50 protein-coding genes and 1 tRNA gene (2 of these 51 cut by a window edge) are annotated in these 57,671 nt (G+C 41.7%); 14 read left to right on the forward strand and 37 right to left on the reverse strand.

Features of this window, described 5'->3' with window-relative positions; all coding sequences use genetic code 11:
- The 9 genes from AAEY94_RS01235 to AAEY94_RS01275 all read right to left on the reverse strand — a co-directional run.
- Window positions 1-892, reverse strand: the 5' portion of a protein-coding gene (locus tag AAEY94_RS01235) for a class I SAM-dependent methyltransferase (protein ID WP_350976662.1). Its footprint begins 305 nt before the window's first position; only the first 892 of its 1,197 coding nucleotides appear in the window; it begins with the start codon at window positions 890-892; the stop codon falls past the left edge of the window.
- Window positions 885-1,637 (reverse strand): SDR family NAD(P)-dependent oxidoreductase, encoded by a 753-nt coding sequence (locus tag AAEY94_RS01240; RefSeq protein ID WP_350976664.1) that lies wholly within the window; start codon window positions 1,635-1,637, stop codon window positions 885-887. The genes AAEY94_RS01235 and AAEY94_RS01240 overlap by 8 nt, the downstream gene beginning before the upstream one ends.
- Complete coding sequence (locus AAEY94_RS01245; protein WP_350976667.1) at window positions 1,616-2,602, reverse strand: transketolase family protein; 987 nt, start codon at window positions 2,600-2,602, stop codon at window positions 1,616-1,618. The genes AAEY94_RS01240 and AAEY94_RS01245 overlap by 22 nt, the downstream gene beginning before the upstream one ends.
- Window positions 2,595-3,437, reverse strand: a complete 843-nt coding sequence (locus AAEY94_RS01250) for a transketolase (protein WP_350976670.1) — start codon at window positions 3,435-3,437, stop codon at window positions 2,595-2,597. The genes AAEY94_RS01245 and AAEY94_RS01250 overlap by 8 nt, the downstream gene beginning before the upstream one ends.
- A 62-nt stretch (window positions 3,438-3,499) precedes the next feature.
- On the reverse strand, window positions 3,500-4,369 hold the full coding sequence (locus AAEY94_RS01255; protein WP_350976672.1) for an N-acetylneuraminate synthase family protein: 870 nt from the start codon (window positions 4,367-4,369) through the stop codon (window positions 3,500-3,502).
- A 75-nt stretch (window positions 4,370-4,444) separates the two neighbouring features.
- The gene (locus AAEY94_RS01260) at window positions 4,445-4,687 is read right to left on the reverse strand and encodes a hypothetical protein (RefSeq protein WP_350976674.1); all 243 of its coding nucleotides are present in this window, start codon (window positions 4,685-4,687) and stop codon (window positions 4,445-4,447) included.
- Complete coding sequence (locus AAEY94_RS01265) at window positions 4,687-6,021, reverse strand: motility associated factor glycosyltransferase family protein (protein WP_350976676.1); 1,335 nt, start codon at window positions 6,019-6,021, stop codon at window positions 4,687-4,689. Before AAEY94_RS01265 ends, AAEY94_RS01260 begins: the two co-directional genes overlap by 1 nt.
- A gap of 50 nt (window positions 6,022-6,071) precedes the next feature.
- Window positions 6,072-6,147: transfer RNA gene (locus tag AAEY94_RS01270), tRNA-Arg, on the reverse strand.
- Window positions 6,148-6,301: 154 nt separating this feature from the next.
- The gene (locus tag AAEY94_RS01275; protein WP_350976679.1) at window positions 6,302-7,510 is read right to left on the reverse strand and encodes a flagellar assembly protein FlgT; all 1,209 of its coding nucleotides are present in this window, start codon (window positions 7,508-7,510) and stop codon (window positions 6,302-6,304) included.
- Window positions 7,511-7,779: 269 nt separating this feature from the next.
- Here AAEY94_RS01275 and AAEY94_RS01280 point away from each other — a divergent pair, with 269 nt between their 5' ends.
- Both AAEY94_RS01280 and AAEY94_RS01285 read left to right on the forward strand, forming a co-directional pair.
- Window positions 7,780-8,490: a FlgO family outer membrane protein gene (locus AAEY94_RS01280; RefSeq protein ID WP_101085450.1), complete on the forward strand. Its 711-nt coding sequence runs from the start codon at window positions 7,780-7,782 to the stop codon at window positions 8,488-8,490.
- Complete coding sequence (locus tag AAEY94_RS01285) at window positions 8,487-8,933, forward strand: LPP20 family lipoprotein (protein ID WP_011636625.1); 447 nt, start codon at window positions 8,487-8,489, stop codon at window positions 8,931-8,933. Before AAEY94_RS01280 ends, AAEY94_RS01285 begins: the two co-directional genes overlap by 4 nt.
- Window positions 8,934-9,015: 82 nt before the next feature.
- Here AAEY94_RS01285 and AAEY94_RS01290 read toward each other — a convergent pair whose 3' ends face one another.
- Window positions 9,016-9,948, reverse strand: a complete 933-nt coding sequence (locus AAEY94_RS01290; RefSeq protein ID WP_101085452.1) for a DUF6268 family outer membrane beta-barrel protein — start codon at window positions 9,946-9,948, stop codon at window positions 9,016-9,018.
- A 149-nt stretch (window positions 9,949-10,097) separates the two neighbouring features.
- Complete coding sequence (locus AAEY94_RS01295) at window positions 10,098-10,748, reverse strand: TetR/AcrR family transcriptional regulator (RefSeq protein WP_182743935.1); 651 nt, start codon at window positions 10,746-10,748, stop codon at window positions 10,098-10,100.
- A gap of 244 nt (window positions 10,749-10,992) precedes the next feature.
- Here AAEY94_RS01295 and AAEY94_RS01300 point away from each other — a divergent pair, with 244 nt between their 5' ends.
- The 3 genes from AAEY94_RS01300 to AAEY94_RS01310 all read left to right on the forward strand — a co-directional run bounded on the left by AAEY94_RS01300 (window position 10,993) and on the right by AAEY94_RS01310 (window position 17,327).
- Complete coding sequence (locus tag AAEY94_RS01300; RefSeq protein ID WP_350976684.1) at window positions 10,993-12,114, forward strand: efflux RND transporter periplasmic adaptor subunit; 1,122 nt, start codon at window positions 10,993-10,995, stop codon at window positions 12,112-12,114.
- Window positions 12,111-15,176: an efflux RND transporter permease subunit gene (locus tag AAEY94_RS01305; RefSeq protein WP_350976687.1), complete on the forward strand. Its 3,066-nt coding sequence runs from the start codon at window positions 12,111-12,113 to the stop codon at window positions 15,174-15,176. The genes AAEY94_RS01300 and AAEY94_RS01305 overlap by 4 nt, the downstream gene beginning before the upstream one ends.
- 144 nt (window positions 15,177-15,320) lie before the next feature.
- Window positions 15,321-17,327 carry a methyl-accepting chemotaxis protein gene (locus AAEY94_RS01310; protein ID WP_162022623.1) on the forward strand — a complete coding sequence of 669 codons (2,007 nt, stop codon included), beginning with the start codon at window positions 15,321-15,323 and terminating at the stop codon, window positions 17,325-17,327.
- Between the two features lie 244 nt (window positions 17,328-17,571).
- Here AAEY94_RS01310 and AAEY94_RS01315 read toward each other — a convergent pair whose 3' ends face one another.
- From AAEY94_RS01315 to purL, 5 genes are all read right to left on the reverse strand, one after another.
- Window positions 17,572-18,021, reverse strand: coding sequence for a host attachment protein (locus tag AAEY94_RS01315; protein WP_101085462.1), 450 nt, complete (start codon window positions 18,019-18,021; stop codon window positions 17,572-17,574).
- Window positions 18,022-18,384: 363 nt separating this feature from the next.
- The gene (gene cydX / locus AAEY94_RS01320) at window positions 18,385-18,495 is read right to left on the reverse strand and encodes a cytochrome bd-I oxidase subunit CydX (protein WP_011636618.1); all 111 of its coding nucleotides are present in this window, start codon (window positions 18,493-18,495) and stop codon (window positions 18,385-18,387) included.
- Window positions 18,496-18,512: 17 nt separating this feature from the next.
- A complete protein-coding gene (cydB, locus tag AAEY94_RS01325) occupies window positions 18,513-19,652 on the reverse strand; it encodes a cytochrome d ubiquinol oxidase subunit II (protein ID WP_335690171.1) in 1,140 nt (379 codons plus the stop codon).
- 15 nt (window positions 19,653-19,667) lie between these two features.
- Window positions 19,668-21,224, reverse strand: coding sequence for a cytochrome ubiquinol oxidase subunit I (locus tag AAEY94_RS01330; protein ID WP_162022620.1), 1,557 nt, complete (start codon window positions 21,222-21,224; stop codon window positions 19,668-19,670).
- A gap of 1,139 nt (window positions 21,225-22,363) precedes the next feature.
- Window positions 22,364-26,245: a phosphoribosylformylglycinamidine synthase gene (gene purL / locus AAEY94_RS01335; protein WP_350976694.1), complete on the reverse strand. Its 3,882-nt coding sequence runs from the start codon at window positions 26,243-26,245 to the stop codon at window positions 22,364-22,366.
- 355 nt (window positions 26,246-26,600) lie between these two features.
- On the opposite strand from purL, the gene mltF reads away from it, so the two are divergent.
- Window positions 26,601-28,031, forward strand: coding sequence for a membrane-bound lytic murein transglycosylase MltF (mltF, locus tag AAEY94_RS01340; protein WP_101085475.1), 1,431 nt, complete (start codon window positions 26,601-26,603; stop codon window positions 28,029-28,031).
- A gap of 315 nt (window positions 28,032-28,346) precedes the next feature.
- Here mltF and tadA read toward each other — a convergent pair whose 3' ends face one another.
- The 3 genes from tadA to guaB form a co-directional block, all read right to left on the reverse strand.
- Complete coding sequence (tadA, locus tag AAEY94_RS01345; RefSeq protein WP_206780909.1) at window positions 28,347-28,826, reverse strand: tRNA adenosine(34) deaminase TadA; 480 nt, start codon at window positions 28,824-28,826, stop codon at window positions 28,347-28,349.
- Between the two features lie 188 nt (window positions 28,827-29,014).
- Window positions 29,015-30,592 carry a glutamine-hydrolyzing GMP synthase gene (gene guaA, locus AAEY94_RS01350; RefSeq protein WP_162022616.1) on the reverse strand — a complete coding sequence of 526 codons (1,578 nt, stop codon included), beginning with the start codon at window positions 30,590-30,592 and terminating at the stop codon, window positions 29,015-29,017.
- Window positions 30,593-30,696: 104 nt separating this feature from the next.
- On the reverse strand, window positions 30,697-32,163 hold the full coding sequence (guaB, locus tag AAEY94_RS01355) for an IMP dehydrogenase (RefSeq protein ID WP_101085482.1): 1,467 nt from the start codon (window positions 32,161-32,163) through the stop codon (window positions 30,697-30,699).
- A 118-nt stretch (window positions 32,164-32,281) separates the two neighbouring features.
- On the opposite strand from guaB, the gene xseA reads away from it, so the two are divergent.
- Window positions 32,282-33,622: an exodeoxyribonuclease VII large subunit gene (xseA, locus tag AAEY94_RS01360; protein ID WP_350976700.1), complete on the forward strand. Its 1,341-nt coding sequence runs from the start codon at window positions 32,282-32,284 to the stop codon at window positions 33,620-33,622.
- A gap of 247 nt (window positions 33,623-33,869) precedes the next feature.
- On the opposite strand, the gene AAEY94_RS01365 is transcribed toward xseA, so the two are convergent.
- Entirely contained in the window at window positions 33,870-34,547 is a 678-nt protein-coding gene (locus AAEY94_RS01365; protein ID WP_162022615.1) for a YiaD family glycine zipper/OmpA-like lipoprotein, read from the reverse strand.
- 102 nt (window positions 34,548-34,649) lie between these two features.
- On the reverse strand, window positions 34,650-35,531 hold the full coding sequence (locus tag AAEY94_RS01370; RefSeq protein ID WP_350976704.1) for a choice-of-anchor H family protein: 882 nt from the start codon (window positions 35,529-35,531) through the stop codon (window positions 34,650-34,652).
- 341 nt (window positions 35,532-35,872) lie between these two features.
- On the opposite strand from AAEY94_RS01370, the gene AAEY94_RS01375 reads away from it, so the two are divergent.
- The 4 genes from AAEY94_RS01375 to AAEY94_RS01390 all read left to right on the forward strand — a co-directional run bounded on the left by AAEY94_RS01375 (window position 35,873) and on the right by AAEY94_RS01390 (window position 39,952).
- The gene (locus tag AAEY94_RS01375) at window positions 35,873-36,229 is read left to right on the forward strand and encodes a PepSY domain-containing protein (protein WP_242445092.1); all 357 of its coding nucleotides are present in this window, start codon (window positions 35,873-35,875) and stop codon (window positions 36,227-36,229) included.
- Between the two features lie 3 nt (window positions 36,230-36,232).
- The gene (locus tag AAEY94_RS01380; protein ID WP_059747866.1) at window positions 36,233-36,916 is read left to right on the forward strand and encodes a response regulator transcription factor; all 684 of its coding nucleotides are present in this window, start codon (window positions 36,233-36,235) and stop codon (window positions 36,914-36,916) included.
- Window positions 36,909-38,237: an ATP-binding protein gene (locus AAEY94_RS01385; RefSeq protein WP_350976709.1), complete on the forward strand. Its 1,329-nt coding sequence runs from the start codon at window positions 36,909-36,911 to the stop codon at window positions 38,235-38,237. Before AAEY94_RS01380 ends, AAEY94_RS01385 begins: the two co-directional genes overlap by 8 nt.
- A 179-nt stretch (window positions 38,238-38,416) precedes the next feature.
- Window positions 38,417-39,952 carry a DUF3300 domain-containing protein gene (locus AAEY94_RS01390; protein WP_350976712.1) on the forward strand — a complete coding sequence of 512 codons (1,536 nt, stop codon included), beginning with the start codon at window positions 38,417-38,419 and terminating at the stop codon, window positions 39,950-39,952.
- A 106-nt stretch (window positions 39,953-40,058) separates the two neighbouring features.
- Here the strand turns inward: AAEY94_RS01390 and AAEY94_RS01395 are convergent, their stop codons facing one another.
- From AAEY94_RS01395 to AAEY94_RS01425, 7 genes are all read right to left on the reverse strand, one after another.
- Window positions 40,059-41,462 (reverse strand): ATP-binding protein, encoded by a 1,404-nt coding sequence (locus tag AAEY94_RS01395; RefSeq protein WP_350976714.1) that lies wholly within the window; start codon window positions 41,460-41,462, stop codon window positions 40,059-40,061.
- Window positions 41,463-41,548: 86 nt separating this feature from the next.
- Window positions 41,549-42,208 (reverse strand): response regulator, encoded by a 660-nt coding sequence (locus AAEY94_RS01400; protein ID WP_162022611.1) that lies wholly within the window; start codon window positions 42,206-42,208, stop codon window positions 41,549-41,551.
- 16 nt (window positions 42,209-42,224) lie between these two features.
- Window positions 42,225-43,103: an FAD:protein FMN transferase gene (locus tag AAEY94_RS01405; RefSeq protein ID WP_350976717.1), complete on the reverse strand. Its 879-nt coding sequence runs from the start codon at window positions 43,101-43,103 to the stop codon at window positions 42,225-42,227.
- Between the two features lie 74 nt (window positions 43,104-43,177).
- Complete coding sequence (locus AAEY94_RS01410; RefSeq protein WP_350976719.1) at window positions 43,178-44,476, reverse strand: DUF3570 domain-containing protein; 1,299 nt, start codon at window positions 44,474-44,476, stop codon at window positions 43,178-43,180.
- Complete coding sequence (locus AAEY94_RS01415; protein WP_162022608.1) at window positions 44,467-44,706, reverse strand: DUF4266 domain-containing protein; 240 nt, start codon at window positions 44,704-44,706, stop codon at window positions 44,467-44,469. The genes AAEY94_RS01410 and AAEY94_RS01415 overlap by 10 nt, the downstream gene beginning before the upstream one ends.
- 4 nt (window positions 44,707-44,710) lie before the next feature.
- On the reverse strand, window positions 44,711-45,223 hold the full coding sequence (locus AAEY94_RS01420; RefSeq protein ID WP_350976723.1) for a TlpA family protein disulfide reductase: 513 nt from the start codon (window positions 45,221-45,223) through the stop codon (window positions 44,711-44,713).
- A 114-nt stretch (window positions 45,224-45,337) separates the two neighbouring features.
- Window positions 45,338-45,904 carry a cytochrome b/b6 domain-containing protein gene (locus AAEY94_RS01425; RefSeq protein WP_101085505.1) on the reverse strand — a complete coding sequence of 189 codons (567 nt, stop codon included), beginning with the start codon at window positions 45,902-45,904 and terminating at the stop codon, window positions 45,338-45,340.
- 136 nt (window positions 45,905-46,040) lie between these two features.
- On the opposite strand from AAEY94_RS01425, the gene AAEY94_RS01430 reads away from it, so the two are divergent.
- Entirely contained in the window at window positions 46,041-46,442 is a 402-nt protein-coding gene (locus AAEY94_RS01430) for a hypothetical protein (protein WP_350976725.1), read from the forward strand.
- 16 nt (window positions 46,443-46,458) lie between these two features.
- On the opposite strand, the gene AAEY94_RS01435 is transcribed toward AAEY94_RS01430, so the two are convergent.
- From AAEY94_RS01435 to rlmN, 9 genes are all read right to left on the reverse strand, one after another.
- Window positions 46,459-46,668: a DUF3565 domain-containing protein gene (locus AAEY94_RS01435; protein WP_101085508.1), complete on the reverse strand. Its 210-nt coding sequence runs from the start codon at window positions 46,666-46,668 to the stop codon at window positions 46,459-46,461.
- A 109-nt stretch (window positions 46,669-46,777) separates the two neighbouring features.
- A complete protein-coding gene (der, locus tag AAEY94_RS01440; RefSeq protein WP_101085510.1) occupies window positions 46,778-48,244 on the reverse strand; it encodes a ribosome biogenesis GTPase Der in 1,467 nt (488 codons plus the stop codon).
- 103 nt (window positions 48,245-48,347) lie between these two features.
- Window positions 48,348-49,583: an outer membrane protein assembly factor BamB gene (gene bamB / locus AAEY94_RS01445; protein WP_101085512.1), complete on the reverse strand. Its 1,236-nt coding sequence runs from the start codon at window positions 49,581-49,583 to the stop codon at window positions 48,348-48,350.
- A gap of 12 nt (window positions 49,584-49,595) precedes the next feature.
- Window positions 49,596-50,216: a tetratricopeptide repeat protein gene (locus AAEY94_RS01450; protein WP_101085514.1), complete on the reverse strand. Its 621-nt coding sequence runs from the start codon at window positions 50,214-50,216 to the stop codon at window positions 49,596-49,598.
- 26 nt (window positions 50,217-50,242) lie between these two features.
- Window positions 50,243-51,517, reverse strand: coding sequence for a histidine--tRNA ligase (gene hisS / locus AAEY94_RS01455; protein WP_350976730.1), 1,275 nt, complete (start codon window positions 51,515-51,517; stop codon window positions 50,243-50,245).
- Between the two features lie 95 nt (window positions 51,518-51,612).
- Window positions 51,613-52,728, reverse strand: coding sequence for a flavodoxin-dependent (E)-4-hydroxy-3-methylbut-2-enyl-diphosphate synthase (ispG, locus tag AAEY94_RS01460; protein ID WP_350976733.1), 1,116 nt, complete (start codon window positions 52,726-52,728; stop codon window positions 51,613-51,615).
- A gap of 31 nt (window positions 52,729-52,759) precedes the next feature.
- On the reverse strand, window positions 52,760-53,737 hold the full coding sequence (locus AAEY94_RS01465; RefSeq protein ID WP_101085520.1) for a RodZ domain-containing protein: 978 nt from the start codon (window positions 53,735-53,737) through the stop codon (window positions 52,760-52,762).
- Window positions 53,737-54,522 (reverse strand): type IV pilus biogenesis/stability protein PilW, encoded by a 786-nt coding sequence (gene pilW, locus AAEY94_RS01470; RefSeq protein WP_101085522.1) that lies wholly within the window; start codon window positions 54,520-54,522, stop codon window positions 53,737-53,739. Before pilW ends, AAEY94_RS01465 begins: the two co-directional genes overlap by 1 nt.
- Window positions 54,523-54,553: 31 nt before the next feature.
- Window positions 54,554-55,675, reverse strand: coding sequence for a dual-specificity RNA methyltransferase RlmN (gene rlmN / locus AAEY94_RS01475; RefSeq protein WP_011636587.1), 1,122 nt, complete (start codon window positions 55,673-55,675; stop codon window positions 54,554-54,556).
- Window positions 55,676-55,822: 147 nt separating this feature from the next.
- Between rlmN and AAEY94_RS01480 the strand changes: the two genes are divergently transcribed.
- The gene (locus AAEY94_RS01480) at window positions 55,823-56,872 is read left to right on the forward strand and encodes a CNNM domain-containing protein (RefSeq protein WP_162024297.1); all 1,050 of its coding nucleotides are present in this window, start codon (window positions 55,823-55,825) and stop codon (window positions 56,870-56,872) included.
- 221 nt (window positions 56,873-57,093) lie between these two features.
- Window positions 57,094-57,671, forward strand: partial view of a bifunctional metallophosphatase/5'-nucleotidase gene (locus tag AAEY94_RS01485; RefSeq protein ID WP_101085525.1) — the beginning only. It continues 1,159 nt past the right edge of the window; 578 of the gene's 1,737 nt are visible here — the first part of the coding sequence; the start codon lies at window positions 57,094-57,096; its stop codon lies off the right edge, out of view.

Below are 57,671 nucleotides of genomic sequence, written 5' to 3' on the forward strand. Positions count from 1 at the left end.
GATTATAAATACTTTGTTCTTTATTTCTCCAAAATTCACTTTCTCTTTTTATATATGACAACAACATGATTTTATTTTTTTCGTAATTGCCTGAAACAAAGCTTACATAATTAAGATCATCATTACTTTTTACCTTAGCTAATATTGTTATAACAGGGTAATGATTTATATTATAATTCTTCGATATATGAACTATATCATAGCCTGAATTAAAGATAACTCTTGTTAGTGTTTCTTCACAAAAATAGTTAAGATGTTCAAAAGTTAACACCCCTATTGGCTGCATACTTTCTTTTTCCCATAAAGGGACTTCGATAAGGAGCCACCCATCTTGAGTAAGGTTTTTCCTTATGTGATTTAATACCTTATAAGGGTCATACAGATGCTCTAGAATATGCGTAGCAATAATTAGGTTAAACTTCTCAATGGAATCATATTCTTCGATAGTACCTTCAAGCGTTGTTATACCATATCTGCTTCTTGCAAAGTTTCGACTTAATTCACTAGGTTCAATACCCAGTAACTTTGTAGAACCACTAGCCTGGAACCTTGAAAGAGTGTAACCGTCAGAACTCCCGAATTGTAACACTTTACTTGGAAAGCTATCGCATGACAGTTTTACGAGCGAGATTAATCTATTTAAATCTTCAACTTTGGCTTGTGTAGGGTTTCCATTTCTACTGGATGACACATATGTGGCAACATCCTCATAGTAGCTCGTCATTTCTTCAGGTGTTACAGTTCTTGTTTGCATTACAAGGCCTGATTCTCGACATAACCCAAAAGAAACATCCAACTCTCCAACACCTGATATATACCAATTATACTCGATTATGTCTTCTAGCGTGCCTCCGAATAAACTTTTCCTATTGGCGGTTTTTACTTTAACCAAAATACATTCCTCCATTCATATTTAAAGTCTGTCCAGATAGATAAGACGACTCTTCATCACATAATCGAGCTGCTAACTTTGCAATTTCACCTGCGGTGGCAAGACGCTGGGCGGGGATGTTTCTGATTTTTTCCTTACCTGCATCTGTTGTTAATTCAGCAGCCGACATGTCGGTTGCTACAAGCCCTATTGCAATAGCCATTGAAACAATGCCATCTTTTGAGTGAATTTTAGCGATTGATTGAGTAAAATTGATTAAGGCAGCCTTTGATGCTGCATAATGGACTTGATTTAAACCGCCCCATTGACCGCCAATACTGCTTATATTGATTATTTTCCCCCAGTTTTGAGACAGCATTTGAGGTAACACTTCTTGGGTGGCCATAAAAGGTCCCTGAAGATTGACGAGTAGCATACGCTGCCAATCTTCATCAGTTATTGTAGCAAAAGGTTTTTCTTGGGCGATTGCGCCATTGTTGATAAGTATAGATATGGGTTTATTAAAATACTCAGTTAAAGCCAGTATGGCCTGCTGAATACTATCCCGACTAGCATAATCGAGCTTTATAGCTAATGCGTATTGATTATTTATTTCTATTTGTTTAGCTAATTCTTCTGCTTTTTCTCTATTACTGCTGTAGCCTATTCCAACACTGTATCCAATGTTCGCAAAGTGCTTGGCCATGGAGGCTCCAACACCACCACTTGCTCCAGTTATGAGTACTAATCTATTTTCGGCAGGCATATGTAATTCCCCTCACCTATAACTTGTTTTACTTTACTGATAATACTATTTACGTCTAGACCATAAAATGCGGCTAATTCGTCAGGTTCTCCCGAACGACCTATCTGGTCATTTATCCCCATTCGATGCAGAGGACATAAAGGTTTTTCGGCCAATACTTCGGCAATAGCACTTCCTAAACCGCCAATAGTATTATGATCTTCATAACTTATTATTGCTTTGGTTTCTTGTGCTGCACTTATTATTATATCTTTATCTATAGGTTTTATCGAAGGCATATGGATTACACGTATCGAAAAACCTTCAGTTTCAAGATACTTTGCCGCGGTAAGTATTCGGTGAGTCATTACCCCACAACCAATTAATGTTATTTGATGACCTTGTTGTAATTGTTTGCCTTTTCCAATGATAAACTCAGGTTCTTCAGTAAACACATTTGGACATGGACTTCGGCCGGTGCGCATGTATGCGGGCCCTTGATAATTGACTAAGGCGCGAGTGGCAGCATGGATTTCATAAGAATCACAGGGAGACAAGACTACCATCCCAGGCATTGCACGCATACAAGCGAGATCTTCGAAACATTGCGCAGAAGCACCATCAGGGCCGACATCTAATCCAGGGTGGCTCGCAATGAGTTTGACATTAATATTTGAATAGGCAATAGATAATCTAATTTGCTCGACAGCTCGTAACATAAACACGGCAAAGGTTGTGACAAAAGGCTTTAAGCCGGTAATAGCGAGCCCAGCTGAAACACCGACCATATTTTGTTCTGCTATCCCACACTGGATAAATCTATCTTGATGATGCGTTCTGAAGTGATGTGCACCGGTGCCACCTGCTACATCTGCATCTAACACGTAAATGGATTTATCTTCAGTTGCTAATTGGGTTATCGCTTTACCAAAAGCTTCTCTTAAGGAATCTGATTGTTGTCCAACTAGAGCAGGTGTACTAGACATTTGTGTATTCCTTAATATCTTTATCATTACATCCAAGGGCTTTCATAGCCGAAAAAAACTGTTCTTCAGACAGAGTGACACTACCATGCCAAAGTGGACTGTTTTCCATAAAATCTACGCCTTTCCCTTTTGTTGTGTGAGCGATGATGATTGTAGGCGTTGTAATATTCGTTTTTGGAGTGAGAGCATGAAAAATTTCGTCATGGTTGTGGCCATCGATTTCAATCACTTGCCAACCAAAGGCTCGCCACTTCTCACTCAAAGGTTCGAGCGCACAAATTTCGGCGTTAGTAGCATCGCTTTGTAACTTATTATAATCTGCAATTACAGTGAGATTATTTAATTTATGGTGTGACGCAAACATAGCGGCTTCCCAAACTTGTCCTTCCTGCATTTCACCATCGCCTACAATGGAATAGACACGTTGGTTTGTATTTTGTAACTTTAGTGCTTTGGCTATTCCCGTTGCAACAGATAATCCTTGACCAAGTGAGCCTGTACTTACTTCAACCCAAGGTAAATGGATAACGTCTGGATGCCCCTGAAGTTTTGAGTTAAGTTTACGCAGCGTTTTCAATTCGGATCTTTCTAGTAGGCCTATGCTAGCAGCTACTGCGTAGAGCGCAGGGACAGCATGGCCTTTGGATAGAATGAAATAATCATCACTATAACTTTTATTTCTTAGGTTTGCTGGAGACATAATCTTGTGAAACAGAGTCGTGAGAATATCAATACATGACAGGACGCCTCCAGGGTGTCCTGAGCGTGCATGATATATCGATGAAATTGCATCTTTACGTATTTGCAATGAGAGTTGATTAATATTTTTAGTCATTATAGGTCACTTAATATTTATTTTTGGGGTTGCTATTTAGACAGTTTCCTAGAGCGATTCTATTATTTTCCGTCAAAGTTATTACGAACAAATTTCATTGGACGTAATCCATCAAGGGAATCTGCTCGCCATTCTCTATCCGAGGCTTCACTTGCAACAAATTTTTTTTCTGGGTTGCCATCAATTACATTGGCTAATTTTATACCTTGTATTACGGGTGCTATTTGTTGTGGCAGCCAGCAATGTCCAGAAGCATATTCATCACCCTTTTCATCTAAATCTAAATGAAACTCTATGACATCTGCTTGCCATTTGTGTGCCGCTCGGTTGAGTACAGCAGCAGAAACAGTATGATCAGACCAACCAACCTTAACTTGATAGCGATTTCTAAAGCTTTCTAATACAGCAAGATTACATTCATTCTCAGGGGTTGGGTATGCAGATACACAATGAAGTAAGGTTATGTCTTTTGCGCCATTTTCTTTTAGTGTGAGTACTGCTTTATCTATTTCTTCTAAAGTGGCCATGCCAGTTGAAAGTACAACTGGTAATCCCGTTTTTGCGCAGGCTACTAGGAGACCAGTCCATAACAATTCGTAGGAGGCTATCTTATAAAAATCAACATATGGAGCAAGTTCTTCGACAGCATCTAAGTAGAAGGGGGTGCAAGAAAACTGAATGCCATATTCATCACAGCTTTGTTTTAATTCAGGCAAAAAACTGACTGGGAGCTCCCAATCTTTGCGCTTTCGATGCGTTTCACTTTTAACCAGAATCTCGGGAGCGAAAAGTTGCTCTATTTGAAAAAGCTGAAACTTTACGGCATCACAACCAATGTCTGCAGCTGTTTTGATAAACTCAATGCAGCGCTGTAAGTCTCTATGATGATTGCTGGAGACTTCAGCGATAAAAATAGGTGAATGTGTAGTCATAGTTACTCGCAAATGGCTTTGTATAATCTATTAACGGCAAATCTCTAGGAATCTTGATGCTCTAGTATTTTTGCTCTATCTGACTAATTCTATTAGTTCATATTCCAAATAATCGGCAAGGCTTAACCAATCGTGTTGCTCTTGAGCCTGCAGCATAGAAGGCAATATTTGCTGAAAAATTGTATTAAGGACAAGTTCTGGGTAGTTTTTATCTATTGCATCAAGACATAGCCGTAGTTCGACTGAGGCCATTGCTTCTTTACCTAATCTAAATAAAGATGCCGTTTTTCGCAGTGAATCTTGTAGATTCATACTCATTATATAAGGTCCTTATACTGAGAACCGCTAATTTTAGCGCCTGATAAACTCGCTTGGTAAAACTTTACTTCTGGATGCTTAGCTATGTAAAGTTCTAAGTGTCTCAGATATGCTCTTAGGTTGAGATCCGTCGCAACCCTCTGACCTTTTCCATTAAGCACCCAGTGTTTAGCTTCCTTCACTTTCTGAATAACAGTCTTAACCCATATTTGTTCCTTTGCCTCATTTTGAGCAAATTTGTGATCATTCCAAAATGCATGACTTTTATTATTGCAATAACAAAAGTCACATCCTAATAGAGTAATTTCTTTTGCTTTTAATTTGACCGCTAAATCAATAGCCGGATGAATAACACTGCCATTAGTGAACAATCTTAACTTAGGATATGAAGAAGCCAGAGTGTCGTATATGTTACTTCCTCCATAGGCAGTATATCTTTGGCCTAACCAAGCATTAAGGACAATGGGGTCAACTCGGGGGAAATAAACAAGATTTATGTCATGGGTCAAGGCTAAAGGTAAATGATATTCACCTATCAATCCATCAATGCAGATCACGAAATCTGGTTTAATACTATTGTGAAGTAAACCACGTAAGGCGGTATCTGCCGCTATAATCAGTGGCCTTTGAGTACTTAAACTCATTTGTTTAAGATAATCATAATGTTCTTCTAGTGAAGGGCCTGAGCCTATTACGATAGCTTTATCGTTACAATGGCTATTTATCAAACTCGCTGCATCTAAATCGTGAGTAATATAACGTTGGTTATCATCGAAGCGTTTTAATACTGCAGGATCGTCAGACTTATGCCGTTGATTAGAGAAATCAAGATTAAGCTCCATCACTAATAAGTCTCTAAGAGCGGCATTATCATCACTGACAAGAGTGAGATCTGGTGTTATTGCAATATTAGGAAAATGAGGGAAATTTAACTTTTCACTTGGAAGAACATTTAAATTGATGTTCGGATGGCTTAACCATTCACTTTGATCTGTGTAGCTGATGAGTAAGGCAAAAATGCTGATATTTAAAATACAAACATCAATTGAAAGATATTGAGGGTTATCGATAAGTAAACTTGGCACATCCCCCATTCCAACACCGTAGACGGTTATGTGACTAGCATCTATTGGTAATGTACTGATAAAAAGTTGGGCTTCGGCAAGGCGATTATGACGGCTGCTAAGTTGAATTCCACTCACGCTAATAGTTTGGTTATAACCTTGAATTAAAAAGGCTTCTATATTTTCAAACGTTGTCGTTTTTAATCTAGATGCAATATCTGGCCATTTTTTAGATATTATCTTGAGATTTGCAATAAAAAGTTCAGTCATTGATATTATTCTCGAAATTATATGTCTATATTCATGAAATATACAAAAACTGGTCTCTCCACAGGGACTCGAACCCCGATCGGCCGCTTAGGAGGCGGCTGCTCTATCCTGTTGAGCTATAGAGAGACCCAGTGATTATACTGAGTTTATAATCGAATTAAACCTTTTATATTTAATTGCTTGATTAATAACCAACAAATTCATAATCGCCTTACTGTTATCGATTAGCACTTAGCACTTAGCACTTAAGTCTGAACAATTAGCTTCTAGTAACCAATCATTAGTTCTTAATCGCAATATCATTTACTTGAATATTATCTGCACTGTCGATGCCGTCGAATATTGCGGTTGAGCTGTCTTCGGTAACTTGTTCGATAACCACATTGGCACGACTTTTAGTGGCGATGGCACGCATGGAATTAAATCTGTCTGGGATATTCTTTTGTAATACGATTTGGAACTTATCACCCATTTTAACGCCATTTTTACGGCCTAAATTGATGATAATACGATCCCCTTGCCTGGCGACAATTTGGCCTAATAATGGACGACAGTTTAACTGCTTATCCAGCGACATCACGCTTTGCTGTAAAATATCGCTGATCGCCTGGCCATAAGATGATCGCCAAAAGCGCTGGTTAGCAGGTGAGACGATTTCTTGTCTTTCAAATTCCCAAGGCGCTGAGGTGGCGAATGATTCTGACCACACCACTTCACCGCTGATCCCGTGGTAAAGGGTTAATTTAAATATAAACTGTCTTAACGGATCATCCTCGACAAAGCCCATATAACTACTTTGAGCAGGTTCGGTCGAAATATCAATGATTTCAGGTTGCAGCAGATATTGGCTGTCGGTGATTTCGCCTAACCAACTGGGAATACGGTATCCTTTAAAGTTGACCAGTTGATTGGTGTTATCAATTTTTTCATCTGCATGTAGTCGTGCAAAACTGTATCGCGACTGTGCATTGATAGCTTTACCTAATTGCTCGGTGATCCGCTCTTCAAAGTGAGCTAATTGACCATAACGCAACTGTTCGCGTTCTTGTAAATAGGCTTGTGGCAACATAATCGCGGCCTTGAGAGACTGGCTTTTACATTGTGCGTTAGGTTCTTGTTCGCTGAGTTCAAGCTGTAACACCACGGTAATGGTGTGTTGGCTGATCATTTCACTCATTAATTCAACGTTATTGGCCGATCCCATCCGCTGAATTTGAAAGGTATCTTGAGTAAGCCGACCTTGGTTGACTTGTTGTTCGCTGGAAAAGTTAACCCCGGCTTTTAAACTGGCGTAATTTAATGCTTGGCTTATGGCGTCTTCACGGGCTTTATCTATATCGCCATTAACGATTTTAGCCTTACCAGTTACTTCAATTTGTTCAGCCAATACCGACGACGTTACACACAATGCACTCACACATAGCATTGCTATTACGGCAAGGTGATTGAAGGTTTTAGTTCGGTTAACAGGGCTGTGTCGGATCAACATACAATGTCCTAATGTCAAAAAATCGTCTATTTTGCACAATTGTGTAAATTCAGCTTACTCTATTTTAATCAAAGCAAAAATTGTGCCGACTCACTATATTAGTGATTATTTTCGATGTTGCACTATTACAGTAAAGCTTTTAACGCATTTGCCGATATAAAGACACCAATAATAAAGAGTACATAATTGGCCTTAACTATCGATGGACAAGGCGATTAAATGACTCATTTATACCAAGACTAGCGGCATTATTTGTTAGAGGAATTATTATGATTAACAGGCTTTTTATCTCCACGGTCATGCTTGCGTCGTTATCGTTAGCGGCATGCACCCAAACGCCTAATGCTGCCAATAACCTTGCCTTTAGTAATAACGGTAAATTTGTCAAAATCGTCGACGAAGATGAGGTTTATCACGATAAGCTGGCTTATGATATTCAGGCTGCGGGAATATCACCCAAAGGCCAAGTGAATGTGTGGGCAGAAAAGTTAGTTAACGAGTTAGTGTTACAAAATGACGCCTTACGCCCAGATCAACCACTGCTGATTTCTACGCCAGTGATGACCAGTAATTTAAATGCAACCAATGAATTAGCATTACAGTTACAACAAGGATTACTCGCGGCGTTCCACGCTCATGAATTTAACTTAGTCGATTTAAATGTGGCGACAAATTTGCGCGCCACAGAACAAGGCGAGTTTATGTTGAGCCGCAACTGGGAACTGTTACGTGCAGATTTACCGGTTTCACACGTATTAGTGTCAACCATGACCCTAACCCCTGAAGGTATTGTGTTTAACGGCCGAGTGGTTAATGTGACCAATAATCGCGTCCTTTCAGCGGTGCAATCATTTGTGGCAGCATCGAGTTTGTCGGGTTATTTACAACCCTCTGAACTCATTGAATCACGCAATGGTTTACTGTATCGCCACGAGAATAAGGGCGACAGTCGTTACACCGTATTAGGAGATAAACTATGAAGTCGTTGATGTTAATTATGCTATTGCTGCTCACAGGCTGTGTGAGCAAAGATAAATATGTTCAGTGGGAAACCGAAGCGCCAGCCTCGTTCCCAACGCTAACGGCAATTGGTTATGCCCCGTTGGCGACTCAGCCCAGTAAAGAGCCATCACATCGTATTTTAATGGCGATGCAAGCTTCAAAAATTGCCGCTTACCGAGAGTTGGCTGAGCAAGTATATGGACAAAAAATTTCGGCTAATAGCGACGTAAGTGAATGGTTACTAACTGACGACAACGTTAAATCTAGCGTGAGTGGTATTATTCGCGGCGCTAAAGTGGTTAAGACCTACCCTTCTGGTGAGTTTTATGTCACGGAGCTAGCTCTGGACTTTAAACAAGTATGGCAGTTGTACGAACAACAAAATCGTCCTAAACGCGTAAAAGAAGTTACTTACTTTTAATTGAACGTTTACGCTAACTTGTTGATATAAAAATGCCGCTGATATCAGCGGCATTTTTATTATATTAGGTTAACACTTATCATTAAAACGTCAGTTTAAACACTAAACCTAATGCTGCTTGGTTTTCCATGTCTTCCGTAACGTCTGGGTAACTTAACTCCATTTCGCCACCAAAATAATAACCTGCGTACGCATTAAGGCTAACATTACTCGTTGCTTGCCAGCCTGCGCGAGCAAAGCCTACCCATTCTTCTACTTCAATGGTTTTGTCATCATCAGCAATTAAAAAACGTTCTGTTCGCATTGAGCTACCCACACCGAAACTCCAGTCACGGTTATACTGATAACTTAACTCTAATCCTGCAGGACCACTAAAACCAGCTTGGAACGGGTTAGCAAGTACCCACTTCTCGTTTATCTGCCAACGCACGGCTAAGTAAGGTACGGTGCGCACTTCTGAAATATCATTTAAGTATGCAACACCAAAGCCGAGCATATTGCCGGAATCAAAGCGGTACATGCCCGAGGCAACGACACCATAACTTTGCGCATTTGAAGATGATGCAGTATCGGCATAGGCGTATTGCAGTTTGGGGGCTATAAGAAACATCCAATGATTATCAAGACGATAAGATAACGATAAACCAGCACTGTATTGATGTATGGTTGACCAAGGTTCAGTACTGCTGCGTAACAGGGTGTTTTGGTTCATATCCCAGTCGTAATCGAGATTATCGTAGCCTAGATTTGCCCCAATTGACCACTGACGATTGAGTGGCATGCTGGCCGAAAAACTGGTCTTCCAAGCATCACGCTGTAACTGATTAGGGTTGTTACTATCAGCCCCAACATTAGCGGTACCCGTTGATGTACGAGCCACAGTGAGCGAAAATGGTGAACGTTCTGGCGCTGCTAAAGCATGCTGACTTAACAACAGTCCCGATGCTAGCAAAATTGACAAAGCTGATGTACTCAATGATTTTGGCTGAATTACGTTAACGTTATAAAGCGTCATATCAATCTGCTTCCCTTCAAATAATGAGATAAGTTAACTATTAACTTGGCTTAACTGCACCTTGGCTTAATAGCACGTTGGGTTAATAGCACCTTAGTTTAACTACAATAATACGGTTATCGCGCCAATTAAGTTCAAGTTTTATTGGTTTATTTTACGTCAACTTGATGAGCTCGCAAAAACATCTCGGCAGTATCTTGCAAGTATTGTTGTCTGGTTGTCAGTAAATCACCTATCTCTAAGCCTAACTCTAGGCGTAATTTTAGTTCGCCAAATAACATTAAACACAATCTAACTGCGCTTTCGTGCGGATTTTCAAAAAAGTATTCGCCATGCTCATTAACCTTTTTTAAGTAATTTCTAATCAGTCCGAGCACATGCTTGGGGCCTGCGTCATAAAACAATCTAGACACTTCTGGGTGAGTGTCGGCTTGAGCTACGCAAGTTTTAAATACTGTCATGGTTTCTTTGCTAACAATCATTTCACCAAATTGCAGAGCAAACTGCAAAATAACCCGTTGTGGATTTGCTGCATCAATTAAAGCTTCGCCAGTGAGTTGATGCACAACACATTTAGACTCAATCGCAGAAACAAACAAATCATCTTTGGAACCAAAGTGAGAGTAAACGGTTTGTTTTGATACACCGGCATGTTTTGCCACTTCGTCCATGCTGGTATTAGGAAAACCCTGATGGCAAAAAAGGTCAATCGCAGACTCAAGTACTTGAGCCCGCTTTTGCTCACTGCGGCTCAAACTAACCTGTTCGATGTTATTAAGCGATGTGTGTTTTTTTGTCATGTTGGTTCCGTAAATTAACCCATTAAGCACAATCGAGTGTCAGCGTTACTACTCATTATTTAGCGTTATAGTAACTAAAAATAGACTGGACAGTCTAGTTTTATAAAACTAGACTACTGAGTCTAGTTAACATTTAAGTTACAAGTCACGATTTGCGGTTAATGAGTTCGCTTATTGTTATTAACACTGGTTTTTAAGATAAATCAACATTGGCACAATATATTGCTTTGCAAGGAATAAACTTATGTACGCGTCAAAGACATTCACCCCAATCATTCGATACTGGGCGCTAGGTTTAAGCTTAATCTCATTAGGCGGTTGTGGCTCTGAGGTAAAAGAGCATTCACAAACAACTGAGTATCAAACGGTATTGTCACAGCCTTTATCATTAAGCGACCGTTATCAACACATGCAAACTTATACGGGTACAATTCGCTCGGCCAATACCACCGGAATTGGCTTTGAGCTTGCGGGTAAACTGAATAATATCCTGGTAGACAGTGGCGATACGGTTAGCAAAGGACAAACATTAGCGCAGCTTGATACTGATTTATTGACCGCAGAAAAACAGCAATTACAAGCCAGTTTATTGCAAACTCAAGCAGATATAGATTTAGCAAAAAGTACCTTAGCCCGTACTCTAAAATTGAAACAACAAAACTATGTGTCTGAGCAGCAACTCGATGAAACCCAGCAACAAGTTATTAGCTTACAAGCTAACCAAAAGCGTATAGAAGCCAGCTTAAGTGCGACCAATTTGAAAATTGAAAAATCAACTTTACTGGCCCCATTCAATGGAAAAATCAGTCAACGTTTTCATAATATCGGCGAAGTGATTGCGCTAGGCAGTCCTGTTTTTACTTTAGTCGGTAACAGTCAGCCTGTGGCTTATATTGGAGTACCCATTGATATCGCTCAACAGTTAACCGCCGAGCAGATGGTTGATGTCCGTGTAGGTAAACAAACCTTTACCGCTAAAATTGCCGGTATTAGTGCCGAGGTCAATACTGTTACTCGCACGGTTCAATTGCGTATTCATTTGCCCGACTCAGCCAGAGTGATCAATGGCGAAATAGCTTATTTGGCGTATCAACAAGACGTGCAAGCACCTGGTTATTGGGTGCCTATGTCGGCATTAACCGATGGCGTGCGCGGATTATGGAACGTGTTTGCCTTAGTTGAGGCTGAGCAAGGTTTTTATACCATTGAGCGCCGCGATGTAGAGATTATCTATACCAATGAACAACAAGCGTATATTCAAGGTGCCATAAAACCAACCGATTTAATTGTATCGCAAGGATTACATAAATTGGTCGTTAACCAGAAAGTCACTCTCGCTCAAGCTGAGAAAACGGGGGCATTATGATTAAAGCATTTTTAGAAAATGGCCGTCTAACCAGTTTATTTATCGCATTATTAATTGTTGCCGGATTAGGGGCGATTTCAAGCCTACCGCGCACCGAAGATCCACATATTACTAACCGATTTTCGTCTGTTATCACTCAATACCCTGGTGCATCTGCAGAGCGGGTTGAAGCACTTGTGACTGAGGTATTAGAGAATCAATTACGCCGTTTAGAAGATTTAAAGCTAGTCCAGTCGACTTCTCGTCCCGGGATTTCGGTTATCCAGCTAGAATTAAAAGACACGGTCACAGAGACGGATCCGGTGTGGTCGCGCGCTCGAGATCTTATCGCCGACAGTAAATCATTGTTGCCAGTAGAAGCACAAAATAGTGTTTTAGATGATCAACTAGGTTATGCCAATACCGCCATTTTAGGACTTGTTTGGGCTGACGATAGCCCTGTAAGAACCGATATTCTTAATCGTTATGCCAAAGAATTACAAAGCCGTCTAAGACTGCTCAATGGTACTGATTTTGTTAAACTTTATGGCGCACCACAAGAAGAGATATTAGTTGAGCTAGATGGCAATAAAATCAGTCAATTGCATTTAACCCCCGCCAGTATTGCCGCTATTTTAAATAATGCCGACAGCAAAATTTCAGCCGGTGAAGTTAATAACAGCCAATTTAGAGCCTTAGTTGAAGTCTCTGGTGAGTTAGATTCGCAGAATCGTATCCGCCAAGTGCCGTTAAAAGTAGACGACTATGGTCAAATTATTCGCTTAGGGGATGTGGCCAATATTAGCCGCCAAGCCAAGACTCCGGCATCGAGTATCGCTTTAATCGACAGTCAGCAAGGCGTTTTGGTGTCTGCACGCATGCTCAACAATAATCGAGTCGATGTGTGGCAACAGCATGTAAGCAGCGCCATAGATGATTTTTCAGCTAATTTACCAGCCAATATTAAGGTGCAATGGTTATTCGACCAACAAAGCTATACCAGTGACCGATTAGGTGACTTGGTGATTAATCTGCTACAAGGATTTGTGATTATTTTAGTGGTTCTGATGCTAACATTAGGACTGCGCAATGCAGTGATTGTGGCGATATCATTACCATTAACCGCATTATTTACCCTCACCTGCATGAAATATACTGGACTACCGATCCACCAAATGTCAGTAACAGGTTTAGTGGTTGCGCTGGGGATTATGGTCGATAACGCGATTGTGATTGTTGATGCCATTGCGCAACGCCGTCAACAAGGTATGAGCAAACTGGAAGCGGTATCAAAAACCTTACACCATTTATGGCTACCACTAGCAGGGTCGACTATTACCACCATGCTAGCCTTTGCACCTATTGTATTAATGCCTGGCGCTGCGGGCGAGTTTGTGGGTGGCATTGCCATTTCGGTCATGTTCGCCTTACTTGGCTCATATATTATTTCTCATACCATTATTGCTGGCCTTGCGGGTCGATTCAGTCGCAGTGAAAAACCAACGGCTTGGTATCAGCAAGGGATGGCATTCCCAAGAATTAGCCAAGCATTTACCGCCAGTTTACAGTTTGCGTTATCTCGGCCAATACTGACCGCCATCGTAATTGGAATATTACCGATAGCTGGCTTTTTTGCCGCGGGCAAAATGACTGAACAATTTTTCCCTCCGTCTGATCGCGACATGTTCCAAATTGAAGTCTACCTGGCACCTCATGTCAGTATTGATAACACTCTCGAGCAGGTCAAACTGATTGATAAAAAGCTGCAACAGATTGACGATATTATCGCAGCCACATGGGTTGTTGGCGGTAATACGCCCTCTTTCTATTACAACTTAACTCAACGGCAACAAGGGGCAACCAATTACGCCCAAGCGATGATTAAAGTGACCGATTATGCCGCCGCCAATCGGTTAATTTTACAATTACAAAAAGAGTTTGATGCCCAATTTCCACAAGCACAGATTTTAGTGCGAAAACTGGAACAGGGGCCTCCCTTTAACGCTCCGGTTGAGCTGCGAATTTATGGCCCTAATCTTGATACTCTGAAAACATTAGGTGAGCAAGTACGTGGAATTTTAGTCGGCACACCAGATGTGATTCATACTCGTGCCACCCTCAGTTCTGGCGCTCCAAAAGTGTGGTTACAAGTGAATGAAGACGCCAGTTTAATGAGCGGCCTAAGTTTGAGCGACATTGCTAATCAAATTCAAATGGCGACTACTGGGATCATTGGTGGCAGTATTTTAGAGCAAACAGAATCACTGCCAATACGGGTTCGCTTAGGCGACAACAGCCGCGAACAAGCCACTCGTTTAGCCGAGATTAATCTGGTGTCACCATCGGGGTCAGGCATTCCACTATCGGCATTATCTTATAACGAAATAAATGTCAGTCGTGGTGCAATACCGCGCAGAAATGGCGAACGCGTTAATACTATCGAAGCTTATATCACCAGTGGAGTATTACCAGCACAAGTGCTCAACGAGGTTAAAGATGCTATTGCTAATTTGTCCATTCCAGCGGGATATCATCTCGAAATAGGTGGTGAAAGCGCAAAGCGTAATGAGGCGGTAGGTAATTTACTGTCTAATATTGTGTTGGTTGTAACCTTACTATTAGCAACGGTAGTGCTGTCTTTCAACTCATTTAGATTAACCGCCATCATTTTACTGAGTGCTTTTCAATCGGCAGGTTTAGGCTTGTTATCCGTATACGTATTTGGCTATCCGTTTGGGTTTACCGTCATTATCGGTTTATTGGGGTTAATGGGTTTAGCCATTAATGCGGCCATTGTTATTTTGGCAGAACTTGAGGATATTCCCGAGGCGCGCGATGGCAATTTAGCACTCATTATTAGCACGGTGAGCAGTTGCGGGCGTCATATTGGCTCAACCACTATCACCACCATAGGTGGCTTTTTACCTCTGATTATCGCCGGTGGTGGCTTTTGGCCACCCTTTGCTATCGCTATCGCTGGCGGTACATTATTAGCCACCATGTTGTCACTGATTTGGGTACCGGTAATGTATACCTTATTGATGAAGCCGAAAGGTATACTTGCTAATCACTCAGTCGCGTAATGATATAAATTTCATCAGAATTTATCATTACTTATCACTTTTTCGTACTAAATAACGGGTAATTAGTAGTCCTTAGATGTACATTTAAACTCGTATACCTACCTATTGAAAATTAATTGTCATAATAATTATGGAATAGTGCATATGAATTATAAAAACTGGCCTATAGCAAAACAAATTGGCTCACTTGCCATATTGTCTTCTATCGTTATCTTTACCGCTATGTCTTGGTTTTCCTATCAATCGGCATCCACTGTATTGCATGACAAAGCAATTCAAGCGATTAAATCACAAATGCACAGTAATACTCATTTAATTGAACTGCAGTTCAACAGTATGCTGGACTTAGCTAAACGAAATGCCGATGTTCTGCGTACCTTATATCCAGGACAATTCTTGATAGAAGATCGCACCGTTGAGGTGTTAGGAATTAAGACCCCTGTACTAGTCCATGATAATGAGCAAATTAACAATTCAAATAATAACGTAGATCACTTTTCGAAGCTTACAGGCGGAGTCGCTACGATATTTGCTCGCGATAATGATGATTTTGTTCGTGTATCAACATCACTTAAAAAAGCAGATGGTAATCGTGCATTAGGGACGTATTTAGGTATTACACATCCCGGTTATCAGCGTTTGGTTAAAGGCGAAGAGTATGAAGGCTACGCCAAGCTTTTTGGTAAAGACTACATGACAATTTATCGCCCAGTAAAAGATCCCAATGGCAAAGTTATCGCTATTCTTTTTATCGGTTTTGATATCACCCGATCTGTTGCACAAATCCAAAACTCACTTAAACAACTGACTCTTGAAGAATCAGGTTCGTATGTCATCATCCGAAACTCTGATCAACAGATTATCTCTCATCGTGAGTTAACATCAGAAGAACCATATAATGAAACATTGCTCGATGGCCTATCGCTTGAACAGGCACTCACAGATAAAGGGAGTTGGGTTTACAGGTCCTTGTCTAATCAAGAAATGTATTCCTATTCCGTATATATTCCCGGTTGGAATTGGACTTTGGTCGGTTTCGTTCCTGAAAAGGAATTGAGTGATGAAAGCTTAGGCATGTTAAAAATTAACGCCATATTGGCATTGCTAGGCGTAGTTATTATTTCCGTTTTACTTTTTAATGTCATTAATCGTGCAATTAAGCCATTAAAGAACCTACAGAGGCAAATAGCTAAATTAGGCCAAGGGGATCTTTCACAAACTTTCGAACAATGCCCTCAAGACAGCCACAATGAAGTTGATCACATCACGATAAGTGTGGCCCAAACGGCTGCAAGTTTAGCAGGATTAATTGAGTCGTTAAAACAGTCTGTCAGCAGCTTAGAAAGCCAAGCAATTCTTAGCCAACAAACATCAAAATTGAATGGTAATGAGGCAAAATCACTGTTAAACCAAACAGAACAGATTGCGACAGCTATCGAAGAAATGTCTTCTTCTATTAAAGATGTAGCGCAGAATTCGAGTCAAGTTGCCCAGCAGGCGCAAGAAATTGATGGCGCATCAAACCAAGGACATACACAGTTAACTCAGGCGGTTACAGAACTACAATCCTTGCGTGAACAACTTATTCAAAGTCAAAAAAATATTGAAAGCGTCAACAATGAAACTCAAGCCATCAGTCAGGTTACTGAAGTCATTAACGGCATTGCAGACCAAACTAATTTACTCGCCTTAAATGCCGCAATTGAAGCAGCCAGAGCGGGTGACCAAGGTCGTGGCTTTGCTGTTGTTGCTGATGAAGTTCGCTCATTAGCACAAAGAACACAACGTTCAATTAGTGAGATAGGTACGACTATTAACAAATTACAACAGCAGGTAGAACACACAGCAACACAAATGATCCAGTGTCAGCAACTGGGTGAGTCCTCAGCGGTACAAGCTGATACAGTTAATAATCAACTCACACTGATTAATCATAATATCGGCGAAATGGCAATATTTTCGTCTAGTATTGCCAGTGCCACCAAACAGCAAAGTACGGTAGCAGATGAAGTGTCACGCAGCTTACATACTATTTCTACACTTGCACAAAATAGTGATGAACGGGCAACAAAAGCGGTAAGTGATTCAGAGCAATTAACCAAACTTGCGCACAGTATCAAACAACAAATAGGTGTATTTAAAGTGGTTTAACTAAGTGGGATTTTAGCAGACCAGTACTCAATCTACTGAGTGCTGGTTAATTATCTTAATCGCTTAGTTGAGCAACGATAATCGTCACAACGAGGATTTGCGACTTAGGTAATACAGGTTCATGCTTAATGTTATTTCACGACAGTAGTTTACGACAAAAAACAAAAATACCCCATTAAGCTGCCGACATACGAGTAATGATGATGACAGCTTAATAAACGAACCTAATTATCTAAATTTCAGCTTATGTGGCTAAGCTAGGTAAGATAATTGGCAGCTGACCTCTAATCGAGTCGATGTCCTGCTTTACAATATCTTTGTCTATTTCTAGCGTAACAACTTTAGTGACGTTAGTGCTCATTTCTTTGCGTAAGTTACCTAGAAAATGAGGTGCGGCAACAACAATCAATTGGCTAAATTTGTGCGCATTATATTCAGCCTCAAGGTATCGACAAATCTCCCTGGCAAATTCGACAGCCTCATTCTTTTTAGGCTCTGTTTTCCCCCCGACAGAATGATGACTATTGGTTGCTCCTCCAGCCTGACGGCCTGGTAGATCTGAGGTTAGTTCCTGTTCATGCTGCTGTGCTTCGGGATGGATCATGCTCTTAATCTCAATTAATGTAGATTTTGCTGTTTCTGCGTTAAATAGACGTGCATGTGCGCTATCCGCGACTAAAATCCAACTGCTCATTATATATCTCCCGTTAAGTGCATTATTAACAAATTGCCATGTTCAAAAAACAAACAATTAGCGTTAATTAATTATAGACAATATTTCTGTTAACACTTGGGAATTGAGCTATATTTCCTGGTACCTTTGAATAAAAATCTTACTTAGCAGTGGCGAGCGTACTACATATTTTTTGGGCTTTTTAAAAGGCGGCGACTGAAGATAAAATTGGCTTTGTTAACAGCCACTAAGTAACAAGCTAATGAGTGCTAGATTGAGTCATAAGTTAAAACCGGTCGATTTTAGTTTTGTAAACAAGGTGAGTAGCCAATAAAAAACCGCTTTATTACTAAAGCGGTTTTTTTATATCAAACGATATAACGTTTATAGTTCGTTGTTACGATCCATATTTTCAGTATTCTCAAGCCATAACGCGTTGATGATACCGAATGAACACGCTAACAATACCCCTAAAATCCACGCAAAATACCACATAGACGTTGCTCCTTAATTTAGTAAAGTGAGCTTTTGTTGTTTTCAACATACTCACGATTTAAGCGGCCGTACATCTTGTAGTAAGTCCAAATGGTGTAACTTAATACTGTAGGTACGAAGATAATAGCGGCAACGGTCATCACTTTTAGTGACATTTGGCTGGCTGTAGCATCCCACATTGTTAAGCTGACATTAGGTTCTAATGATGAAGGCATAACAAATGGGAACATTGCTGCACCACAGGTTAAAATGACACTAGCAACCGCAAGCGAACTGAAAAAGAACGCAAATCCACTACGATTTAAACGACTGGCAAAAATCACCAATATTGGCATTAATAATCCTAACACCGGGAATAACATGGTAAGAGGATATTTATCATAGTTGGTTAACCAAGCACCCGCTTCAACCGCCACTGTCTTAGTAGTTGGATTTGACGGGCCAGCAAGGTCGAGGGCTGAGGTAATAACATAACCATCAATACCGTTTACAAGCCAAACCCCAGCAGCACCAAACAGAACCACTAATAGACCACCACAAATTTGCGATGCTTTAGCGCTTCTAACGCGCAGCTCTCCGTCGGTCTTCATTTGTAACCATGTAGAGCCTTGCATTATCACCATAGTGACACTCACAAGACCGGCTAATAAGCCAAACGGATTCAATAAACCCAACAGACCGCCATGATAAGTGGCGCGTAAATATTCATCAAAGTTAAATGGTACGCCTTGAAGCAAGTTACCAAATGCCACACCAATGATTAACGGTGGTACAAAACTGCCGACAAATAATGCTCTATCCCATGACTTACGCCATCTTGGATCTTCAATTTTAGAGCGATAATCAAAACCGACTGGACGTAAAAACAATGCAAATAGTACTAGCATCATTGCCACATAAAAGCCCGAAAACGATACCGCGTAGACCATAGGCCAAGCAGCAAATAATGCACCACCCGCCGTCACTAGCCATACTTGGTTACCGTCCCAATGTGGTGCGATAGTGTTAATCATAATACGGCGTTCAGTATCATCTTTACCAATAACGGGTAACAATATACCTACGCCCATATCAAAGCCATCTGTCACGGTAAAACCAATAAACAGCACGCCGATTAACGCCCACCAAATAAATCTTAATACTTCATAATCAAACATAATCAGGTCCTCAGATTAAGCATCTTGGGTTTCGAAATGGTAACGGCCGGTCTTTAAGCTGCTTGGACCAAGACGAGCAAACTTATACATCAAGTAAGCCTCTATCACCAACAGGATGGTATAGAACACCGTAATCGAAATAATACTGAACCAAAGATCCGCCGTCGTTAAACTAGACGCCGACATGAATGTTGGCAGCACTTCAGAAATGGTCCAAGGTTGGCGACCAAACTCTGACACAAACCAACCAGCTTCAATGGCTACCCATGGAAGTGGCAAACTGTAAAGAGCAGCACGAAGTACCCACTTTTTCTCGGCGATTTGATGACGAGTGCTTTGCCAGAAGGCCGCAGCAAACACCAATAGCATTATCATCCCAGAGCCAACCATTAAGCGGAAACTCCAGAACATAGGCGCCACGGTAGGAATTGAGTCATAAGACGCTGCAATAATTTGCTCTTCAGTCGCATCCACCACTTTGTCGGTATAACGCTTAAGCAAGAAACCATAACCTAGGTCGATTTTGGTTGCTTCAAATTGCTCTCTAACCTCAACCGATTTATCACCTGCACGTAATTTTTCAAGTAAAGCATACGCAACCATACCGTTACGAATTCGTACTTCGTGATCTTTAATAAGATCCTTAATACCGGTTACTTCTCCATCTAAAGAACGTGTCGCAATGATACCCATCGCATATGGGATCTTAACGGCGTAATCCGTGTGCATAGTTTCTTGGTTAGGGAAACCAAATGCCGTAAAGGCTGCTGGTGCAGGTTCTGTGTGCCATTCAGCTTCAATTGCGGCTAATTTAACACGTTGGACTTCACCGACTTCATAACCTGATTCATCGCCTAACACGATGACTGATAAAATGGATGCCATACCAAAGCTTGCTGCAATAGCGAATGAGCGACGAGCAAAAGGTAAATCTCGGCCTTTCAATATGTAATATGAGCTAATGGCAAGTACAAACATGGCACCGGCAACATAACCGGATGCGACGGTATGAACAAACTTAACTTGCGCGACGGGGTTAAATACCACTTCGGCAAAATTGGTCATTTCCATACGCATAGTTTCGTAGTTAAACACCGAGCCCACTGGATTTTGCATCCAACCATTGGCGATCAAAATCCATAAAGCTGACATATTAGAGCCAAGAGCGACAAGCCAAGTGACGACTAAATGTTGGCGTTTGCTGAAGCGATCCCAACCAAAAAAGAACATCCCGACTAACGTAGACTCAAGGAAGAACGCCATTAAGCCTTCAATCGCCAGAGGCGCGCCAAAAATGTCACCTACGTAATGAGAATAGTAGGACCAGTTAGTACCAAACTGGAACTCCATCGCTAAACCCGTTGTTACGCCTAAGGCAAAGTTAATCCCAAACAACTTACCCCAAAATTTAGTCATGTCTTTATAAACTTGCTTATTGGTCATCACATACAGTGATTCCATAATCGCAAGAATAAAGGCTAAACCTAGGGTGAGTGGAACAAATAAAAAATGATACATGGCTGTCAGCGCAAATTGAAAACGCGATAGCTCAACGACCTCTTCGATAATCATTGGCGACTCCTTACTTCAGTACAACCAAATACGACATAGCAACACTCGGTTACCATAATGATGATGTTATACCTGAAAACGGTAATATTGAAGCAGTGGACAACTCACCAAAGAGTGAAAAATGATAAATTAACCTGTTTGCCTGTGTTTTCAAGCCCAATCCTAAACGCCCTATATCTTACGGCAAATTCACTTTGTAGATCATATTTTTTAGTCAATTATGTGACCAGTATTAGATTTGGTGCATGAAGAATGTTTTATTTCTGTGAATCAGTTCTTTAGCGTAAAAGGTGTCACATATCTCTGTGTATATTTGCCGTCAGGTTGATCACAATCATAAATGAACTTGCGATATTCAGAGAGATAACATTTGAACTCTAATTTGCAACCCTCTTGAGGTATTGACAAAAAATGGATAATTGCTAGGAATAAAGAGCAAGTATGTATTATTTTTGACAAAACACCCTACTCATTCAGATTGTTAATAAAAAGTAGTTAAATACACAAAAAATTAATATTAGATAAATATTTCTATAATTAACAATGTAACACGAAATAGATAAGACACTGTTTATATTTATTATATTTAAATTTATTTAAATAATTAAATTTAAATAATACAATGATTCATTAAATAAACTAATGTCAAACATCATTTTTTCTCGTTTGAGCATACATTAGTTCAATTGTATAATTTGCGCACAATTAAGAAGACGAACACTAAGTAGTGCAATGAGTCGTTGTCTTAATTCCAGTGACCTAACCTAGAGAGAATGTGCTATGACTCAATTATTCGAACATATTGCCAACTTGTACAAACGTGTTTTTACTGAAATGTTTACTGCTAAAGAAGTGAAATAAGCGAGCTCACGTTTTTATCTATACCGTGTTTAGTGAATGTTTTTGTTAGCGCAGAAATAATATTAAGCGGTAATCGTTATGATCCAAGGATAACGAATCAGAAAACCCCATAGAATAAATCTATGGGGTTTTTCTTTATCACGACAACATAAAATCAGCAGCGCTAAACAAATTGAAACCAATAAAAAAGGCGACTCAAAGGAGTCGCCTTTTGCTTTATAAATTAAGTGTTTTAGCTAAATAAAGTGCTTTAGCTAAACTAAAAATTTAATTTGCGATTAGCCGATTTTCACTCGTGCATTACGGAACATGCGCATCCATGGGCTATCTTCACCCCAGTTATCTGGATGCCATGAATTAGCAACAGTTCTAAATACTCGTTCAGGATGCGGCATCATAATGGTTACGCGACCATCAGTGGTACAAATACCCGTTAAGCCATTGGCTGAACCATTTGGATTTTCTGGGTACTGGGTCGCAATTTGACCATGGCCATCAACATAGCGCAGTGCAATAGTGCCCGATGCTTCTGCATTTGCTAACGCTTGAGCATTAGCAAATTCCACTAAGCCTTCACCATGCGATACAGCGATAGGCATACGAGAGCCAACCATACCGTCAAAAAATACCGATGGATTTTGTTGCACTTCAACCAAACTGAATCGAGCTTCAAAACGCTCTGAGCGGTTACGCACAAAACGCGGCCAATGCTCACTTCCTGGAATAATTTCTTTCAGATTAGATAACATCTGACAACCATTACACACGCCAAGGGCGATGCTTGAATCACGTTCGAAGAAACGGCTAAACTCATCGCGAGCACGGTCATTAAACAGAATCGACTTAGCCCAACCTTCACCAGCACCTAACACGTCACCATATGAGAATCCGCCACAAGCCACTAGGCCTTGGAATTCTTCAAGGCTAATACGGCCAGATAAAATGTCCGACATGTGCACGTCGCGGCTTTCAAAACCGGCACGGTCAAAAGCGGCTGCCATTTCAACATGAGAGTTAACGCCCTGCTCACGTAAAATAGCCATTTTAGGGGCAGCGCCTTTAAGAATATAAGGTGCAGCCACATCTTCACTTGGATTAAAGCCCAATTTAACCGTTAAACCTGGCGCATCAGCTTGTTGTTTAAGCTCATACTCTTCACGCGCACATTCTGGGTTGTCACGTAGCGCTTGCATGCGATAGGTTGTTTCTGACCATAAGGTACGCAGTGCAGTACGGCTGTCAGCAAATATCACTCGCTCGCCATCGTTAATGCTAATCTTGTTTGCCGTTTGTAAGCCACCAATGTGATGACACGTTACGCCTTTAGCCTCAAATTGCGCGGAAATGGCTTTGGCATCAACAGCACTGACTTGAATTACAGCACCAATTTCTTCGTTAAATAAACGCTCTAAATCAGTACCATTCAAGCTGGCTAAATCAATCATTAAGCCGGTATTACCTGCAAAGGCCATTTCCACTAAGGTGGTAAATAAACCGCCGTCGCTACGGTCGTGATAAGCCATAACCGCTTGCTCGGCGACTAACTGCTGCATCACTTCAAAAAAGCCCGCTAAGTTAGCGGTTTTATCTAATGTGGGTGCAATATCGCCTAACTCACTATAAACCTGCGCTAAACAAGAACCGCCTAAACGATTTTGGCCATTGCTTAAGTCCAGCATTAATAATGCACTGTCACCTTTATCATCACGAAGTTGTGGGGTTACCGTTTTACGAATATCTTGCACCACACCAAAAGCGGTGATGACTAACGACATAGGCGATGTGACAGTTTTCTGAGTACCATTTTCTTCCCATGCGGTTTTCATCGACATGGAGTCTTTACCGACAGGAATCGTGATACCGAGTTCAGGACAAAGGTCTTCACCAATCGCTTTAACCGCCTGGTATAAACCCGCATCTTCGCCTGGATGACCCGCTGGAGACATCCAGTTAGCAGAAAGTTTAATACGCTTGAACGAGCCAATATCGGTACCGGCAATGTTCATAATCGACTCAGCAACTGCCATACGAGCAGAGGCGTCAAAGTCGAGTAATGCTAACGGAGTACGCTCACCCATCGACATCGCTTCACCGCAGTAACTGTCATAACTTGATGCGGTTACTGCACAGTCGGCAACAGGAACCTGCCATGGACCCACCATTTGGTCGCGATTAACTAAACCAGTGACGGAGCGATCACCTATGGTGATAAGGAAGGTTTTGTCAGCCACGGTTGGCAAGGTTAAAATGCGCTTAACGGCATCGTTTAGCTCAATTTTAGTTTGATCTAACGCTGGCGATACTGCTTTGGCTGTCACCACATCACGGCTCATTTTAGGCGCTTTACCTAATAAAACTTCAAGCGGTAAATCAATCGGCTTGTTATTAAAGTGACTGTCGGCAAGCGTTAAATGCATCTCTGCAGTTGCTTCACCAACCACCGCAAATGGCGCGCGTTCACGGGCGCAAATATCAGCAAATTGTTGTAAGTTCTCTGGTGCAACCGATAACACATAACGCTCTTGAGATTCATTACACCAAATTTCAAGCGGGCTCATGCCTGGCTCGTCAGAAGGAACATTACGTAAATTGAATACCCCACCGCGATCAGCATCATTCACTAACTCAGGGAACGCATTAGATAATCCACCTGCGCCCACATCGTGAATAAATTGAATTGGGTTGGTGTCACCTAACTGCCAGCAGCGGTCGATAACTTCCTGACAACGACGTTCCATTTCTGGGTTTTCACGTTGTACAGAGGCAAAATCTAAATCTTCGCTAGACTGACCAGACGCCATAGAAGATGCGGCGCCGCCACCTAAGCCAATGTTCATTGCCGGTCCACCAAGCACAATAAGCTTAGCGCCAACGGTAATCTCACCTTTTTGAACGTGTTCTTCTCGGATATTGCCTAAGCCACCGGCAATCATAATCGGCTTATGATAACCACGCACTTCAACGCCATTGTGGCTAGAGACTAATTGCTCGTAGGTGCGGAAATAACCGGTAATGGCAGGACGACCAAATTCATTGTTAAATGCTGCGCCGCCAAGAGGGCCTTCGAGCATGATTTCTAACGGAGTGACGATACGATCTGGCTTACCGTAATCCCCTTCCCATGGTTGTACAAAACCAGGAATTTTCAAGTTAGAAACAGTAAAACCAGATAAACCCGCTTTAGGTTTAGAACCTCGGCCAGTAGCACCCTCATCGCGAATTTCACCACCAGAACCAGTAGCAGCACCAGGATATGGGCTAATAGCGGTAGGATGATTGTGAGTTTCTACTTTCATCAATATATGCATTGGTTCGGTGTGATAGTTATAAACACCATCGGGATCAGGGAAAAAACGACCCGCTACCGGACCCGTCATCACTGCGGCATTATCTTTGTAAGCTGATAACACGTAATCGGGCGTGACTTCAAAAGTGTTTTTAATCATTTTGAACAATGATTTTGGCTGTACTTCGCCATCGATTGTCCAATCTGCATTGAAAATTTTGTGGCGACAATGTTCCGAGTTTGCTTGAGCAAACATCATTAGTTCGATGTCGTTAGGGTTACGCTTTAAACGAACAAAATTTTCAATTAAATAGTCAATTTCATCATCGGCAAGGGCCAAGCCTAGCTTAATATTGGCCACTTCTAAGGCGCGGCGGCCTTCAGCAAGAATATTTACACTGCTAAATTTTGCTGGTTCTGTACGAGCAAATAATATTTCAGCAGCTTCAAACGCCGGCAGCATGACTTCGACCATGCGGTCATGTAATAAACCTTGCAGTAGTTTTTGCTGCTCGGCTGTTAATACTGACGCTTCTACATAATAAGCAATACCACGCTCAAGACGGTTAACTTTGCCTAAGCCACAGTTGTGGGCAATATCAGTTGCTTTAGAAGACCAAGGAGAAATAGTGCCAGGACGAGGAGTAACAAACAGTAAAGTGCCTTGTGGGGCATGAGACTCAATAGCTGGGCCATAAGTAAGAATAGTTTCTAACTGTAGACGTTCATTATCATCTAGTGGTTCACTCAAATTGGCTAAATGTACATATTCAGCATAAATTTGCGATACAGGAAGCGCTGCGTTTTCGCAAGCCTCCATGAGTTTTTGAACTCTAAATGCAGATAGTGCTGGGGCTCCGCGAATGATTTCCATCACGTCTATTCACCTTTATAATATAGGAGGATCAGAATTGGCGCTATTATAGGGAATTGCACACTACAAATCACCTTCAAGCGCAGGTGAAAACAGTGTTTCCTGATAGGGAAAATATCCCATTCAAGTAATGCTAAAATGAATAACATAAACACTTTACCTTTTAACAAAAAACAACCACTAAATGCTGCTTATTTACTCAACTATAGGCGTTTAGGAAAACTACTGATAAAGTAAGCAAAAAATAAGCTAACTCCCCTACATATTTAAAGGCTATTCAACCGGTATTTCATTCGTTTTTACACATCATTCTGGTGACATTAACGAAACAACTTAAGATAACCAATTAATAAATATGATCAAAACCTTATTCATAATCTTACTTTGCGGGATATTATCCGCCTGTCAACCTGTTGATATTCAAGATGTTGATATTGCCGCCCCCGCACCTAAGCGTACCGTATTAAAGGTAGGGACATTATATGGCCCGCAGATTTATCTTAATTCAGAACAGGGTGAAAGCGGATTCGACTTCGAAATGGCGCAGCGCTTTGCTGACTATTTAGCCGTTCCTTTAGAAATGATCCCGTACACCAATCGCAAGCTATTATTCGCGGCATTAAAAGAAAACAAGATTGATATTATTGCGGCTGGCATCGCTAAAACCCCTAACCGTAGTCAACAATTTAAGCTCGGACCCACCTTATATAAAGTCAACCAAGTGTTGGTTTATAAGGAAGGCACTCCGGAGCCCAAAGATATTAGTACTCTGTCAGGTGAAATTACTGTCATGGCTAACTCATCTTCAGTCAATACCTTAACCAAATTACAAAAAGACTATCCTGAGTTGATGTGGAATCAAGTCAACGACAAAGACAATGAAGAACTGTTTGCATTAATTGCCAACGGTGAATTGAACTACACCATTTCAGATTCAAATAGTTTATTGATCAATCAGCGTTTTTTACCTGAACTACGCGCGGGGATGATTTTAGAAGAAAAGGTCGAAGTGGTGTGGCTATTACCGCCTAATAACAGCGACCGTTTAATGAGTAAACTATTGGCTTTTTGGCATAAAGAAAGGCGTGCGGGTACGCTGGAGCATTTAAACGAGAAGTATTTTGGCCATGTTAAGCGTTTTGATTACGTTGATACTCGTGCCTTTATCCGCGCAATTGATAATATTCTGCCCGAATATCGTAGTTTTTTCGAGCAGTATTCTGGAGAGTTAGATTGGCGTAAATTAGCGGCCGCAAGTTATCAAGAATCACACTGGAACCCGAGTGCTCGCTCACCTACTGGGGTGAGAGGTATGATGATGCTAACCCAACCTACAGCGGCTTATGTTGGTGTAGATGATCGCTTAGATGCAGAACAAAGCATACGTGGTGGGGCATTTTATTTAAAAGACATGATGGAGAGATTGCCTGACACCATCTCTGAAGCTCAACGGATCTGGTTCGCACTGGCTTCCTATAATATCGGTTTAGGTCATGTTGAAGATGCACGACGATTAACTGAATCAATGGGAATGGATCCTAGCGCATGGCGTGATGTCAAAAAAGTATTACCTTTGCTGCAACAATCTAAATATTATAAACAAACTCGATATGGTTATGCCCGTGGTAGCGAAGCTGTTCATTATGTTGACAGTATTCGTCGTTATTACGACACCTTAGTGTGGATCGATAATCAAACCCAAAAGTTGGAGATTATTGAAGAACCTCAACAAATTGAAATCATTGCTGAAGACGCTTCAAAAAATATCCATGAAGCAGCACACTAATTTTTGTGCTGACACGATTATCGTCATAAACCTGACCGATAATTGTCACGAATATAAGGTACTATGGTGCTGAATTTATCGTAAGAAAGCATTCTGCTAAAGTATGCGGTTTATCAGTAACCTCGATGAGGTTAGCCAATATTAAGGGATCACGGTATGAGAAGAAGAGCTATAAGCAATACCATGTCACGTCGTCGTGTCATGCTTAAAGTACATAAAAGCCGCATTCAAAATCGTCAACGAGCTCATTTTTTATTGGTACAAACTGAAAATTAATCTTCCGTTAACCACATAAAAACCAGTCACTCAATCAGTCTATTTTATAGCTAACTGTTTGAGTGCTTTTTTTTCTGCTCTACGTCGTTGAAAAAATGCACTTAGCTGCGCACCACACTCTGCAGCCAACACACCTGAACTGACTTCAAGCTGATGATTAAAAACTGGATGTTGTAATAAATTAATCACGCTACCTGCCGCGCCAGTTTTTAAATCATCTGCACCATAAACAACCCGCGCAATACGACTGTGCACCATGGCACCTGCGCACATAGTGCAGGGTTCTAACGTGACATATAAAGTCGTGTCGAGCATACGATAATTCTCTAACACCTTGCCGGCTTGACGAATACATTCCATCTCGGCATGAGCGGTTGGATCGTGATTCACAATACTTAAATTACAACCACTGGCAATCAATACATCGTCTTTAACCAATACGGCACCCACTGGCACTTCGCCTTTTAGCTCGGCTTGCTCGGCAAGTTGCATCGCTAAACGCATCCACTTTTCATCAATGGCGCGCTGAAGCTGATTCGATTTCTCATTGTGCGCATTAGAAAGTGGGCAAGTATCGCTGGAAACGTGTTTTTTTGGGGTATCTGTCACGCTATAAAACCTAGGTAATTGTCATACGTGGCTATTCTAGCAAATAAAAAAGACGCCGCGGCGTCTTTTTATTTAAAGTAAGGAGTCACGCTACAGCGTTATTCCCATTCAATTGTTGCAGGTGGCTTACCTGAAATATCATAAACCACACGAGAAATCCCATCAACTTCATTGATAATACGATTCGACACGCGACCCAAGAAATCATACGGTAAATGTGCCCAATGCGCAGTCATAAAGTCGATAGTTTCTACCGCGCGTAACGATACAACCCAATCATACTTACGACCATCACCCATTACACCTACCGAACGAACAGGTAAGAAAACGGTAAAGGCTTGGCTGACTTTATTATACAAATCCGCTTTATGCAGTTCTTCAATAAAGATAGCATCGGCACTGCGCAATAAATCACAATACTCTTTTTTGACTTCGCCAAGTACACGAACACCTAGACCAGGTCCTGGAAACGGATGACGATAAAGCATGTTGTAAGGCAAGCCTAACTCTAAACCGATTTTACGCACTTCATCTTTAAATAATTCACGTAATGGCTCAACTAAACCCATCTTCATATTGGCAGGTAAACCGCCAACATTGTGGTGCGACTTAATTACATGCGCTTTACCCGTTGCACTGCCCGCTGATTCAATAACATCAGGATAGATAGTACCTTGGGCTAGCCATTTGGCATTAGCGCATTTCTTTGATTCTTCGTCGAAAATCTCAACAAACACACGGCCAATGATTTTACGTTTGGCTTCTGGTTCTGCTTCGCCAGCCATCGCATCTAAGAAACGGTTTTCAGCATCGACGTGAACAATTTTGAGTCCAAAATGATCGCCAAACATTTCTAATACTTGATCCGCTTCATTCAAACGCAGCAAACCGTTATCAACAAACACACACGTTAGTTTATCGCCAATCGCACGATGTAATAACATCGCCACAACCGATGAATCTACCCCGCCAGATAAACCCAGAATAACTTCGTCATCACCAATTTGCTTTTTTAAACGCTCAATAGCATCTTCAATAATTGATGATGGCTTCCAATTGGCTTTACAGCCACAAATGTCTAGCGCGAAATGCTCTAGCATACGCTGACCTTGGCGAGTATGCGTCACTTCTGGGTGAAACTGTACGCCGTAAAAACCTTTCTCTTCATTGGCCATAGCGGCAAACGGACAAGTTGCCGTTTTCGCTACGGTCACAAAACCTTCAGGGATAGCAGACACTTTATCGCCGTGGCTCATCCACACATCAAGCAAAGGTTTGCCTTCTTCGCTAACGGCATCTTCAATGCTTTTAAACAAAGCTGATGTGGTTTGCAATTCAATTTGTGCGTAACCAAACTCACCTTCGCCAACGCCTTGAATCACTTTGCCACCCAGCTGCTCTGACATGGTTTGCATGCCGTAACAAATACCCAATACCGGTACACCAGCAGTAAACACATATTCAGGGGCACGCGGTGAATTGTCTGCTGTGACACTTTCAGGGCCACCGGCTAAAATAATACCATTTGGGGCAAACTCACGAATTTGCGCTTCGCTCACATCCCACGCCCATAACTCACAATACACACCAATTTCACGGATACGACGCGCAATAAGTTGAGTGTACTGAGAACCAAAATCGAGGATTAGAATCTTATGATCGTGAATATTACTCATGAATAACCTTTACATATTAATTAAGTGTAATAACTCGCATCCAATTGATGCGGTCAAATTAACGCTAATAAAACGAGGGCGACATAACGTCGCCCTTATCATAATTACGAACGATAGTTTGGTGCTTCTTTGGTAATGGTCACGTCATGAACGTGTGACTCACCCATACCTGCTGAAGTCACTCTTACAAACTGTGCTTTTTCATTTAACTCTTTAATCGTGGCACAACCGGTTAAGCCCATGCATGAACGCAAGCCGCCCATGTGTTGATGAATGATCTCTTTCAACTTACCTTTGTACGGCACGCGACCTTCAACACCTTCAGGTACGAGTTTGTCTGCTGCGTTGTCACTTTGGAAGTAACGGTCAGATGAACCTTGAGTTTGGCCCATAGCGCCCAGAGATCCCATACCACGGTATGACTTATAAGCACGACCTTGGTAAAGTTCAGTTTCACCCGGCGCTTCTTCAGTACCAGCAAACATAGAACCCGCCATGATGCATGATGCACCTGCAGCTAATGCTTTAGCTAAGTCGCCAGAAAAACGAATACCGCCATCAGCAATAACAGGAATGCCTAAGGCGAGTACTGCTTCAGCAGCATCAGATACCGCAGTGATTTGTGGTACACCGACACCCGTTACAATACGAGTGGTACAAATTGAACCAGGGCCAATACCGACTTTAACGGCGTTAACGCCCGCTTCAACTAGCGCAATTGCACCAGATGCGGTGGCAACGTTGCCGCCAACAATTTGTAAATCAGGGTATTTAGCTCTAGTGTCACGAATACGCTGCAATACGCCTTCTGAGTGACCATGTGATGAGTCAATCAATAACACGTCAACACCGGCTTTTACGAGCGCGTCAACACGCTCTTCATTGCCAGGACCCGCGCCAACTGCAGCGCCCACACGTAAACGACCTAATTCGTCTTTACATGCGTTTGGTTTGCGTTCAGCTTTTTCGAAATCTTTAACGGTGACTAAGCCTTTAAGTTTAAAGTTTTTATCAACCACTAAGACTTTCTCAATACGATGAGAATGCATTAGTTTTTGTACTTCATCTAACTTAGTACCTTCAGTTACTGTGACTAGACGATCTTTAGGGGTCATCATGTCGGCAACGGTTTTGCTCCAATCAGTCACAAAACGCACGTCACGACCTGTAATAATGCCCACTAGTTCGTGTGCATCATTGACTACAGGGTAACCAGCAAAACCATTATGTTCAGTTAATAAACGTAAATCAGTTAAGCTTGTGGTAGGTGTAACAGTAACGGGATCTTGAACAATACCGGCTTCATAACTTTTAACTTTACGGACTTCTTCGGCTTGTTGCTCAATACTCATGTTTTTATGAATAAATCCTAAACCACCTTCTTGCGCCATCGCGATCGCAAGACGAGATTCAGTCACAGTGTCCATAGCAGCAGACACAAGTGGAATATTTAATTCGATTTTAGTCGTTAAACGAGTTTTAAGAACAGCGGTATTAGGGAGTACGGTCGAGTGGGCAGGAACCAACAACACATCATCAAAGGTTAGTGCATCTTTCAGTAAACGTAGCATGGCAACATCTCCCTAGTAAGTAGGATTTGAGGTGAAATATTGCGGCGAGATTATACCTTGCATATTGCAGTTGGTAAATGGAAAATGGATTTTTATTAACGTTAGAATGAGAACTCTCATGAGTGCCACAAAAAACAATGTTTATAGTGTTTCGCAATTAAATAGCGAAGTGAGGCATATTCTTGAAGGTCAAATCGGCAAAATTTGGCTAAATGGTGAAATATCAAACTTTTCGGCCCCAAGTTCAGGGCACTGGTATCTCACCTTAAAAGACGCTCATTCACAAGTTCGCTGTGCCATGTTTAAGGGCCGTAATCAATCTGTGCGTTTTAAACCCGTCAATGGTCAACAAGTGTTGATTAAAGGCGCAATCAGTGTTTACGAGCCTCGTGGCGATTATCAGCTGCTACTTGAGTCAATGTTGCCAGCAGGTGATGGACTACTCGCACAAGAATTTGAAGCATTAAAACTAAAATTGGCCGCTGAAGGCCTATTTGCCCTAGAAACCAAACGCCCTATTCCAACTAATATCCAACGAATTGGTGTCATCACATCGGCAACGGGTGCGGCGTTGCGAGACATCTTGCATGTATTAGCACGCCGAGATCCCTCAATCGAAGTGGTTGTGTACCCCACTCAAGTTCAAGGTGCTACAGCCAGTCAATTAATCTGCCAAGCCATTGTTACTGCCAATCAACGCATGGAAGTTGATGTACTGTTGCTTACCCGTGGTGGTGGCTCGTTAGAAGATTTATGGTGCTTCAACAGCGAACATTTAGCCCATGCGATTTACAACAGCGCACTGCCTGTGGTGAGCGCTGTTGGCCATGAAATAGATACCACTATCAGTGATTATGTGGCGGACGTTCGCGCTCCTACGCCGTCAGCCGGTGCTGAATTATTATCGAAAGACAAAGGCAATAAAGCTGAAAAGTTGGCGCTATTGCTATCGCGTTTACAGCAAGGGATGAAACATTACCAATTGCAGCAGTATGGACGATTAACTCAGTTATCTCACCAACTTCAACGCCATGAGCCGCAGCATAAACTGCAGCAATTTGAACAACGATTTGACGAAATGCAAATGCGCTTAGAAAATGCCTTACAACATAAACTCAGTCGCCTAACCTTACGCCACCAGCAATTACATAATCGCTTGCAACAACGTTCGCCAATTAATACCTTAACCATAGAAAAACAGCGGCTTGGGTATTTAATTGAACGCTTTAACGACGCCAGTAAAGATTATTTTAAACAGGCTGAATCACGAGTTTCACAGGCCGCCCATAAACTTGATACCGTCAGCCCGCTGGCAACCTTGAGCCGAGGTTACTCAATCACAAGTACCAATGAGCATGTTATCGAAAATGCCAATCAATTAAGCAATGGTGATGTAATTCATACTCGGTTAAAGCAAGGAAGTGTCACCTCCACCGTGACAGATGTTTCAACTAAATAACAAGCATGATTTCGATGATAGAAATGTGCTGGGAATGTGTGAACCAGAGATATTATCGATTATGTATGCTTGTTTTTTAGATCACTTACCATCCATATATACCAAATTATCTGTGCCAAATACATGTAGTCATCTAGATTATTGTTCACTAACTCCGTTATCGGTTAAGCAAAAAAAGCCATCTTTCGATGGCTTTTTTATTTACAGATCAACAAGCATTGCTTGTTAACCACACTCACGGCTAAAACTATTTACCCATTGGTGTTAATACAATTTCTACACGACGATTTTGCGAACGACCTTGCTCGGTAGAGTTGCTGGCAATTGGGCTTGACTCGCCCATACCAGTTGAAGATACACGTGAACCACTAACCTTCTGGCTCGTCATATATTGCGCAACTTCACTCGCTCGTACTTGTGACAAACGCAGGTTATAAGAATCTGAACCCGAACTGTCGGTATAACCAATCACATTTAAGCGAGTGTCATCATATTCTTTAGCCACTAATACAACACTGTTTAACACTGATTTAGCGCGTGAACTTAAGACAGTTTGATCAACCGCAAAAGTCACTTCATTAGGCATGTTCAGTACAATATTGTCACCGTTGCGCGTCACACTCACGCCAGTTGATTTTAATTGCTTACGCAATTCTGCTTCTTGCACATCCATGTAATAACCAATACCACCACCAAGAGCCGCACCAGATGCTGCACCAATTAATGCACCTTTACCGCGGTCGCTTTTGCTTGATGAAAGTACACCAATGGCTGCGCCTGAAAGACCACCGATAATAGCGCCATTTGTGGCTTTAGCATTTTCTGATTCGCCCGTATAAGGATTAGGTAATTGGCAACCAGACAACAACAGCGCCGAACCGATTAATGAACTGCATAACAATGATGCATTTAACTTTACTGACATACACACTCCTAACTACTTATCCCATATGGATAAGTAAAAACTGACAAAATCAAAAATCGTCATTCTAACGTAGATCTAAGGTACATAAGCATAAATTTTACGTTATATTTTATTAATCAAACGTCGACGAAACCCCATCACTCCGGCGAGTAAGCCAATACTTAACCAAGATAACGCCCCACCTGAATGTTCAGTTTCGATATAAACCTCTTCCACATAAACCGCATCACGGTCGCTACTTTCAAGTGGCAACGCGTATAAGGCATTCGACTCATCACTACTTATTGTCGCAACCGGATCGGCATAACCTAGCTCATATAAATCGATCAACACATCATAGTGATCGGCTTGATAACCACTGGCTAACGTAGTGAGCACTTCGTAATCATCATTACTAGAATCTGCGTGGAGGGTGAATACGTCAGTTGAGTAATAATGGATCCACGGCCCACCATCTTGGCTTAAATATAACTCGGCAAATACATCAGCCTGAATGTCGCCCGCACTGCTGGTTATATCAGCATCAAAGGTCACACTAAAGGTTTGATAAAAACCATCATAATCATAGTCATCAAATAAACTTGAATCTGCACCGTAGAAAGAAAAGTCGTAATAAACAACTTGATTTTGCTGCGCCAACGCTCGTTGTTGCTGGTTGGCCGTTGTCGCGGCAGCTTTTTGATTTTTAGCCATCACTTGTTCACGGGTGACTTTTTTATTCAGGGTTGTAACGGTACCTTGCAACTTAGCTTGCTCATGTAAAGCGCTCACCCTAGCCTGCTTGTCCGCTTCAGTTTCTGGCGTTTGCGGATTAATGACTCTTGCTTGACTGTATGTACCAAAAGCTTGTTCAGAGATCCGTTCGGCGCCTTGTACTGTTGGCGAACTTAACCAGAGTGCACTGGCAATACATAAACTTACGCCCCATTTTAGCTGGGTATTAATTGTCGATAGATTAGCTGTCTTGGCAGTATTATGTTTCATGTTAGTTCCTCACAGTCTTGATATTGAGGCCATTTAACCCTAATCAAAATGAACGTAAGCTGAACATAGCAATAAGGTAGACTTCCGTTATCGCTACCCTTTAGTGCCACTGTTATAAATCAATACCGCGAAAACATCCCATAGAGGTAAACCATTCAGTTAATGTTCATCTGCTCCCCCTTATACTGCCAAGTCAAATCATCGATACATTGGCATTTACTGATATCTTACGGGCGTTTATGTTTCGTTTACGGCTATTTACTCAATAAGATTAAGTAGATGTTTCTATATAGAAAGGGATCTTTTACACTGGCAATAATGAGGTTATTAGGGAACACAATATGCAGCGTATGCTCAACGTAAATGCCACCATGTTAGGCCTGATGTTAGCGGTACTTTCACTAGCGTGCTCAGTGCCGTCCTATGCTGCTGCATTACATTCATCAGCAGGTGCTCAGTTCTCCCCAGGCCCCAATAATAATCGTCAAAACAATAACCAGCAGAACAGTAATCTGGTGGTTAATAGCGCTCAACAAGCTGTGCAAATGGCTCAACGAAGTTATTCAGGTAAAGTATTAAAAGTGCAATCAGCTAACGTCAATGGACATCCTGGTTATCGAATTAAATTACTCACCAATGATGGAGTCATTTTTTATGTGTTAGTCGATGCCACTAATGGCTCGGTTACAAGGAACTAGCTCATGAGATTATTACTGGTCGAAGACGATTTAGCCCTACAAGCAAACATCAAACAGCACCTTATCGACGCGCAATATACTGTTGATGTCGCCAGCGATGGTGAAGAAGGCTTATTTCAGGCTCAAGAATATCAATACGATGTCGCCATTATCGACGTCGGTTTGCCTAAGCTTGATGGCTTGTCATTAATCAGTAAGTTACGTGAGCAAGACATTAGCTACCCGATCATTATTTTAACCGCTCGAGACAGTTGGCAAGATAAAGTGGTCGGTTTAGATGCCGGCGCAGACGATTACTTAAGTAAGCCGTTTCAGCTAGAAGAACTTGTCGCACGAATTAATGCATTAATTCGCCGCTCCGCAGGTAAAGCCAGTCCAGTGATTCAAAATGGTCCCTTTAGCATTAATACCCGCAGTTTAGAAATTAAAAAGAGCCTGCAAATAATTAACCTTAGTGGTTCTGAGTACAAACTATTTGAATACCTGATGCTGCACCCAGGGTCGGTACATTCCAAAAGCAGTTTAATTGAACACATTTATGATCAGGATTTTGATTTAGACTCCAACGTGATTGAAGTGTTTATCCGTCGTTTACGTAAAAAACTCGACCCCGACAATCAATATCAATTAATTGAAACACTGCGTGGTCAGGGCTATCGACTGCGTCAATTAGACCCTGATGCGTAAACTACTCAGCTCGCTTAAAGTCCGCATTGTGATCAGTGCGTTATTACTGATTTTGGTATTATTGCCTATTATCGGCATAACCGTTAATAACGCCTTTGAAACCCAAATTAATGTCGCGGCAAAAAACCAGTTAAAAGCCTATGTTTACTCTGTTTTAGCCATGGCAGAAGTGGAAGATAACCAATTACAAATGCCGTCTCATTTACTTGAAAACCAATTCAATGTGATTGGTTCAGGGCTTTATGCGTTAATCACCACCAAAGATAATCAGCTACTGTGGACCTCAAACTCATTTCTCGGCCTCAACACCCCGATTAACTTACCCAAGCCCGTAACCGGTAGAAGTACCTTCGACTCGATATTGATTAATGATAAACCGCAGTTGATATACAGTTTTAGCGTGAGTTTTGCCACCAGCGAACAGCCTTTTACCATGACGCTGCACATTATAAAAAACCAACAAGAATACCTACAACAAATCCAAAAGTTTTCTAACACCTTATGGACTTGGTTGCTAGTGTTAACCGCCTTATTGGTTATTGTACAGCTCAGCTGGTTGCTATGGACCCTAAAACCTTTAGGCCAATTTAGCCAAGAACTCAGTGCGGTAGAACAAGGCACATCAATGCAACTCAGTACCCGCTACCCTGTGGAATTGCAAAAAGTAGCGCAACAGTTAAACACCTTATTACAAACCGAACAAAATCAACGTAAACGCTACCGTAATGCGTTAGCCGATTTAGCCCACAGTTTAAAAACACCTTTAGCGGTAATCCAAACTCAAGCTGATTTAAGCGACGCCTCGATGGAACAAATTAACCGTATAAACCAAATTATTGCTTACCAACTAAAGCGGGCACAAAGCGCGGCTGGCAGTGCTTGGCACTTAGGGGTTAATGTTGACAGTATTGCCGTTAAATTAGTCAGAACCTTAAGTAAGATATACCAACATCAAAACCTGACCATTGAGTATCACCCCAACGAACAAGCCCGCTTTAAAGGCGATGAAGCAGACTTAACAGAAATACTTGGTAATGTGCTCGACAATGCCTGCAAAGCCGCGAAAACAAAAGTGACATTAACCCTTACACAGCAAGATAGTCAGCTATGCATGACAATTGAAGATGATGGAGAAGGTATTCCGAAAGATAAACAGCAACATATTTTTGAACGGGGGATCCGTGCAGACACTTACACTCAAGGCCACGGGATCGGACTGGCAATCGTTAGAGACCTTGTCGACAGTTATCACGGTAAACTTACTGTTGGCCAATCGGCATCATTGGGTGGCGCTCAATTTGAGTTTACTTTCCAACAATAAACGCCTGCTTTAGATTGCCGTTATATACTATTTGTTTAGTTTATCTATCTAGCTTATTGCTCTTGCTTACTCCTCTCGCATAGTTCTAGCTTATTAACTTCCGTTATAAGCTTTCAGCTTATGTTCATTTTCGGCCCGTTATGATGAACCTAACAGTCATCAATGACGCTGGAGATAACATGAAAAAAGCCATTCACGTACCCGCTCAGGCATTGCTCGCCTTAGCCTTGGTCTGTATGCCATTAACCAATGTGCAAGCGGCGCAACCAACTAATTCATACACTTATACAGCAGAAGATGATGTGGTGAGTGATGCTGAGTTGGCACAAATGCTCGCGCCAATAGCGCTATATCCAGACAGTTTATTAACCCACATATTAATTGCGTCAACGTACCCATTAGAAATTGTCCAAGCCAAACGCTGGTTATCAAACCAAGGTAACCGCGACACCAACCAAATTATGACCGAGGTAGAGTCGCAAGACTGGGACCCAAGTGTCAAAGCCTTGGTAGCATTTCCCAATGTATTGCAGCGTTTAAATGATGATTTAGCGTGGACTCAAAGCGTAGGCGATGCCTTTTTGCAAGATGAAGGCCGCATGCTAGACACCATTCAATCATTAAGACAACAAGCTGATGAAGCCAACAACTTAGCCGACCTTGAGCAAGTAAAAGTGTCGCGGGTTGAGCGCCGGATTATGATTGAATCAGTTCGCCCAGAAATTGTTTACGTGCCTTATTACGACAGCCGTATCGTTTATGGCAACTGGCGCTGGAATCGTTATCCACCGGTTTATTGGAATGCACCTGCTTACGTACATTATCGCCCTAACCACAGTGCTATTTACTGGGATAGCGGAGTACGTATTAGCTTTAACTTCTTTTTTAGTGGTTTTCATTGGCATGATCGCCGTGTAATTGCGGTACCAGTAAGTCAAAACTACCGTTACTACACACCACGAAAAATAAGCTACAGCCAAGGTGCCCAACATTGGCAACATAAACCTAAGCATCGCAAAGGTGTGGCTTACCACAGCCAAGTGATCAGCAAACGTTATAATGGCCATTATGAGAAACGTAACAAGCAGGTAAGTTATTCACGCGAAGCCAAACGCCAGCAAGCCAATGAACCTCGTCATTATTCCACCAAGGTGAATGATCAGCGTAAAGACATAAACCATAGCAGCAAGCAGGATAAGCGTAGTGACAAATCAACGTTAAGAAGTGTAGGCCGCAATGAGCCGATTGAGCACAAAAGTAGCCAGCTAAAACGCGAGTTAAGCCAGCAACGTCAACCAGCAGCACAAGTAAAATCATTTGAGCGCAAAGGTGAGCCGATGAAGTCAAACTACAGTCGCCAACGCGATGTGGCCCAAACTAAGCCTAAGTATGAGACAAAACCAGTGGCGAACATAACAAGCAAGCCGCGCACTCAAGAATTACAACAAGCTCAACGTAACACTCGAGTTGAAACATCGCGCCAGCCGCAAGTTAACGCGATGCGCAATCCACAACAGCAAGTGAAACCAATACGCAGGAGTGAACCACAAAAGCAGCAAGTTCGCGAAACAACTCGATCGACGCCTCAGCAAGCTTCGCGATCAATGAGTCAGCAGCGTGATAATACATCATCACGCCGTGCAAGCCAGTCAAGAGACACCGGACCTTCAAGAGAAAAACCGTCAAGAGAAAAGCCTTCAAGAGAAAGACAGTAAACAGTCAAAAAAAACAGCGATCTAAAGCACTAAACAACACGAGTAGACCTTGCCTCTCGTGTTGTTTTTTTTATATATAAAATCAATAAAGTTATCAGTTCGCACACTAAATCTGAGTATGAGGTAAGACGATACAAACATTTAAGCCATGAGGTTCTACTTTGCTAAAAGTCAATTCACCATGATGTAAACTGATAATATGCTGACAAATTGATAAGCCTAAACCCGCACCATGTGAAGCGTTTTCATCAACACGATAAAAGCGGTTTTTGGCTAAGCTGATTTCCTCATCTGACATGCCCCGGCCTTGATCAAGCACATAAATTTTTGTCTGTTGCTCGTCCTGAGTAACCTTAATGGTTATTAAGGATTCTTTAGGACTGTATTTACAGGCATTTTCGATAATATTTTTCAGTACTAATTCGATGTAAAACGGATCGGCATTAATGGTCATATCTTTAGGAACAACGATATACCACTCGTAATCGGCAATGACGTGTACTAGTTGATTTATCACATTCTCAATAATATCTTGTAGCTTACAATCGGTTTTATTTAACGCCTCTATCGCATCCACTCGTGATAACAACAACAACTGCTCCACTGTATGGCTAATGCGGTTTACACCCTCGCCTATGGCTTCTATATATGGCAACGTTGCCTGCTGAATTTGTGGCATTTGGCTAGACAATACATCGCTTAAGCCATCGCTGTGTAACTTAATAATCGCTAATGGCGTTTTAAGTTCATGGGCGGCATCGGCACTAAAACGACGTTCACGGATCATCGTCTCGCTAATGCGCAGCAAGAAGCCGTTAAGGGCTTTTTGCGTTGATGCTAACTCCTTCGGTAAAGTGAAATTGATAGGGGTTAGGTCTTGGGCTGAGCGGTTATCTAAATGACGTTCTAATAACTTAACCGGTTTAAATAAGTAATAAGTTAACAACAACATGAAAAACATCATAATGGGAGTAATGATTAACGGCGAGCGCCAAGTGTTGCTGATAATTAATGACACGATCTCTCGTCGAACATCATCACGCTGTGCGGTTACAATCCATACCTGATGCGACGATGAGAAAAAGCTGTACACATGCCATAACTCATTATCGATGCCACGAGTGTCATAGCCTTGGATGAAATTGGTTAGCTGTTGCTCGCCAGAACTATCAGAATACGCGAGTAACTGCCCCGAGTTGGACAGTAATTGAAATGATAATTTATGCTCATAAGACAAGGTGACAGGATTAGATTGATCAGCAAAGGTTTCTATTTTTGAATCCGCAACATGGAACAAACTTGGCTGCTGGAGCAATTGTGCCAGTTGAGCTTCTGTTAAATGTTCGACATAAAACTGTTCCAACATTTTGGCGGTTTGCACCATCTGCGCATCAAACAATTCTTCGACTTCATGCATAGCATCACGCGTACTGAGTATGCTCGAAAAGGTTACCGTAAGAACAATCCCCACCAGCATAATCAAACTTAATAATAATCGTAATGAAAACATAATATCCTTATTGTATTAAGTGTAATTAAGTCGCTGTTTGGCTGCCCAGCATTTACTTCATCTACCCTATCTAACTCATAATAAAGCTATACCGTTTCAGTTAAAATATAGCCTATACCGCGCACGGTTTTGATCAGCTCAGTGGCCGTTTTTTTACGTAGATGATGAATATGCACTTCAATCGAGTTGCTGCCCACTTCATCCCAGCCATAAGTTAGCTGTTCAAGTTGATTACGGGTTAACACGCGACCTGCTGATTGAGCAAATTCGAGTAACAATTGATATTCACGGCGTGAAAGCGACACTAACACATCGCGAAAATGCACTTCACAACGGGCAAAGTCGATGTTGAGAGCACCATAGCTAAATTGGTTATTATCTAGGCCATGTTGACGTCGAATAATCGCCTTAAGCCTAGCAATTAATTCCCTCACATCAAAAGGCTTACTTAAATAATCATCAGCACCAATATCTAAACACATTAAGCGGGTGTCAAAATCTGTATTTGCGGTCAACACAATAATAGGTAATGAGATACCATTTTTACGCCACTGTTTTAATAAGTCTGCACCATTGCCGTCGGGTAAACTTAAATCGAGAATAATGGCGCTAAAATCTTCATTTCCTAAGGCGATTTGGGCTTGATTATATGATGCTAAATGATCGACCTGAATACCTGATTTAGCTAAGCTCATTACGATGCCTTGTGCTAACAACTTATTATCTTCTACTAATAACACCCGCATTCAGTACCCTTATTCATTAACGAAACACCTTAAAATCGACACCTTGTTGCTGTAAAAAACCTTCAGCATCCGGTCCTTTTAGCATCGACATTGTGGCCAACATTCCAGCCATAACACAATTGGGCGCCAGCACAGTGACCGATAATGGCGCTTGCTCTACAGGGTAACCCTTTTTAGGATTAATAATATGCCCATAACGTTTACCGTCCACCTCTATATAGCGCCGAGTAGTACCACTAGTGGCTAACGCCCCCTGGCGAATGGTTAACAGTGCCGCAGCGTTATCAAGATTATGAGGGTTTTCAATCCCCACCTGCCAGCCATCGATTTTGGTGATCAGGCAAGCAATATCACCACCAAAGTTGACTAATACCGATTGCTTTGGCCAACGACTCGCTAATATTTGTGCGGTGCGATCCACCGCATATTCCTTACCGATACCGCCAAAGTCGACACTCATGTCTGCAGGCATGCAAACGGTCTTATCCGTCAATGCAATGCGATCAAAACCCACCTTAAGCAAAGCGGCATCAATATCAGTTTGTAACGGCACACGATGGTTACCATCAAAACGCCATAACGCCATTAATGGACAGGCACTGATATCAAATGCTGATTCACTTAATTGAAAACATTGTTGAGCAAATTGCAATAAATGCACTGTCTCGGCATCAATTGGGGTCGTTTCACCTTGGGCATGATTTAACTGCCACACCACGTTAGCTTCAATAAAACGGCTGAATTTATGTTCTATACGCTTTGCTTCGTCATAAGCAATAGTCAGCATTTGCCTCGCAATGTACTCGTCATCAACTGCCATTAATAATTCACATGGGCTAGCCATAGCATTAAATGAACCTAAAAAGCCCCAAGGACGAGGCTGTAAGCTCATCATTTTTGGGGCTTTTGACATTGTTGTTAGTGGTTCAAGCAAGTTAAATTACTCTGTTTATTGATGATACATTCATCTTAAAACGAATAACTCACTTGAGCTACTATCGCTTTCACCGCTGGGAATAAATCGTAGTTTTGTAGCTGACCAGGTATCTCAGTACCATTATTTTCAGGATTTTGCTGATAATACTCAATACGATAACTTAATTCATGGCCACCCGATAAACGCTGACCAAATTTAAGTCCTATGGTGTAAGCCGTCATATCACCAATGCGATAATCGGCGCTGGCATACTCTGGTATTGCATCGCCACTCATCAAGAATGGTTGATAAAACTCAGCTGCTTGCTGCTGGTAATAACGTAAGTGCAATTGTGCGTACATAGTTGGACTAAAATTATATCGGTAATGCGTTTCTAAAGTATGCGATTGAATATCCCAATCATCAGTACTATAGCGATATGAAAAATCGACTACGCCAGAATCCAGTGCACCTTTGGTGAGTAAAAACACACTGTGCTTAAGGCGTGAGTCTGGACGATTTTCATAACGATAAGCTTGTGTTTGACCGTTAACATCGACTTCACTAAGGATCTTATACGGGTCGGTCATGTAGCCTGACACGCTTGATAAACCATAGTTAGCTTGCATCAACCAATTACGATTAATAATCTGAGTCACGCCAAACATGATATCACTGGTTTGTTTAGTATCATCACCCGCTAAACGCGTTTGATCAAAGGCTGCTTGATAATCGGTATCACTGGCATAATCGCCACGAAACACCATTTCTGACATTGCCACAGGACGACCGCCAACAGGGTCAACCACATCATTGGTAAATGCCCCCGATAACGACAACGTAGTGTTATTTTTATTAAAACTACGTTCAAGACCCGCGTTAATGCCCATCGAAAGATAATCAAACTCTTTTGAACCGTACACACCTACGTTACCGGTCCAATCTTGATTAAGCACTTCTTGCCAGTTAGCGCTAAGCTGAACACGAGTATCATGAAAGGTATCATCCAGCGGTGTTTCGCCAGCGCTGACAGTATATTGGCCATCACCTGACGGACGCGTGAAAGTTTGACTGTCACTTTGTGCAACGGCACCAGAAGCTGATGCACCAGTTAAACTGTCGACCACAATTTTAAGGTCCAATAACGAACTGTCACCAAAGGCTTTTTGTACATTACCAATCGCTTCTGCAGCTTGAACACGGTCTTGCTCGCCATAATACATAATGGCAGCATCGACCTTCCAATCATCATTGGCAGGAATCGGTTCTGCAGCACTGGCCTGTTGGTTTAATAAACTACAGCTTGCTAATGCCAACGCACTGGCAATACTTTGCTTAGATGTTAGTTGCATCCACAACCTCCGCCCGCTAATGAGCGACCACCACTAGTACCTTCTTTACTAAAATAAATATGGTCATCTAACGCGAGATCAAGTTTTTCGCTGTTCAACGCCATATCAGCACGGGCTAATTGATCTTTTTCCCAAGGTTGTACACCTAAGTTCGAACAGCCAACCAAACTACTGACAATGGCTAATGCCACCACAGCTTTGGCAAAGGGTTGATAAAATGCTTTTGTCATCAATTTACTCCTGTAACAACATTTGGATTTCTTGTTCATAGGCGGGAATGTTTTCGGTAAAAAACCCCATGTGAGTTTGCACTAATTCACCTTTACGATTGAACAAAAAGCTACTTGGCATACCTTGTAACTCAAAGGCTTGGGCAATATCACCTTCAGGGTCAAAACGAAGATTAAATGTTGCCGGCAGTTTGCTCAAAAACTCATGGGCTAATGCGGTATCAACATCAAGGTTAATTGCGACTACCTCTAAACCTTGTTGTTGATATTTAGCCTGGATGGCATTCATCCACGGAAATGATTTACGGCATGGAGCACACCAAGACGCCCAAAAATCAACATAAACCACTTTGCCAGCAAATTGTTGCAGACTGACACTTGCGCCTTGTTGATCTAACACATCATGTTCTAATGACGGAGCAGCTTGAGCTTGGGCATTAACACCTAACCCTATCGCTAAACTTAACGCTATAAACTTAATGTTACGAAAATGACAAAATAACCCAATTGACATCATATTTTCACCTAATAAACATATTGCAAACAACATAGTCCACCAATCTTAAGATTCACTTAAGCATTGTAAAGATATCGTAAAGACAATTTATGCCATTAAAAAAAGAAAATAACATTAGCCTCCAATCATTTTCGACACGATGCCTTTATCGTTACCAGACTCGGCCACTAAAATCCCTGCTAAATGTAAACTTATAAAAGGGATGAAATACCACAGTGCCAACTTATGAATTGTTTCAGCCTGTTCTTCTATTGCCTCTGGACCAAACTTGAGTAACAAACCTGTTATTACAGAGAACGCTATGCCAGCATAAAATACCCAATACACCCATGCCTGAAACTTTTGCTTTGTCGTAGCTTGGCGCGAAAAAGGCGACGGATAATGCAGACCAAATTTAGCCATATAAACAAACCGAGCAAAAACAAATACGCCCACCGCATAGCCAAAATAAATATGCCACTGGAACATAACGCCACGAATACTTTTAGCAATGCTCACCGCTTGTTTATCGGTAATAATGACATCTAATTTCGCTAAGCCTTGGTGAATTATGGCGGCCATATGGTTTTTTTCCATCCACCCAAGCCTTAGTAATACGGTTAATAACATCACCATCATGGTCAATGCCAACCCCCAATGAATAAGACGATGGAATAATGGATAAGTTGTCTGTGTTTGCATATAAACCTCGGTAGGATTGCGATGATGGGGCCATTATCACGCCGGAATCTTAACAATCACTTATGGATAACAATAATCGAAAAAGAATCTAAAACATGACACTATGGCGATAAAATAACTTTGAACGAACTCACACATGACTCATTTCCTGCACAATACCCGACAAATGGCGTTATTCCTTGCAGGTTTAGGAACTTCATTGGGCGGACTTTATACTTTATTCCCACAGTGGGCTGTCGAAAACCTTAACCAGTTAACCTATCACTCCAGTGACACAATATTTATTCAGCATTGGGGATTTATGGTATTAATGGTTGGATGCAGTTTTTTTATTGCAATGTTCCGTTCAGCTTGGATAAAACCGCTGTTTTGCATTGCGCTCATTGAAAAGCTGTTTTTTGTTAGCTTGGTATTGAGTCATGCCAATCAAGATTTTGTCGATGGTTTTTGGTTATCAATGGTAATGGACAGCATGATATGTACTTACATTGCCGCGTATTTATGGTGGTGTCGAGCCACTGGTGATTTAACGTATTAAGATAGGTAAACTCAATTTAACCGAGACTATCTGGCGGTGCCGCGACATCGCATTTTTTACAAATAAGGATCATTCCTAATTGCTGTTGCCGACCTTCTACTGTCATTACCCAAGGGCGAACAGTCCAAGGTGGATTATGGCGTACATGTTGAAAATGGCCGCAACCTAATTCTGCCACCCAATGATGTTCTTCATCCAAATGATAACCGGTAATTTTTTGCTGCATCCTAGTTCACCCAATCTTTAATACCAATTCTAATAGACGGTAAACACCTACAAAAAAGCCTGAACAAGTCAGGCTTTTTGAGTAATAAGTAACTTAAATAACAACGAGGTTACTTAGTACGATCGCGAATGTGGCTCATTGCACGCTTACGACGACGCTCTTGACCCACGGTCAACTTCTCAGTTCTACCTTCAAACGGGTTAGAACCTTCATGGAAACGTAACTGAATTGGCGTACCGACTACTTTTAATGAACGACGGAAATAGTTCATCATATAGCGCTTATACGAATCAGGTAGTTTCTTAACTTGGTTACCATGAATAACCACGATTGGTGGATTATAACCGCCAGCGTGAGCATATTTAAGCTTCACACGACGACCATTCACCAATGGTGGTTGGTGATCATCTTGCGACATTTGCATAACGCGCGTTAGCATTGATGTACTTACGCGACGTGTCGCACTGTCGTAGGCTTCTTCAATTGACTCATATAAATGACCAACGCCAGTGCCATGTAATGCCGAAATAAAGTGAATACGAGCAAAATCGATAAAGCCTAAACGGCGATCAAGTTCGCTTTTAACACGGTCTTTGACTTTTTGATCAATACCGTCCCACTTGTTTATCGCAATCACCAATGCACGGCCTGCGTTTAAGGTAAAACCTAATAAACCAAGATCTTGCTCTGCAATACCTTCGCGTGCATCGATAACTAATAATACTACGTTAGCATCTTCAACCGCTTTCAAGGTTTTAATTACCGAGAATTTCTCTATAACTTCATTTACTTTACTGCGACGTCGAACACCAGCAGTATCAATTAACACGTACTCTCTACCTTCGCGTGACATTGGAATGTAAATACTGTCACGAGTGGTACCTGGCTCGTCATAAACGACGACACGTTCTTCGCCGAGGATACGGTTAATCAGTGTTGATTTACCCACGTTAGGCTTACCAATAATGGCGAGCTTAATCGGTAAGTTTTGTAGGCGTTCTTGTTCTGCTTCCGCTTCTTCTTCAGTATATTCACGTTCAACTTGCTCGCCTTCTTCGTCGAGTTCGCGAACAATACCCATAGCTTCGGCATAAGGCGTTAGTGCGTAGTCAATCATGTTGGTTACACCACGACCTTGCGCGGCAGCCATTTGATAGACTTCACCTAAACCTAGAGACCAAAATTCACCACAAGCTGAATCGGCATCAATACCATCAACTTTGTTGGCAACCACAAAAGTGACTTTATCACGGCTACGTAAATGCTGAGCAATCGCTAAATCGGCAGCGGTCATACCAGCACGAGCATCGGTCATAAATAATACGACGTCAGCTTCTTCAATCGCGGCCAATGACTGTTCAGCCATTTTGGTTTCGATCCCTTCTTCGCTGCCATCAATACCGCCAGTATCAACAACGATAAACTCGTAGCCAGCTAAAAATGCACGGCCGTACTTACGGTCACGTGTTAAACCTGGGAAATCAGCGACTAACGCATCACGAGTACGAGTAAGACGGTTAAATAATGTCGATTTGCCGACATTCGGTCGCCCTACAAGGGCCACAACAGGGATCATGATTTTGCCTCTAAAAAACTTTTCAATAAAAAGCCCCCGGAACGCTTCCAGGGGCTCTAGTAAGGACATTATACCTTAATTAACGCAAAAATAGTGCTATGACTTATTCCGCATCAGTTTCAGTATCTTCCTCAACATTCATTTGCTCTTCTTTGTTCAACGTAACAATAGCGACTTTGCCGCTACGGCCTTGAACATAGATTTTGTCACCCACCACTAAAGGTTGGGCATATAATCCATCACTATCAACTTGAACTCGGCCAACTATATCGCCGCTGTTACGGTCAATAAAATGCAAGTAACCTTCAAAGTCACCGACAACAATATAATTATCAATTACTGCAGGGGCTGTTAACTCACGGTTTTTAAGGACTGAAGTGCTCCATAACTCTAAACCATTACGGCGATCGACAGAGTAAATACGGCTATGATCATCGACCAAATACAGGCTAATACCTGCAGCGGCTAAATCATTAAAGCTTGAATATTTACGCGACCAAACTACGCGACCGCTACGAAGTTCCATAGAGACTAAGTTACCATTGTAACTAGCAACATACAGATTTTCGCCCAGTATTAATGGCGTCATATCAATATCAGCCATCCGGGTAAACTCATTTGCACCGGTTGGACTAAAAACGGCTTGTTCCCAAGCAGCTTGGCCATTACTTTTAACGACAACTGCGACTTTACCGTCAGCTGTTCCCAAAAAGAAACCGCCCGCTTCATACGCAGCAGAACCTGTACCTCTTAAGGTAAGATTTGGCAGTTGCATTTCATAGGTCCATAACTTTTTACCATTATCGATATCAAATGCTTCAAATGCGCCTTTACTGGTATTTACCGCGACAACATCTTCTGCCACTGTTGGTGCCGATAATAACTCGCCATTTGCTTGCGCAGACCACACAACGTCACCCGTTGCTTCGTCAAGCGCAACCAATAAACCGGTTTCGCCACCAACAAACACTTTATTACGTGCAGCGGTAACACCTGCAGCTAAAAGAATACCCTTGGTTTTGGTTTCAAGCTTATCTTCAAAGACATCATTGAAGTCTTTTTTCCAAAGCTCATCACCGGTTGTTTCATCAAAGGCAACCACAATACCGCTACGATCGGCGACAAACACCTTGCCGTAACGAACGGTAGGACGAAGTTGAGAGTAATAATCCCCTACACCGTCGCCGACACTGGTATCCCAAGTAATCTCAGGAAACACGGTTGCTTGTATATCAACTAATTCACTCACTGGCTCTTCTTCAACATCACTTGAAGAACAAGCAGACATAAGAGCAACACTTAACCCAACGGCAAGTAGATTTTTACACCACGACTTCATCGGCTAAATTCCTTATGCCTTGTTTAGATTGTCTAATTTCATGGTCAGCGCTGGACTGGCTAACGCGCCACCATTATCCACTGCTGCTTGATAAGCTGATTTGGCTTTATCCAAATCACCTTGACGCACTAAAAAGTCGCCTTTCAATTCTTCACGTTGTGAAGCAAATGCTTTATCAGTCACTTGATCTAACGTCGCTAACGCCATGCCTATATTGTTTTGTTCTGCTTGAATACGTGCTAAACGAATCATCGCTACCATACCCAAACCAGAACCTGGTTGGGCAGCAATTATCTTAGTAAATGAGGCTTCAGCTTTAGCTAAATCACCCGCTTCAACCGCTGACTTTGCTACCATCAATTCAAGCAATGCTTGATAACCTTGCTGATCATGTTCTGATGCAAAGCTTTCTGCCTGAACCAATAACGCAGCAGGGTTAGCCGACTGTGTCACGATAGACTGAAACGACTCTGAAGCTTCTTCAGCCGCCGTCACTTTCATGTCTGAATATTCGTTCCAACCATATAGACCGCCAAGGCCTACTACGGCACCCACAATAATTGAGGTACCATAATCTTTCCAGAACTGCTTGATAGCATCTACTTGTTGTTCTTCTGTGCTATAAATTTCCACTTGCACTTCCCCTTTAAAATCTGTTCTTAAATCAGTTCTGCAATTTTAGCTACGAGTTCACTACGCGTAACCAATTGTTGTTCATCGTTTGTTCTTAGCGGTTTAATAGCGACTTGGCTATTAGCCATTTCGTTTTCACCAATAATTAACGCAAACTGAGCACCACTTTTATCGGCACGTTTCATTTGCTTTTTAAAGTTGCCACCACCGCAATGGCTCATGACTTTAAGTGTTGGTAACTGTTGACGCAACTCTTGAGCCACTTTAATGGCTTCAACGACGCAATTTTCACCCATTGCAGTGACATAAACGTCAACTTCTGGGGCAATATCACTGGTTAACTCAAGTGTTTCAAGCAATAGTACAATACGCTCAAGGCCCATTGCAAAACCAACAGCTGGGGTATCTTTACCACCAAGTTGGCCGACTAAGCCGTCGTAGCGCCCACCCGCCAATACTGTACCTTGAGAGCCCAGACTAGTGGTAACCCATTCAAATACAGTGCGGTTATAATAATCTAAACCACGGACTAAACGCGGATTAATGGTGTATTGGATACCAACAGCGTCTAAGAGTTCACATAAAGTTGAAAAATGTGTCTTGGTCTCTTCACCAAGATAGTCCATCAATGCGGGAGCATCAGCTAAAAGGGTCTGCACTTGCTGATCTTTACTGTCTAGCACTCGCAATGGATTGGAATACATGCGACGTTGACTATCTTCATCTAACTTGTCTTTGTGCTGCTCTAAGAATGCAATTAAGGCATCACGGTAAGCTGCACGTTCAGCCGGATCGCCTAAAGTATTAAGCTCAAGTGCCACGTGTTCTTTAATGCCTAACAAGTCCCATAAACGGGCAGATAACATTAATACTTCAGCATCAATATCGGCGCTAGCAATGCCGTAAACTTCAACGCCAAACTGGTGGAATTGACGGTAACGACCTTTTTGCGGGCGCTCATGACGAAACATGGGTCCCATATACCATAAACGTTGTTCTTGATTGTAAAGCAGACCATGTTCGTTACCCGCACGCACTGTTGAGGCTGTGCCTTCAGGGCGTAAGGTTAAGCTGTCACTGTTACGATCTTCAAAGGTGTACATTTCCTTTTCAACAATATCGGTCACTTCACCAATAGAGCGTTTAAAAAGATCGGTACTTTCTACAATAGGTGTACGAATTTCACTGTAACCAAATGCACTAACTGATGAGCGCAATACAGCTTCGACTTTTTGCCATAAAGGACTTTGAGTAGGCAGAATATCATTCATTCCACGAATAGCTTGGATTTGCTTTGCCACTGTTAACGTGTCCACTTCTTGATTAGCTTGCGCTAATAAAATGTAAATATACCCTCAACATCGACAACTCTTGGTTGCCATGCACAGGATTAAGATTATTCAGTTTTATCGATTATCGCGATGCGATTAGCCATCATGCTGGCTTTAGCGCGGATTTTTGCTTCTAAACAATCGACAATATTTTTATTGTCAAAGCGCTCTTTTTGACGCACTCCGTCATCATAATAACCGCTCTTAGCATGGCCGCCAGTTAAGCCGATATCAGCCACTAACGCTTCACCTGGACCGTTGACTACGCAACCAATAATAGACACATCCATTGCAGTGGTAATGTCCTCAAGACGACGTTCGAGTTCATTGACGGTACTAATCACATCAAACTCTTGGCGCGAACAAGAAGGACAAGCAATAAAGTTAATGCCACGGCTACGAATACGTAGCGACTTTAAAATATCAAAACCAACTTTAATTTCTTCAACCGGATCGGCCGCTAACGAAATACGTAAAGTATCACCAATGCCTTCAGCTAATAACATGCCTAAACCGACAGCTGATTTAACTGAACCCGCACGCATCCCACCGGCTTCGGTAATACCTAAATGTAACGGTTGACGAATTTGTTTAGCCAGCAGACGGTATGATGCGACAGCCAGGAATACATCTGACGCTTTAACGCTGACTTTAAATTGATCAAAATTCAAACGGTCCAAAATATCCACATGACGCATCGCTGATTCAAATAATGCTTCAGGCGTTGGTTCACGATATTTGTCCATTAAGTCTTTTTCAAGCGAGCCACCATTCACTCCGATACGGATGGGAATGTTTTTATCGCGGGCGCACTCAACCACACTGCGAATGCGTTCTTCATTACCAATATTACCTGGGTTAATACGCAGGCAATCTGCACCGTATTCGGCCACTTTAAGCGCGATACGATAATCGAAATGAATATCGGCCACTAATGGCACATTGACAGACTGTTTGATAATTTTAAAGGCTTCAGCATCATCCATTGTCGGTACTGAAATACGTACAATATCAGCGCCCACTTTTTCTAATGCTAGAATTTGCGCCACGGTGGCCGCAACATCGGTAGTTTTAGTATTCGTCATCGATTGAACAGCAATCGGTGCACCATCACCAATAGGGACATTGCCCACATAGATACGTGTTGATGGTCTGCGAATAATTGGGGATTCGTTATACATGCAAATATGCTCTACTGCTGTTGCTAAAGCATTATGACGCTTTAGGCAGGGTTAATCTTGCAACTCGACCGTTGGCAAACTCAGCTAAACTGACATTATTGCCATCGAGGCTGATGCTGGCTACTTGAGGAGCACCCAGAATCACTTTAAAAGGTTTTATTCCACGAACTTCAATTCGTTGTGCCGAATTCTTCACGCCATCAACCATCACTTTGCCGTTTGCATCAGTCACGTTAACCCAGCAATCACCGGTAAGCTCAATGGTTAACACACTTTCGCCACTGGCTAAACTGGTGTCGGTTGTTGATGAAGATTCAGTACTAGCAGTTGTAACGCTGCTGCTAGCCGCTAATTGTTGTGCAGTACTGGCTGCATCTTGTGCCGTTTGAATCAGCTTATCTTCGGCTTCTATTGCTGCCTTGTTAGCCGAATCTGTTGCACTATCATTGCCTTCGTTACCTACATCATTAGCAGTAGATTGCACTGAGCCACTTCGAATGATCTGTTGCGGTTCAGGCATGTTGCTTTCAGCAGCAATCTCTTCAACGGTAGGCTGCGATAAATCAACATTGGTTAGTAACGATGATTTCTGTACCCACCACAACACTAACATGGCAATCAATACGGCAACGATAAGATAAGTCACTAAATTAAGACGACTATTACGAGCTTGATGAGTCGTTTTACGTGAAAAACTTTGCATTGCAGGCGCAACAATTTCAGGCAACTGATGGCTTAAGCATTGTTGAATTTGGTTAATGTCAGCACTCACAACACGGGCATAATTTTTAATATAACCTCTAACATATGTGGTGGAGGCAATATTAACAAAAATGTCATTTTCAAGATCATTGATAATCTTGGGACGTAAATGCAATTGGGTTGCTACGGTCTCAATTGAGAGTCCCTTTGCTTCGCGAGCCGCTTTTAAAATGGCGCCAGCAGTAACAACATCCTTTAACAATGACGTTTCTTCTACGTCTTGTTCTACTTCGAATTCTTTAGTCATTAATTCAAGTTAGCTCTATAATTTTTGGCTTGTGGAGATGCAGGAAACTTGGCAATAAGTAAAATGCCAAATCGTTTTACGGCTTCTATATCATTCGCCGCCCGCTCAATCTTAATCCCTAAGGCTAAACTTTCTGCTGATTCGCTAGCAACTCGATGGTATCTTGCGAGTTGTTCGCGCGCATTGCCGTAGTCAGCATCTTCCATGGCTAACTCGGTTAATTCTAATAACGTTACTTTACGTCTTTGATCATACTTTAACGCCATATTAAAATACTGTCGCGCTTTTTCTTTATCACCGGCTTTACGGCTGCATACGCCTAAGTTTTCATAACTCGATGCGGTACGGGTATATTTAGGTGTTTCAATCGCCGCAAGAAACATTTTCTCAGACTCAACAAAATTATTTTGCTGACACAAAAACACCCCAAAGTTATTCCGTGCATCACCAGTAACATCACTCAAGCTAATGGCTTTTTTATATGACTCTTCTGTTCGCTCTATATCACCAACTGTTTGATAATAATAAGCCATTGCCATATGAACTTCACTGATATTCGGTGCATATTCAACAGCTTTATTTAAATTGTACTTGGCTTGTTCACTATTTCCACGATTTAGATAAGTTAACCCAAGTTGCATTCGTTCTCTAGCGGCCCCCTGCTTATCAAACCGACGCTCTGCTACAGGGGTATCAGTACCACTGTAAGTACGCTCAGTAACACAAGCAGTGACGGACAAAGCCACTAAAGTAATCAGAACAACCTTTTGCATTCCGTGCTTCATTTATAAGCCTATTATCTATGCAAACAACGAGTTATTCCATTGTGACTGAAATCTGATTCTGTTGCATTTGTTTTTTTGCTAAACGCTTTGTTCTATCACGAATATCGCCAGCTAGTTGGCCACAAGCAGCATCAATATCATCACCACGAGTTTTACGAACAATCACTGTTAGGCCGTGTTCCATCAACACTTTAGAAAAACGATCTATGCGTGAGTTAGAAGAACGACCGTAAGGAGAACCAGGGTATGGGTTAAACGGAATTAAGTTAATCTTACATGGAGTATCTTTCATTAGAATTGCAAGTTCATGCGCTTGGTCTGTGCTGTCATTAATATGATCAAGCATGACATATTCAACCGTCACGCGGCCGCGATTTGCATTAGACTTTTCTAAATAACGACGAATACCCGCTAAAAATTCTTGTAATGGATATTTTTTATTAACTGGAACCAACACATCGCGCAGTTCATCATTTGGTGCGTGAATACTTACCGCTAATGCGACATCAATGGCGTCACCTAATTTATCAAGTGCAGGTACTACACCAGAGGTTGATAACGTCACTCGACGTTTAGATAAACTAAAGCCAAAATCATCCAGCATAATATCCATCGCAGGGATCACGTTAGCAAGGTTCAGCAAAGGCTCACCCATCCCCATCATCACTACGTTAGAAATTGGTCGATCGCCAGTGTCTTTATGGAAACCTAAAAATTGCGATACACGCCAAACTTGGCCAATAATTTCAGATACCGTTAAATTACGGTTAAAACCTTGTTGGCCCGTTGAGCAAAAGGTACATTCTAAAGCGCAGCCGACTTGTGACGATACACACAAGGTCGCGCGGTCTTCTTCAGGAATATATACGGTTTCAACTTCTTGGCCTTGGCCAACATTGATAGCAAATTTAATAGTGCCATCATTCGACTTTTGAAAACTCGCAATTTCAGGCGCAACAATTTCACACTTCGCGGCAAGTTTGGTACGCAACACTTTGTTTATGTTGTTCATTTCTTCAAAGTCAGTAACACCAAAGTGATAAACCCACTTCATTAACTGATCGGCACGAAACGGTTTTTCGCCCATCTCACTGAACAACGCCCGTAGTCCTTTACGATCAAGATCTAATAAATTGATTTTCTTTACACTCATTCGCCTAACCTCAAAACACCAAAACCTGTAACAGGGCGGCGAATTATACAGTTAGCATCACGTTTTAGCCAGTATATCTGCATCTAGTGATATGTTAGTATTACTGCAGGCTATATGGCCTTCTACGAGGAAGTTTTTACTCACACTATGTTAACCCTTTTATTGATTGTTTCTTTTGCTATTTTGATTTCCTTTTTGTGTAGTATTTTTGAAGCAGTTCTCTTATCTGTCACTCCAAGTTATATCGCAACCCTAAAAGAAACTAACCCCTTTATTGCTGCGCAGCTCGATAAGCAAAAGCAAAATATTGACTCTCCTTTAGTGTCTATCCTAACGCTAAATACCATCTCACATACCATGGGTGCTTCTATTGCTGGCGCACAGGCGGCTATTGTGTTTGGTAGTCAAATGCTTGGGGTATTCTCTGCTGTTCTAACTTTTTTAATTTTGTTCCTCTCAGAAATCATACCTAAAACATTAGGGGCTAATCATTGGCGTAAATTGGCGCCATCGGTATCGGTATGCCTATTCTGGATGGAAAAAATGACCATGCCTTTAATTTGGATGTCTCAAAAAGTCACCAATCTGTTAGGCAAAGGTAATAACGGTCAATACATTCGTCAAGAGCTCGGCGCGATGAGTAAAATGGGTAAAGACAGTGGTGAGTTAAGTGAACAAGAATCACAAATTTTAACCCAAATGTTATCGATGAAAGACATGCACGTCAGCGACATCATGACCCCCAGAACGGTAATATTTAAATTATCGACTCACATCACTCATGCGCAATTTATCGACCAATATTTGTCGAGCCCGTTTACTCGTTTTCCGATTTACCAAGGTGACCGAGATAATGTGATTGGTTATGTCAATCGTAATGACATTATCCTTCAGTCTCGCCAAGCACCAGATACCGAAATTGGCACTCATTTAAAAACGTTACTTGTAGTCCCCTCTTCCGTAAGAGTATTGCCACTGTTTCAATTAATGATAAAACGTAATGCTAAAATGGCATTAGTGGTTGATGAATATGGCTCAAGTGAAGGGATAGTGACAATTGAAGATATCATCGAAACCTTAATTGGTTTAGAAATCGTTGATTCAAAGGATTTAGCTCCCAACATGCAAGCTCTGGCGCGTAAGCTGTGGCAACGACGAATCAAGAATAAAGGTTTAGTTATATACGATGATAATTAACTTGGTTAATTAAGCCACTTGCGCACGGATACATAATCAAAAAATCAATTATTAACATTCTGTTGGTCGCATTTTTTAATACAAACTGTATTGGCTATATCCAGCCAACTAGTACCATCATTTCCGTTGTTTGAGCTGCAATATAAAGATCACAACAACGCGCAGTGATGACATGTTTAGCTAAATTAGTATAAGATGGTGACATTATATTGAGGAAAAAAATGTCACATATTTATCGTTTATCTATAGCTCATATTAATGACACTCATTCTAACTTCGAACCTAGTCCAGTCCAGTTTAGCCTGACAGCCCAGCAACGCACTTATACACTTGAAGGCCATTCAGGTGGCTATGCGCGTTTAGGTTACCAAATTGAACAAACAAGGCAGCAAGCCGCAGCCGAGCAAACTCCATTTCTATTTTTACATGGCGGCGATAGCTTTCAGGGCACTTTATATTTTAGAGAGTTTCAAGGTGCCGCCAATGCACACCTTCTTAACTTACTCAAACCTGATGCCATGGTGTTGGGTAATCACGAAATCGATGCAGGTAATAGCCCTGTGCAGGCCTTTTTAAACCGTATCGACTTTCCGGTATTAGCCGGAAATATGGATTTAAGCGCAGAAGATAGGCAGAAAACAGGTCGATTATACGGCCACCCGATGTTGTACGACTTTGATGACAGTACCGGGACAGCAAAAGTATTGATAAAGCCATTTCACGATATTCAAATGGCTATTATTGGTATTACCTTAGATCAAATGCATTTAATTGCTAGGCCGGATCCCGATACCCACTT

The organism is Shewanella sp. AC34-MNA-CIBAN-0136 (assembly GCF_040309945.1).
Lineage (GTDB): Bacteria > Pseudomonadota > Gammaproteobacteria > Enterobacterales > Shewanellaceae > Shewanella.

Coding starts and splice junctions, on each gene's coding strand:
- AAEY94_RS01240 (WP_350976664.1), bottom strand. CDS start 1,637: ATGCCTGCCGAAAATAGATTAGTACTCATAACTGGAGCAAGTGGTGGT.
- AAEY94_RS01245 (WP_350976667.1), bottom strand. CDS start 2,602: ATGTCTAGTACACCTGCTCTAGTTGGACAACAATCAGATTCCTTAAGA.
- AAEY94_RS01250 (WP_350976670.1), bottom strand. CDS start 3,437: ATGACTAAAAATATTAATCAACTCTCATTGCAAATACGTAAAGATGCA.
- AAEY94_RS01255 (WP_350976672.1), bottom strand. CDS start 4,369: ATGACTACACATTCACCTATTTTTATCGCTGAAGTCTCCAGCAATCAT.
- AAEY94_RS01260 (WP_350976674.1), bottom strand. CDS start 4,687: ATGAGTATGAATCTACAAGATTCACTGCGAAAAACGGCATCTTTATTT.
- AAEY94_RS01265 (WP_350976676.1), bottom strand. CDS start 6,021: ATGACTGAACTTTTTATTGCAAATCTCAAGATAATATCTAAAAAATGG.
- AAEY94_RS01275 (WP_350976679.1), bottom strand. CDS start 7,510: ATGTTGATCCGACACAGCCCTGTTAACCGAACTAAAACCTTCAATCAC.
- AAEY94_RS01280 (WP_101085450.1), top strand. CDS start 7,780: ATGATTAACAGGCTTTTTATCTCCACGGTCATGCTTGCGTCGTTATCG.
- AAEY94_RS01285 (WP_011636625.1), top strand. CDS start 8,487: ATGAAGTCGTTGATGTTAATTATGCTATTGCTGCTCACAGGCTGTGTG.
- AAEY94_RS01290 (WP_101085452.1), bottom strand. CDS start 9,948: ATGACGCTTTATAACGTTAACGTAATTCAGCCAAAATCATTGAGTACA.
- AAEY94_RS01295 (WP_182743935.1), bottom strand. CDS start 10,748: ATGACAAAAAAACACACATCGCTTAATAACATCGAACAGGTTAGTTTG.
- AAEY94_RS01300 (WP_350976684.1), top strand. CDS start 10,993: ATGTACGCGTCAAAGACATTCACCCCAATCATTCGATACTGGGCGCTA.
- AAEY94_RS01305 (WP_350976687.1), top strand. CDS start 12,111: ATGATTAAAGCATTTTTAGAAAATGGCCGTCTAACCAGTTTATTTATC.
- AAEY94_RS01310 (WP_162022623.1), top strand. CDS start 15,321: ATGAATTATAAAAACTGGCCTATAGCAAAACAAATTGGCTCACTTGCC.
- AAEY94_RS01315 (WP_101085462.1), bottom strand. CDS start 18,021: ATGAGCAGTTGGATTTTAGTCGCGGATAGCGCACATGCACGTCTATTT.
- cydX (WP_011636618.1), bottom strand. CDS start 18,495: ATGTGGTATTTTGCGTGGATTTTAGGGGTATTGTTAGCGTGTTCATTC.
- cydB (WP_335690171.1), bottom strand. CDS start 19,652: ATGTTTGATTATGAAGTATTAAGATTTATTTGGTGGGCGTTAATCGGC.
- AAEY94_RS01330 (WP_162022620.1), bottom strand. CDS start 21,224: ATGATTATCGAAGAGGTCGTTGAGCTATCGCGTTTTCAATTTGCGCTG.
- purL (WP_350976694.1), bottom strand. CDS start 26,245: ATGGAAATCATTCGCGGAGCCCCAGCACTATCTGCATTTAGAGTTCAA.
- mltF (WP_101085475.1), top strand. CDS start 26,601: ATGATCAAAACCTTATTCATAATCTTACTTTGCGGGATATTATCCGCC.
- guaA (WP_162022616.1), bottom strand. CDS start 30,592: ATGAGTAATATTCACGATCATAAGATTCTAATCCTCGATTTTGGTTCT.
- guaB (WP_101085482.1), bottom strand. CDS start 32,163: ATGCTACGTTTACTGAAAGATGCACTAACCTTTGATGATGTGTTGTTG.
- xseA (WP_350976700.1), top strand. CDS start 32,282: ATGAGTGCCACAAAAAACAATGTTTATAGTGTTTCGCAATTAAATAGC.
- AAEY94_RS01365 (WP_162022615.1), bottom strand. CDS start 34,547: ATGTCAGTAAAGTTAAATGCATCATTGTTATGCAGTTCATTAATCGGT.
- AAEY94_RS01370 (WP_350976704.1), bottom strand. CDS start 35,531: ATGAAACATAATACTGCCAAGACAGCTAATCTATCGACAATTAATACC.
- AAEY94_RS01375 (WP_242445092.1), top strand. CDS start 35,873: ATGCAGCGTATGCTCAACGTAAATGCCACCATGTTAGGCCTGATGTTA.
- AAEY94_RS01380 (WP_059747866.1), top strand. CDS start 36,233: ATGAGATTATTACTGGTCGAAGACGATTTAGCCCTACAAGCAAACATC.
- AAEY94_RS01385 (WP_350976709.1), top strand. CDS start 36,909: ATGCGTAAACTACTCAGCTCGCTTAAAGTCCGCATTGTGATCAGTGCG.
- AAEY94_RS01390 (WP_350976712.1), top strand. CDS start 38,417: ATGAAAAAAGCCATTCACGTACCCGCTCAGGCATTGCTCGCCTTAGCC.
- AAEY94_RS01395 (WP_350976714.1), bottom strand. CDS start 41,462: ATGTTTTCATTACGATTATTATTAAGTTTGATTATGCTGGTGGGGATT.
- AAEY94_RS01400 (WP_162022611.1), bottom strand. CDS start 42,208: ATGCGGGTGTTATTAGTAGAAGATAATAAGTTGTTAGCACAAGGCATC.
- AAEY94_RS01405 (WP_350976717.1), bottom strand. CDS start 43,103: ATGATGAGCTTACAGCCTCGTCCTTGGGGCTTTTTAGGTTCATTTAAT.
- AAEY94_RS01410 (WP_350976719.1), bottom strand. CDS start 44,476: ATGCAACTAACATCTAAGCAAAGTATTGCCAGTGCGTTGGCATTAGCA.
- AAEY94_RS01415 (WP_162022608.1), bottom strand. CDS start 44,706: ATGACAAAAGCATTTTATCAACCCTTTGCCAAAGCTGTGGTGGCATTA.
- AAEY94_RS01420 (WP_350976723.1), bottom strand. CDS start 45,223: ATGATGTCAATTGGGTTATTTTGTCATTTTCGTAACATTAAGTTTATA.
- AAEY94_RS01425 (WP_101085505.1), bottom strand. CDS start 45,904: ATGCAAACACAGACAACTTATCCATTATTCCATCGTCTTATTCATTGG.
- AAEY94_RS01430 (WP_350976725.1), top strand. CDS start 46,041: ATGACTCATTTCCTGCACAATACCCGACAAATGGCGTTATTCCTTGCA.
- AAEY94_RS01435 (WP_101085508.1), bottom strand. CDS start 46,668: ATGCAGCAAAAAATTACCGGTTATCATTTGGATGAAGAACATCATTGG.
- der (WP_101085510.1), bottom strand. CDS start 48,244: ATGATCCCTGTTGTGGCCCTTGTAGGGCGACCGAATGTCGGCAAATCG.
- bamB (WP_101085512.1), bottom strand. CDS start 49,583: ATGAAGTCGTGGTGTAAAAATCTACTTGCCGTTGGGTTAAGTGTTGCT.
- ispG (WP_350976733.1), bottom strand. CDS start 52,728: ATGTATAACGAATCCCCAATTATTCGCAGACCATCAACACGTATCTAT.
- AAEY94_RS01465 (WP_101085520.1), bottom strand. CDS start 53,737: ATGACTAAAGAATTCGAAGTAGAACAAGACGTAGAAGAAACGTCATTG.
- pilW (WP_101085522.1), bottom strand. CDS start 54,522: ATGAAGCACGGAATGCAAAAGGTTGTTCTGATTACTTTAGTGGCTTTG.
- rlmN (WP_011636587.1), bottom strand. CDS start 55,675: ATGAGTGTAAAGAAAATCAATTTATTAGATCTTGATCGTAAAGGACTA.
- AAEY94_RS01480 (WP_162024297.1), top strand. CDS start 55,823: ATGTTAACCCTTTTATTGATTGTTTCTTTTGCTATTTTGATTTCCTTT.